This window comes from Ornithinimicrobium cavernae, assembly GCF_003121625.1.
GTDB classification, from domain to species: domain Bacteria; phylum Actinomycetota; class Actinomycetes; order Actinomycetales; family Dermatophilaceae; genus Ornithinicoccus; species Ornithinicoccus cavernae.
Genome location: NZ_QDDJ01000012.1, coordinates 1 through 57,671, shown reverse-complemented (window position 1 = coordinate 57,671; position 57,671 = coordinate 1). Strand labels below are relative to the sequence as shown.

The 57,671-nt window shown below is 71.6% G+C and carries 52 protein-coding genes, 1 tRNA gene, 1 pseudogene and 1 riboswitch (1 of these 55 running past the window's edge); of the genes and pseudogenes, 29 read left to right on the top strand and 25 right to left on the bottom strand.

The features are described 5' to 3' along the window. From DA085_RS14350 to DA085_RS14330, 5 genes are all read left to right on the top strand, one after another. Positions 1-212: the 3' end of an isocitrate lyase/PEP mutase family protein gene (locus tag DA085_RS14350; RefSeq protein ID WP_109473668.1), read on the top strand. Its footprint begins 607 nt before the window's first position; only the last 212 of its 819 coding nucleotides appear in the window; its start codon lies beyond the left edge, outside the window; the stop codon is at positions 210-212. 61 nt (positions 213-273) lie between these two features. Beyond that, entirely contained in the window at positions 274-1,140 is an 867-nt protein-coding gene (locus tag DA085_RS14345; protein WP_109473667.1) for an NAD(P)H-binding protein, read from the top strand. Positions 1,141-1,276: 136 nt separating this feature from the next. Continuing rightward, positions 1,277-1,528 (top strand): hypothetical protein, encoded by a 252-nt coding sequence (locus DA085_RS14340; protein WP_109473666.1) that lies wholly within the window; start codon positions 1,277-1,279, stop codon positions 1,526-1,528. An 85-nt stretch (positions 1,529-1,613) separates the two neighbouring features. Then, a complete protein-coding gene (locus DA085_RS14335; RefSeq protein ID WP_109473665.1) occupies positions 1,614-5,486 on the top strand; it encodes a Pls/PosA family non-ribosomal peptide synthetase in 3,873 nt (1,290 codons plus the stop codon). Beyond that, positions 5,483-6,781 (top strand): M1 family metallopeptidase, encoded by a 1,299-nt coding sequence (locus DA085_RS14330; protein ID WP_109473664.1) that lies wholly within the window; start codon positions 5,483-5,485, stop codon positions 6,779-6,781. The genes DA085_RS14335 and DA085_RS14330 overlap by 4 nt, the downstream gene beginning before the upstream one ends. Before the next feature lie 45 nt (positions 6,782-6,826). On the opposite strand, the gene DA085_RS21005 is transcribed toward DA085_RS14330, so the two are convergent. Then, positions 6,827-7,021: a hypothetical protein gene (locus DA085_RS21005; protein WP_154402209.1), complete on the bottom strand. Its 195-nt coding sequence runs from the start codon at positions 7,019-7,021 to the stop codon at positions 6,827-6,829. A gap of 183 nt (positions 7,022-7,204) precedes the next feature. Between DA085_RS21005 and DA085_RS14320 the strand changes: the two genes are divergently transcribed. Continuing rightward, positions 7,205-7,561: a hypothetical protein gene (locus DA085_RS14320; protein ID WP_109473663.1), complete on the top strand. Its 357-nt coding sequence runs from the start codon at positions 7,205-7,207 to the stop codon at positions 7,559-7,561. Between the two features lie 16 nt (positions 7,562-7,577). Here the strand turns inward: DA085_RS14320 and DA085_RS14315 are convergent, their stop codons facing one another. Together DA085_RS14315 and DA085_RS14310 are read right to left on the bottom strand one after the other, a co-directional pair. Further along, the gene (locus DA085_RS14315; protein WP_109473662.1) at positions 7,578-9,197 is read right to left on the bottom strand and encodes an LLM class flavin-dependent oxidoreductase; all 1,620 of its coding nucleotides are present in this window, start codon (positions 9,195-9,197) and stop codon (positions 7,578-7,580) included. A gap of 44 nt (positions 9,198-9,241) precedes the next feature. Continuing rightward, positions 9,242-9,751 carry a VOC family protein gene (locus DA085_RS14310; RefSeq protein ID WP_202619252.1) on the bottom strand — a complete coding sequence of 170 codons (510 nt, stop codon included), beginning with the start codon at positions 9,749-9,751 and terminating at the stop codon, positions 9,242-9,244. Between the two features lie 28 nt (positions 9,752-9,779). On the opposite strand from DA085_RS14310, the gene DA085_RS14305 reads away from it, so the two are divergent. Continuing rightward, positions 9,780-10,658, top strand: coding sequence for an AraC family transcriptional regulator (locus DA085_RS14305; RefSeq protein WP_161958510.1), 879 nt, complete (start codon positions 9,780-9,782; stop codon positions 10,656-10,658). Here DA085_RS14305 and DA085_RS14300 read toward each other — a convergent pair. Beyond that, complete coding sequence (locus tag DA085_RS14300) at positions 10,655-11,947, bottom strand: MFS transporter (RefSeq protein ID WP_237565530.1); 1,293 nt, start codon at positions 11,945-11,947, stop codon at positions 10,655-10,657. The two genes, DA085_RS14305 and DA085_RS14300, sit on opposite strands and share 4 nt — an antisense overlap. 130 nt (positions 11,948-12,077) lie before the next feature. Beyond that, positions 12,078-12,226, top strand: a riboswitch (cyclic di-AMP (ydaO/yuaA leader). 1 nt (position 12,227) lies between these two features. Here DA085_RS14300 and DA085_RS14295 point away from each other — a divergent pair. Then, a complete protein-coding gene (locus DA085_RS14295; protein ID WP_109473659.1) occupies positions 12,228-13,094 on the top strand; it encodes a C40 family peptidase in 867 nt (288 codons plus the stop codon). A 12-nt stretch (positions 13,095-13,106) separates the two neighbouring features. Here the strand turns inward: DA085_RS14295 and DA085_RS14290 are convergent, their stop codons facing one another. Continuing rightward, a complete protein-coding gene (locus DA085_RS14290; protein ID WP_109473658.1) occupies positions 13,107-13,796 on the bottom strand; it encodes a winged helix-turn-helix transcriptional regulator in 690 nt (229 codons plus the stop codon). A gap of 152 nt (positions 13,797-13,948) precedes the next feature. Here DA085_RS14290 and DA085_RS14285 point away from each other — a divergent pair, with 152 nt between their 5' ends. The 6 genes from DA085_RS14285 to DA085_RS14260 all read left to right on the top strand — a co-directional run bounded on the left by DA085_RS14285 (position 13,949) and on the right by DA085_RS14260 (position 19,368). Next, positions 13,949-15,034: a class I SAM-dependent methyltransferase gene (locus DA085_RS14285; RefSeq protein WP_161958509.1), complete on the top strand. Its 1,086-nt coding sequence runs from the start codon at positions 13,949-13,951 to the stop codon at positions 15,032-15,034. A 23-nt stretch (positions 15,035-15,057) separates the two neighbouring features. Next, positions 15,058-15,897, top strand: coding sequence for an aminoglycoside phosphotransferase (locus DA085_RS14280; protein ID WP_109473656.1), 840 nt, complete (start codon positions 15,058-15,060; stop codon positions 15,895-15,897). Positions 15,898-16,011: 114 nt separating this feature from the next. After that, positions 16,012-16,950 carry an ABC transporter ATP-binding protein gene (locus DA085_RS14275; protein WP_237565529.1) on the top strand — a complete coding sequence of 313 codons (939 nt, stop codon included), beginning with the start codon at positions 16,012-16,014 and terminating at the stop codon, positions 16,948-16,950. Continuing rightward, entirely contained in the window at positions 16,943-17,806 is an 864-nt protein-coding gene (locus DA085_RS14270) for an ABC transporter permease (protein ID WP_237565528.1), read from the top strand. Before DA085_RS14275 ends, DA085_RS14270 begins: the two co-directional genes overlap by 8 nt. Next, positions 17,806-18,660, top strand: a complete 855-nt coding sequence (locus DA085_RS14265) for an ABC transporter permease (RefSeq protein WP_109473655.1) — start codon at positions 17,806-17,808, stop codon at positions 18,658-18,660. The genes DA085_RS14270 and DA085_RS14265 overlap by 1 nt, the downstream gene beginning before the upstream one ends. Before the next feature lie 66 nt (positions 18,661-18,726). Continuing rightward, positions 18,727-19,368 carry a 4a-hydroxytetrahydrobiopterin dehydratase gene (locus tag DA085_RS14260; protein WP_109473654.1) on the top strand — a complete coding sequence of 214 codons (642 nt, stop codon included), beginning with the start codon at positions 18,727-18,729 and terminating at the stop codon, positions 19,366-19,368. Here DA085_RS14260 and DA085_RS14255 read toward each other — a convergent pair. From DA085_RS14255 to DA085_RS14235, 5 genes are all read right to left on the bottom strand, one after another. Beyond that, a complete protein-coding gene (locus DA085_RS14255; protein WP_109473653.1) occupies positions 19,365-19,931 on the bottom strand; it encodes an rRNA adenine N-6-methyltransferase family protein in 567 nt (188 codons plus the stop codon). The genes DA085_RS14260 and DA085_RS14255 overlap by 4 nt on opposite strands. A 94-nt stretch (positions 19,932-20,025) precedes the next feature. Continuing rightward, positions 20,026-20,793 (bottom strand): amino acid ABC transporter ATP-binding protein, encoded by a 768-nt coding sequence (locus tag DA085_RS14250; protein ID WP_109473652.1) that lies wholly within the window; start codon positions 20,791-20,793, stop codon positions 20,026-20,028. Next, a complete protein-coding gene (locus tag DA085_RS14245) occupies positions 20,793-21,560 on the bottom strand; it encodes an amino acid ABC transporter permease (protein ID WP_237565527.1) in 768 nt (255 codons plus the stop codon). Before DA085_RS14245 ends, DA085_RS14250 begins: the two co-directional genes overlap by 1 nt. Positions 21,561-21,615: 55 nt before the next feature. Further along, entirely contained in the window at positions 21,616-22,506 is an 891-nt protein-coding gene (locus DA085_RS14240) for a transporter substrate-binding domain-containing protein (protein WP_109473650.1), read from the bottom strand. A gap of 70 nt (positions 22,507-22,576) precedes the next feature. Next, a complete protein-coding gene (locus DA085_RS14235) occupies positions 22,577-23,653 on the bottom strand; it encodes a DNA polymerase IV (protein ID WP_109473649.1) in 1,077 nt (358 codons plus the stop codon). A 140-nt stretch (positions 23,654-23,793) separates the two neighbouring features. Between DA085_RS14235 and DA085_RS14230 the strand changes: the two genes are divergently transcribed. The 9 genes from DA085_RS14230 (at position 23,794) to DA085_RS14190 (ending at position 36,477) form a co-directional block, all read left to right on the top strand. Beyond that, complete coding sequence (locus DA085_RS14230; protein ID WP_109473648.1) at positions 23,794-24,996, top strand: glycosyltransferase family protein; 1,203 nt, start codon at positions 23,794-23,796, stop codon at positions 24,994-24,996. After that, positions 24,986-26,272: a glycosyltransferase gene (locus DA085_RS14225; protein WP_109473758.1), complete on the top strand. Its 1,287-nt coding sequence runs from the start codon at positions 24,986-24,988 to the stop codon at positions 26,270-26,272. Before DA085_RS14230 ends, DA085_RS14225 begins: the two co-directional genes overlap by 11 nt. 15 nt (positions 26,273-26,287) lie before the next feature. Beyond that, the gene (locus DA085_RS14220; protein WP_109473757.1) at positions 26,288-27,493 is read left to right on the top strand and encodes a glycosyltransferase family 4 protein; all 1,206 of its coding nucleotides are present in this window, start codon (positions 26,288-26,290) and stop codon (positions 27,491-27,493) included. Continuing rightward, complete coding sequence (locus DA085_RS14215; protein WP_109473647.1) at positions 27,490-29,349, top strand: ABC transporter ATP-binding protein; 1,860 nt, start codon at positions 27,490-27,492, stop codon at positions 29,347-29,349. The genes DA085_RS14220 and DA085_RS14215 overlap by 4 nt, the downstream gene beginning before the upstream one ends. A gap of 8 nt (positions 29,350-29,357) precedes the next feature. Then, complete coding sequence (locus DA085_RS14210) at positions 29,358-30,692, top strand: phosphotransferase (RefSeq protein WP_161958508.1); 1,335 nt, start codon at positions 29,358-29,360, stop codon at positions 30,690-30,692. Beyond that, on the top strand, positions 30,689-31,831 hold the full coding sequence (locus DA085_RS14205; protein ID WP_154402207.1) for a hypothetical protein: 1,143 nt from the start codon (positions 30,689-30,691) through the stop codon (positions 31,829-31,831). The genes DA085_RS14210 and DA085_RS14205 overlap by 4 nt, the downstream gene beginning before the upstream one ends. Positions 31,832-31,898: 67 nt before the next feature. Continuing rightward, complete coding sequence (locus DA085_RS14200) at positions 31,899-32,567, top strand: TetR/AcrR family transcriptional regulator (RefSeq protein ID WP_161958507.1); 669 nt, start codon at positions 31,899-31,901, stop codon at positions 32,565-32,567. A 114-nt stretch (positions 32,568-32,681) separates the two neighbouring features. Continuing rightward, the gene (locus tag DA085_RS14195; protein ID WP_109473643.1) at positions 32,682-35,294 is read left to right on the top strand and encodes an MMPL family transporter; all 2,613 of its coding nucleotides are present in this window, start codon (positions 32,682-32,684) and stop codon (positions 35,292-35,294) included. A gap of 85 nt (positions 35,295-35,379) precedes the next feature. Then, complete coding sequence (locus tag DA085_RS14190; RefSeq protein WP_237565525.1) at positions 35,380-36,477, top strand: tellurite resistance/C4-dicarboxylate transporter family protein; 1,098 nt, start codon at positions 35,380-35,382, stop codon at positions 36,475-36,477. 234 nt (positions 36,478-36,711) lie between these two features. On the opposite strand, the gene DA085_RS14185 is transcribed toward DA085_RS14190, so the two are convergent. The 4 genes from DA085_RS14185 to pta form a co-directional block, all read right to left on the bottom strand. Beyond that, positions 36,712-37,602, bottom strand: a complete 891-nt coding sequence (locus DA085_RS14185) for a hypothetical protein (RefSeq protein WP_202619251.1) — start codon at positions 37,600-37,602, stop codon at positions 36,712-36,714. A 6-nt stretch (positions 37,603-37,608) separates the two neighbouring features. Next, complete coding sequence (locus tag DA085_RS21365) at positions 37,609-38,442, bottom strand: hypothetical protein (RefSeq protein WP_202619250.1); 834 nt, start codon at positions 38,440-38,442, stop codon at positions 37,609-37,611. Between the two features lie 68 nt (positions 38,443-38,510). Beyond that, a complete protein-coding gene (locus DA085_RS14180; protein WP_109473642.1) occupies positions 38,511-39,758 on the bottom strand; it encodes an acetate/propionate family kinase in 1,248 nt (415 codons plus the stop codon). After that, positions 39,755-41,821: a phosphate acetyltransferase gene (gene pta / locus DA085_RS14175; RefSeq protein ID WP_109473641.1), complete on the bottom strand. Its 2,067-nt coding sequence runs from the start codon at positions 41,819-41,821 to the stop codon at positions 39,755-39,757. The genes DA085_RS14180 and pta overlap by 4 nt, the downstream gene beginning before the upstream one ends. A gap of 140 nt (positions 41,822-41,961) precedes the next feature. Here pta and DA085_RS14170 point away from each other — a divergent pair, with 140 nt between their 5' ends. From DA085_RS14170 to DA085_RS14150, 5 genes and pseudogenes are all read left to right on the top strand, one after another. After that, positions 41,962-42,864 carry a trypsin-like serine peptidase gene (locus tag DA085_RS14170; RefSeq protein ID WP_237565524.1) on the top strand — a complete coding sequence of 301 codons (903 nt, stop codon included), beginning with the start codon at positions 41,962-41,964 and terminating at the stop codon, positions 42,862-42,864. 139 nt (positions 42,865-43,003) lie between these two features. Beyond that, complete coding sequence (locus tag DA085_RS14165) at positions 43,004-43,906, top strand: aminotransferase class IV (protein WP_202619249.1); 903 nt, start codon at positions 43,004-43,006, stop codon at positions 43,904-43,906. A gap of 105 nt (positions 43,907-44,011) precedes the next feature. Beyond that, positions 44,012-44,085 (top strand) — tRNA-Val (locus DA085_RS14160). A gap of 82 nt (positions 44,086-44,167) precedes the next feature. Beyond that, positions 44,168-44,386 (top strand): hypothetical protein, encoded by a 219-nt coding sequence (locus DA085_RS14155; RefSeq protein ID WP_109473640.1) that lies wholly within the window; start codon positions 44,168-44,170, stop codon positions 44,384-44,386. Beyond that, positions 44,341-44,943 (top strand): annotated as a pseudogene (locus DA085_RS14150) (alpha/beta fold hydrolase); the annotation flags it as partial. The gene DA085_RS14155 and the pseudogene DA085_RS14150, both read left to right, overlap by 46 nt. A 66-nt stretch (positions 44,944-45,009) precedes the next feature. On the opposite strand, the gene DA085_RS14145 reads toward DA085_RS14150, so the two are convergent. The 9 genes from DA085_RS14145 to DA085_RS14110 form a co-directional block, all read right to left on the bottom strand. After that, positions 45,010-46,158 (bottom strand): PucR family transcriptional regulator, encoded by a 1,149-nt coding sequence (locus DA085_RS14145; protein WP_109473638.1) that lies wholly within the window; start codon positions 46,156-46,158, stop codon positions 45,010-45,012. A gap of 13 nt (positions 46,159-46,171) precedes the next feature. Continuing rightward, positions 46,172-46,573 (bottom strand): aconitase X swivel domain-containing protein, encoded by a 402-nt coding sequence (locus DA085_RS14140; protein ID WP_109473637.1) that lies wholly within the window; start codon positions 46,571-46,573, stop codon positions 46,172-46,174. Then, complete coding sequence (locus tag DA085_RS14135; protein ID WP_109473636.1) at positions 46,570-47,829, bottom strand: aconitase X catalytic domain-containing protein; 1,260 nt, start codon at positions 47,827-47,829, stop codon at positions 46,570-46,572. The genes DA085_RS14140 and DA085_RS14135 overlap by 4 nt, the downstream gene beginning before the upstream one ends. Then, positions 47,826-49,163 carry an MFS transporter gene (locus DA085_RS14130; RefSeq protein ID WP_202619248.1) on the bottom strand — a complete coding sequence of 446 codons (1,338 nt, stop codon included), beginning with the start codon at positions 49,161-49,163 and terminating at the stop codon, positions 47,826-47,828. The genes DA085_RS14135 and DA085_RS14130 overlap by 4 nt, the downstream gene beginning before the upstream one ends. Positions 49,164-49,484: 321 nt before the next feature. After that, positions 49,485-50,207: a hypothetical protein gene (locus DA085_RS14125; RefSeq protein ID WP_109473634.1), complete on the bottom strand. Its 723-nt coding sequence runs from the start codon at positions 50,205-50,207 to the stop codon at positions 49,485-49,487. After that, positions 50,204-50,335 carry a hypothetical protein gene (locus DA085_RS21880; RefSeq protein WP_272914494.1) on the bottom strand — a complete coding sequence of 44 codons (132 nt, stop codon included), beginning with the start codon at positions 50,333-50,335 and terminating at the stop codon, positions 50,204-50,206. The genes DA085_RS14125 and DA085_RS21880 overlap by 4 nt, the downstream gene beginning before the upstream one ends. A 90-nt stretch (positions 50,336-50,425) precedes the next feature. Then, positions 50,426-52,588, bottom strand: a complete 2,163-nt coding sequence (gene helR / locus DA085_RS14120) for an RNA polymerase recycling motor ATPase HelR (RefSeq protein WP_109473633.1) — start codon at positions 52,586-52,588, stop codon at positions 50,426-50,428. A gap of 211 nt (positions 52,589-52,799) precedes the next feature. Beyond that, complete coding sequence (locus DA085_RS14115; protein ID WP_109473632.1) at positions 52,800-53,381, bottom strand: thymidine kinase; 582 nt, start codon at positions 53,379-53,381, stop codon at positions 52,800-52,802. Between the two features lie 29 nt (positions 53,382-53,410). Next, entirely contained in the window at positions 53,411-54,226 is an 816-nt protein-coding gene (locus tag DA085_RS14110; protein ID WP_109473631.1) for a siderophore-interacting protein, read from the bottom strand. 73 nt (positions 54,227-54,299) lie between these two features. Here DA085_RS14110 and thrS point away from each other — a divergent pair, with 73 nt between their 5' ends. After that, positions 54,300-56,285: a threonine--tRNA ligase gene (gene thrS / locus DA085_RS14105; protein ID WP_109473630.1), complete on the top strand. Its 1,986-nt coding sequence runs from the start codon at positions 54,300-54,302 to the stop codon at positions 56,283-56,285. Between the two features lie 98 nt (positions 56,286-56,383). On the opposite strand, the gene DA085_RS14100 is transcribed toward thrS, so the two are convergent. Continuing rightward, positions 56,384-56,986: a hypothetical protein gene (locus tag DA085_RS14100; protein ID WP_109473629.1), complete on the bottom strand. Its 603-nt coding sequence runs from the start codon at positions 56,984-56,986 to the stop codon at positions 56,384-56,386. 62 nt (positions 56,987-57,048) lie between these two features. Then, a complete protein-coding gene (locus tag DA085_RS14095; protein ID WP_109473628.1) occupies positions 57,049-57,501 on the bottom strand; it encodes a nitroreductase family deazaflavin-dependent oxidoreductase in 453 nt (150 codons plus the stop codon). Between the last annotated feature and the right edge of the window lie 170 nt (positions 57,502-57,671).

Genomic DNA, 57,671 nt, shown 5'->3' with positions numbered 1-57,671 from the left:
TGCCCGTCAACGTGCTCACCCGCGCCGGCGGGCCCACCGTCCCCGAGCTGGCCGACGCGGGCGTGGCGCGGATCTCCGTGGGCGGTGCCTTCGCGTTCGTGGGGCTGGCCGCTGTGGCCGAGGCGGCGCGGGAGCTCCTCGGCACGGGCACCGTCGGCTTCACCGAGCGCGCCCGCGCCGGCACGACCCTGGCCCAGCAGGCCTTCGGCTAGGGAATGCGGGCCACTGCTGCTTGGTTGACTGGTCAACTATCCCTGATCGGAAGGACCTGGCATGGCAATCGTGGTCACTGGAGCAACCGGACACCTGGGCGGACTCGTGGTCGAGTCCCTGCTGGAGCGGGGCGTCGCAGCCGGCGACATCCTCGCGACCGGCCGGTCGGTGGAGAAGCTGGCGCAGCTCGCCGAGCGCGGTGTCGCCACGGCGACGCTGGACTACGACGCGCCGGCCGACGGAGTGCTCTCCGCCGGGGACGTCGTGCTGCTCGTCTCGGGCAGCGAGCCCGGGCCGGGCCGGGTGCAGCAGCACCAGAACCTCATCGACGCGGCCACCCGCGCCGGCGTGGCCCGGGTCGTCTACACCAGCCTGCTCGATGCCCCGACCAGCGAGGTGATCCTGGCTCCCGACCACAAGGCCACCGAGGAGGCGCTGCTGGCCAGCGGTCTCCCGATCACGCTGCTGCGCAACGGGTGGTACACCGAGAACTTCCGGCCCGCCCTCGACCAGGCGCGCGCCACCGGCACCGTGCTCGGCAGCACCCGCGGCGGTCGCATCTCTGCGGCGGCGCGCGCGGACTTCGCCGAGGCTGCGGCGGTGGTGCTGTCCCAGGAGGGTCACGAGGGCGCGGTCTACGAGCTCACCGGGGACACGGCCTTCGGCCTCGACGAGCTCGCGGCCGCCTTCGGCGACGTGCTCGATGCCGAGGTGGTGCACCAGGACGTCGACGCCCAGACCCACGGCCGGCTCCTCGCCGAGGCCGGACTGCCCGAGGGCCTGGTCGGCTTCCTCGTGGCGCTGGACCAGAACATCGCCGACGGCGCCCTGGCGCGCACGTCCGGTGACCTGTCCCGGCTGATCGGCCGGCCCACCGCTCCTCTGTCCACGACGGTCCGGGAGTGGGTCGTGCCCGCCGCCGCCTGACGTCAGGGTGCCCGGTGCCCGACCGCCTGCCGGTGGTCGGGCACTGTGCTGTGCGGGCCGGGGCAGGGACTGGTGGCCCGGAGTCCCGTGAGCAACCAGAGTTGACACAGGGCCTCGAGCAACCTAGGTTGCTCTGGTGAAGAAGCCAGCCGCAGTCGTCGCACGAGCCTCCGACACCGAGGACCCGCGCAAGGGACTGCAGGCGGTCGCCACGCTGCGCGACCTCGTCAGCACCCTGGAGCTGCGCCAGGTCGAGGCGGCCCTCGGAACGGGCATGTCCTGGAAGGACATTGCCCAGTGCCTGGGGGTCACGCGACAGGCCGTGCACAAGAAGTACGCCAGGCGGATCGACCCGGACATCGTGGTCCGACGACGGAAACAGGACTGAGCCCACCCACGGGCCGGACCATCCCCCTGCCCCCACGTGACGCTTCGTCCACAGCGCACCACACACCCTCGTTGGAGACCCGATCGTGACTCAACCCGGCCATGCCGTCCCCCCGGTGCTGCTCGCGGGCGGGCGGGCGCCCGCACCACGGACCCTCGTCGACATCCTGGAGCGGACGGTCGAGCAGGCACCGGACGCCATGGCCCTGGACAGCGGCGCCCAGACGATGACCTACGCCGAGTTCCACGAGGCCGGTCTGCACCTGGCGGCACGGCTGACCGAGGCCGGGATCGGGCGCGGCGCGCGGGTCGGCGTGCGCATCAAGTCCGGCACGACCGACCTGTACGTGGCCATCGTCGGCGTGCTTCTGGCCGGGGCGGCGTACGTGCCGGTCGATGCCGACGACCCGGAGGAGCGGGCCCGGGTCGTCTTCGGCGAGGCGGACGTCGCAGCGGTGCTCGGCAACGACCTGAGCCTCACGCTGCGTGAGGGCGGTCCCACGGGCGTCCCGGGGGAGGCGGCGACTCTGGAGGACGACGCCTGGATCATCTTCACGTCCGGCTCGACCGGCACTCCCAAGGGCGTCGCAGTGACCCACCGCAACGCCGCCGCGTTCGTCGATGCCGAGTCCCGGATGTTCCTGCAGGACGACCCGATCGGTCCGGCGGACCGGGTGATGGCCGGCCTGTCGGTCGCCTTCGACGCCAGCTGCGAGGAGATGTGGCTGGCGTGGGCCCACGGCGCCTGCCTCGTGCCGGCCCCGCGCTCCCTGGTGCGCTCCGGCGTCGACGTGGGTCCCTGGCTGGTCGCCAACGACATCACGGTGGTGTCGACCGTCCCCACCCTGGTGGCCCTCTGGCCGGCGTCCTCCCTGGACGCGGTGCGCCTGCTCATCATGGGCGGCGAGGCCTGCCCCGCCGAGCTCGCCGCCCGGCTCCAGGCCCCCGGCCGGGAGGTCTGGAACACCTACGGCCCGACCGAGGCGACCGTTGTCGCGTGCGGCGCGATCCTGGACGGCACCGAGCCGGTGCGGATCGGGCTGCCGCTGGACGGCTGGGACCTCGCGGTGGTCGACGGCGAGGGACGGCCGGTCGCCGAGGGGGAGCCGGGCGAGCTCATCATCGGTGGCGTCGGACTGGCCCGCTACCTCGACCCCGCCAAGGACGCCGAGAAGTACGCCCCGATGCCGACGCTGGGCTGGGAGCGCGCCTACCGTTCCGGCGACGTGGTGGTCAACGACCCGGACGGACTGCTCTTCGCCGGGCGCGCGGACGACCAGGTCAAGCTGGGCGGACGGCGCATCGAGCTGGGGGAGATCGACGGCCAGCTCCTGGGCCTGCCCGGTGTGGCCGGGGCGGCCGCGGCCGTGCGCAAGACAGCGTCCGGCAACCAGCTCCTGGTGGGCTACCTCGCGGTCGATGACAGCTACGACTCCGAGACAGCGCTGGCCCTGCTGCGGGAGCGTATGCCCGCCGCCCTCGTCCCCCGGCTGGCCGTCGTGGACGACCTGCCGACCAAGACCTCCGGCAAGGTCGACCGGGACGCCCTGCCGTGGCCCCTGGCCAGGTCCGGTCCCGGGCCGCGGGGTCTCAGCGAGCTGCAGCTGTGGATCGCGGGCATCTGGGCCGATGTCCTCGGCGCCGAGGTGGTCTCGCCCAAGGACGACTTCTTCGACTTCGGCGGTGGCTCCCTCACCGCTGCCCAGGTGGTGGGGCGCCTCCGTGAGCAGTACCCCGAGGTCGCAGTCGGTGACCTGTACCGCAACCCGCGGCTCGGTGCCCTGGCCGCAGCCCTGGAGCGGCTCGGACCCGCCGCGGCCCGGTCCGACCGGACCGTGCCACCGATCCGCCTCAAGACCCAGGTGGGCCAGCTCGTGGCCCTGCTCCCGCTACGGACCCTGGCTGCCGGCCGGTGGGTCGCCTGGGTGCTGCTGGCCAGCACCCTGGCCCACGGCATACCCGGACTGTCCTGGCTGCCCGCCTTCCCGGTCTGGATGATCGTCCTGACGGCGCTCGTGTTCCTGGTGCCGCCGGTGCGGATGGCGCTGGCCGCGCTCCTCGTCCGGGGCGTGCTGCGCGGGGTCCGTCCCGGCTCCTGGCCCCGCGGGGGCAAGGTGCACCTGCGGGTCTGGCTCGCGGCCCGGATCCAGGACGAGCTGGCGGCCGTGTCGACGGCCGGCGCCCCCTGGCTGCCGTGGTACGCCCGGTTGCTCGGCGCCCGGATCGGCGACGGCGTCGACCTGCACGCCCTCCCGCCCGTCACCGGCATGCTGGAGATCGGCAAGGGTGCCTCGGTGGAGCCCGAGGTGGACCTCACCGGCTACTGGATCGACGGGGACCTCCTGCACATCGAGCCCATCCGGATCGGCGGACGGGCCCGGATCGGTGCCCGCAGCACGCTCGGTCCCGGCGCCGACGTGGGTGCCCGCGCCGTGATCGCGCCCGGCTCGCTGGTGCTCGGGGAGGTGCCCAGGGGCGAGTTCTGGTCGGGCTCGCCCGCTGAGCGGGTCTCCGCCAGCGCGCGCGGCCCGTGGGAGACCGGGCGGCCGCCCCGCGGCCGGGTGTGGTGGCTCGGGTTCGCCCTGGCAGGCCTCCTCGTGGCCGGCCTGCCCGTGCTGGCCTCGGTTGCCGGTGCCGCGGTCCTGTGGCCCGTCGTGCAGGACGCCGACTCGTGGGGCGAGGCCGTGCGGACCGGTCTCCCGTGGCTGCCGCTCGCGGCCCTGACGGGGTATGCGGTGCTGGGACTTCTCGTGCTCGCGCTGGTCCGCGGGTGCTCCCTCGGGCTGCGGGCGGGGCACCACCCGACCCGCTCCGCCTCCGGGCTGCGGATCTGGCTGACCTTCCGGGTGCTGGACGAGGCGCGCACCTGGCTGTTCCCGCTGTACTCGGGGGCGCTGACCCCGTTCTGGCTGCGCCTGCTGGGAGCCAGGGTGGGCAAGGGGGTCGAGGCCTCGACCGTGCTGCTGATCCCGAAGTTCGCGCACATCAACGACCACGCCTTCCTCGCCGACGACACACTGATCGGCTGCTACGAGCTCGGCGGCGGGTGGATCAGGGTCGAGCAGGTGAAGATCGGCAAGCGCGCCTTCGTCGGAAACTCCGGCATGGTCTCCGCCGGTCGCCGGGTCCCCCGGGAGTCGCTCGTGGCGGTGCTCTCGGCGGCCCCCCAGCGCAAGGCGATCAGCCGCGGCTCCTCGTGGCTGGGCAGCCCGCCCACCCGGCTCCGGCGGGCGGCGGAGGACGTCGACTCCAGCCGCACCTACGACCCGCCGAGACGGCTGAGGGTCTACCGCGGGACCGTCGAGACGTGCCGGCTGGTGGTCCTGGTGCTCCACGTGCTGCTGCACGTCGCGGTGGCGGCAGCCCTGCTGGTCCTGCTCACCTGGCACCCGCTGGCGGCGTTCGCCCTCGGCGGGGTGGTCATGCTCGCGGTGGGTGCCGTGGCGGCCCTGCTCACGGTCGCCGCGAAGTGGTCGCTGGTGGGGCGGCACACGACCGAGGACCACCCGCTCTGGTCCGGTTTCGTCTGGCGCAACGAGCTGGCCGACACCTTCACCGAGGTCCTTGCGGCGCCCTGGTTCGCCTCGGTCACCCAGGGGACGGTGGCGCTCAACGTCTGGCTGCGGATGCTGGGGGCCCAGATCGGCCGCGGGGTCTGGTGCGACACCTACTGGCTGCCCGAGACGGACCTGGTCCACCTGGGTGACGGCTCGACCGTCAACCACGGCTGCGTCGTGCAGACCCACCTGTTCCACGACCGCGTCCTGAGCATGGACCGGGTGACCCTGCGCAAGGGCGCCACCCTCGGACCCAACAGTGTGATCCTGCCGGCGGCGACCATCGGCCGACACAGCACGATCGGCCCGGCCTCCCTGGTCATGCGCGGAGAGTCGGTACCCTCCCAGACGCGGTGGATCGGCAACCCGATCGGCCCCTGGGACGAGGAGGTTGAGCAGTGAGAGGTGCCGATCCCTACATCTCGGGGCACGGGGACCTGAGGTATGCCGTCGCGCACTATGACCTGTCCCTCACCTATGCGCTGCCCAGCAACAAGCTGGACGGGACGGCGGTGCTCACCTGCCGCGCGCTGGAGCCTCTCTCGCAGGTGGCCCTTGATCTGCGGCTCAAGCCGCTGAAGGTGACGGTGGCCGGGCGACGGGTCACCCGGCACACCGCCCTGGACGGCAGGCTGACGGTCACCCTGGCGGAGCCGGTGCCGCAGGGGGAGGAGTTCACCGTCACCGTGAAGTACTCCGGCAACCCCAGGCCGATCCGGAAGCGCGGTCAGGACCCGGCCGGGTGGGAGGAGCTGGAGGACGGGGTGATCGTGGCCTCGCAGCCGCACGGGGCCCCCTCGTGGTTCCCGTGCAACGACCGTGTCTCGAGCAAGGCGACCTATGCGCTGACGCTGGTCACGGCCGCCGACTACCACGTGGAGTTCAGCGGCGACCCCGTGTCGGTGCAGCGGCGCGGGGCCAGGCGCACCTGGACCTTCCGGCAGACCGAGCCCATCGCGCCCTACCTGGCCACGGTGCAGATCGGCCGCTACACCGTGACCGAGCAGGAGGCCGACGTGCCGCTGCGGGTGGTGGGACCGGCCAACATCAAGCGCAACGGCTTCGCTGCCTCGTTCGGGAGGCAGCCGCAGATGATGGCCCTCTTCGTGGACCGCTTCGGCCCCTACCCGTTCAGCCGCTACACCGCCGTCATCACCGACGACCCCCTGGAGATCCCGCTGGAGTCGGCGTCCCTGTCGACGTTTGGGCGCAACTTCGCCTCCGCGGACTGGGAGTCGGTGCGCCTGGTCGCCCACGAGTTGGCGCACCAGTGGTTCGGCAACGCGGTGACCGCGGGGGAGTGGCGCGACATCTGGCTGCACGAGGGCTTCGCCTGCTACGCCGAGTGGCTGTGGTCCGAGGAGAGCGGTCACCGGTCGGCGGACGAGTGGGCGCGCCACCACCACGGCATCCTCGCCGGAGAGGCGCAGAAGGCTCCCCTGAGTGACCCGACGCCGGCGCTGATGTTCGAGGACTGGGTCTACAAGCGGGGTGCCCTCACCCTGCACGCGCTGCGGTCCGAGGTCGGCGACGAGGCGTTCTTCGGCATCCTGCGCTCCTGGGTGGCGGACCACCGGGGTGGCTCGGTCACGACGCGGCAGTTCGTCGCGCACTGCTCGCAGGCCGTGGGCCGGGACCTGTCCGCGTGGTTCCGTCCCTGGCTGGACGAGAAGGTGCTTCCCCGCCTGCCCGGCTGAGGCCGCGTGTCACCGGGTCGGACTAGCGGTGGCGCCCGCCGCGGATCAGCAGCCAGAGGCCGCTCCCATCGCGCGGGTGAACGTCTGGGTGCCGGGGGAGGCATGCCGCACCAGCAGCAGGACGAACGCACCGCCGCCGAAGAACAGTCCGCCCACCAGCGCGATGGGCCGCGCGGAGGGGTCGACGAACCACAGGATCACGCCGACGACGACGAAGCCGACGGCGCCGAGGACAGCCATGGGCGGGGAGACCTCCTGGTCGGGCTGTGGTGAGGGCCCCGGTCGTGCGACCGGGGCCCTCGATCCTCGCAGAGCAGCCGTCCTCACCCGCAGCGCACCCAGCCCGAGCCTGGGTGACCATCCTCCATCGGGCAGGCCGACAAACCTGTTGCCCGGGCAGCCAGCCTCAGCCATCCTCGGGCCATGACGAGCACGCCGTATGCCGACAGCTGGGTCCCCGTGCACCGCGAGGACGGTGAGCTCATCGGGTTCGTGTGCGAGGACGCCACAGGGTGGCGCCCGCTGACGGTGTTCGGGCACCCGATCGCCGACGTGGGCGACCGGGAGGCGGCCGAGGACCGCCTGCACGCGGTCGGCATGAGCTACCTGGCCGAGAGCTGGGAGCTGCGCGAAGGCGAGGACTGGGTGAGGGTCGAGGTGGTCGAGGCGTCACCCTCGAGGGTGATGGTGCAGCTCGTCGACTTCTTCGGGCACCCCGATCGCTACGGCGAGCGGCACACGCTCACCGTCCCGGTGGGTGACCGCCTGCGTCTGGCCTGACGGCGGGCGCCGCGGCTCAGGCCTGACCGGGGTAGAAACCGACCCGGGCCAGCGGCTCGACGAGCTGCTCCTCCTCGTAGGACAGGTGCGACAGCAGGGTGTCGCTGAGGGTGTTGACGGCCTCGTCGAGCGCACTGAAGTCGTCCGGCCGGCTGACGAAGCCGACGAGGGCCCGGTCCACCTGCTCGATGACGTCGTGGATGACGACGTGCTCCTGCTCGAGCCGGTCGAGCACGGGCGCCAGCGACCGCTCGGCCGTGCGCAGGTGCGGGAAGACTGAGGCGTCCTCCAGGCTGTGGTGCTGGGTGACCGTGGCACAGTAGCGGGCGCAGTAGGCGCCGAGGGTCCAGTTGTTCTGCTTCATGGTCATCTCGTTGAGGGTCGACCGGGCGGTCCCCACGTCCATCGTCAGGTTCTTCACCTGCTCGACGATCGAGCGCACCTGGCGCAGCTCGTCGCGCAGCATGTCGTGCACGTCGATCAGGTGCTTGCCCATCTGCGCCCCGCGGGCGGTGTAGGTGACGTCGGGTCCGGACTCGGCCCGCCGGGGTCGGGTCGCCTCGTCCCACGGCATCGCGGTCCCCAGGCGGGTGCCGTCGTCGCGGGTGGGGTGCACACCGAGCCGGTCGTACTGGCTGTCCCCGGCGACGGCACCGGCCGCCCCCGTCGTGGTGACCACCCTGCCTGCGGCGTCACTGTCTGGTGCGGCGCCCGGGGTGAGGGTCGGCGCGAGGTGGGTGTCGGCATACTCCCGGCGGGTGGCCACCAGCTCACGGACGGCCGGAGCGACCTCCCGGCCGAAGACCTCGATCGTGTCCGGGTCGTCGGCCGCGAGGATGAACGTGTCGATGCCGTGCTCCAGGGCCAGCTCGCCCAGCCGGTCCACCCAGGCGTCCGTCCCGCCCCGGGGTGGGCTGATGTTGAGCAGCCGGCGGACGTCGCGCGGGTCCCGGCCCGCGGCATCGGCGGCCTCGTCGATGATCTCGTGGCCCCTGCGGAGGTCGTCGTCGGACTTCAGGTAGCCCTCGGAGGGGAGCCAGCCGTCGGCGAGACGACCGGTGACCCGCAGCATCCGCGGCTTGTAGGCGCCCAGCCAGATACCGACCTGGTGCGCGGGGGCGGGACCCCGCTTGGCGCCCACGGCACGGTGGAACTCACCCTCGACGCGAAGCACCGAGGTGTCGCCGGCGGCCCAGATGCCGCGGATGACGGCGATCGCCTCCTCCAGCGCCTGCACCGACTGCCCGGGGGTGAGCCGCTCGGCGCCCATCGCGACCATCGCGTCCCAGAAGGCGCCGGTGCCCAGGCCGAGCTCGACCCGGCCGTTGCTTAGCAGGTCCAGGCTGGCCACCGCGCGGGCCAGGACGGCGGGTTGGCGCAGCGGGAGGTTGGCGACGTTGGGCGCCAGGCGCACGCGTTCGGTGCGCGCCGCGACGTAGCTCAGGAGCGTCCAGGTGTCCAGGAAGCCGGGCTGGTAGGGGTGGTCCTGGAAGGTGACCAGGTCCAGTCCGGCGGCCTCGCTGAGCTGCGCCAGGGTCACCGCCTGCTGCGGCTGCTGGTTGGTCGGGGTGTGGAAGGTGCCGAACAGCAGCTCGTGGCCGTAGTCGCTGCTACTGGGTGTCGTCTGAGGGGTCACGCCGGTGGCAACACCGCTGCCTCAGTGCTTTAGTCCCGGTGCGCTCACCCCATCGTCGCGGCCCAGGCGTCCAGGGCCTGCTGGACCTGCTCGTCCGTCCGGTGCTCGGTCCGGCACATGACGGTCCACCGCACGCCGAACGGGTCCTGGATCGAGCCGAACCGGTCGCCGGTCACCTCGAAGTCCACCGGCGCCTCGCGCACCCTGGCTCCCCGCTCGTGGGCCAGTGCCACCGTGGCGTCGACGTCGGGGACGTAGATCGCGATGCTGAAGCGGGACTCGTCCGAGGTGGGGTCGTTGGCCACGCTGTGGTACTGGTCGTTGGGGTCCATGAGCTGGAGGCGGCCGTCGCCGACCTGCAGCTCCGCGTGGAGGACCGTGCCGTCGGGGCTGTCGATGCGTGACGTCGTGCGCGCGCCGAAGACGTCCTGGTAGAAGGTGATGGCGTCCGCGGCGGGGGAGACCACCACGAACGGGGTGAGGGTCGTGTAGCCCTCGGGCTGGTAGTCGGTGTGTGTCCGAGAACGGGTGTGTGGGCTGGTTCCTGTGCTCATGTCAGCCATCGTGCCTAGGCTTCGGAGGGTGGCGCTTGTAGATCTGCGACAGCTCACCCCGGGACGTTCCAGGGGAGTGCTCTGGCCGGCCGAGGGCCAGGATGTCTATGAGGTGGGGCGCGAGGAGACGATCCCCGAGCCGGTGTCACAGGTCGTGGGGCACCTGTGGAGTGTCACCTGGCGCCGTCCGGCCGAGCGCGGCTTCCGGTCCAGTGTGCTGACCAACCCGATCCCGCACCTCACCTTCGAGGACGCCGAGGGTGGCCGGCTGCACGACCGTCCGGTGCCCGCCGCCCTGCTGCACGGCCTGGTCAGCCAGGTGTTCACGGTCGACCTGCCGGTGGCCGGGCGGGTGACCGGTGTGGCCTTCCACCCGGGCGGGCTCACGGCACTCAGGGGCACCGGTATGCGGGGGCTCACCGACCGGGTGCTCCCGGCCAGTGAGATCTTCGGCGGGCCGGTCGACGACGTCGCCAGGGAGGTGCTCTCGGAACGGGACGAGACCGTCCGCCGGGGTCTCGTGCTGGACTACCTGGGTGAGCTCCTCGGGCCGCAGCTCGACCGGGTGGCCAGCGACGCGGCATACCAGCTGGTCCGCCGGGCGGAGGGGCTCATGCGGGCCAGGGAGCTGGTCAGCCTGACGCCGGTGGCCGAGCAGGTCAACGTGTCGCCGCGGACCCTGCAGCGGATGTTTGCCCGGTATGTCGGGGCGTCACCGTTGTGGGTGCTGCGGCGCTACCGGCTGCAGGACGCCGCGACGGCCATCGACGCCGGGGAGGGGGAGGACCTGGCCGGGCTCGCCGCGTCCCTGGGGTTCGCGGACCAGGCCCACTTCACCCGCGCCTTCACCGCGGTGATCGGCGTGCCGCCGTCGCGCTACCGCGATGGGCAGCGACCTGCGACCTAGGAGGTGGCGCGGCGCCCGGCAGTGAGGGTGTAGGCGCCGAGGGCGAGCGCGACGACGGCTCCGGCCGCCCCCAGCCAGTCGTAGCCCAGGTGCTGGACGACGACACCGGCGAGCGCGCCGGCGGCAGCAGCCGACAGCCCCATCGCCAGGTCGGAGGCACCCTGGACCGAGGCACGGTCCTGGACGGAGGACCCGGCCGCGATCAGGCCGGACCCGGCCACCATCGTGCAGGACCAGCCCAGACCCAGCAGGAACAGCCCCGCGAGCAGTCCGGGGGACCAGCCGGCGTGGGAGGTGGCGGCCAGGCCGCAGGCCGCGACCTGGATCACCACGCCGGTGAGGACCACGGGGCGGGCGCCCCAGCGGTCCGTGAGGTAGCCGGCGACCGGGGACAGGCCGTACATGCCGAGGATGTGCATGGAGATGACGAAGCCGATGACCTCGACCTCGGCGTGCCCGTGGGCCATGTGGATCGGTGTCATCACCATCACCGCGACCATCACGACGTGACCACCGGTCACCGCGAGCGTCCCCAGGGTGATGGTGGGGGAGGCCAGGATCGCCCGCATGCCGTGCACGACGGAGCCGCGCTGACCCACGCGTGGTCCGGTCGGGGTGCCGTGGTCGGCGACCGCCCGGGCGGTGAGGAGCGGGTCGGGGCGCAGCACGAGGTTGACCACGAGGGCAGCGAGCAGGAAGCCTGCCGCACTGAACAGCCAGGCCCCGGCGAGCGGCGGGATGCCGACCGCGGTCGCGAGCTGTTTGCCGGGGCCCAGGATGTTGGGCCCCAGGACCGACCCGATCGTGGTCGCCCAGACGACGATGCTGAGGTGGCGACCGCGCCTGGTCGGCGGTGCGAGGTCGACCGCGGCGTAGCGGGCCTGGCTGTTGGCGGTCGTGGAGGCCCCGAACAGGGCCGTGCCCACCAGGAGCAGCGGAAAGCTGCCCACGACCGCCGCAGTGATGGCCAGGATCGCCCCGACGGTGCCGATGAGGTAGGCCGTGACCAATCCGACACGCCGACCACGAGCGGCCATCAGGGCCGCGATCGGGATGGTGATCAGGGCACCACCGAGGACCTGCGCGGTGTTGGCCAGTCCGGACAGGTCGTCGCGCCCGCTGAGGTCTGCCGCCATCAGCGCAGCGACCGCGATTCCGCTGGCCACGCCGATGCCACCGAGCATCTGGCTGGTCATGAGGGTGCCGACGGTCCGGGTCTGCAGCGCCCTGATCTGGTCGGGATCCGGGACGCCGGAGCGGTCGGCGAGCTCTTCCGCGGTGTGGGTCACCGCACCAGTCTGCCAGCAAGCGTGTCGTTACCGTTTCGTGACATTTGCTCCTTCAGGGTCTACCCTCGTGGGAACCCGTTCCCCGACGGGCCGCGAGGTGCGGACGCCGAGTCTTGTCACCGCACCCGCCCCTGATGTGCCGCTGACAAGAGCGGGGGACCCACCTCCGCGGGAGGCAACTCCCTCCGGGGCGAAGGCCGTGACCTGGCAGCAGGTCCGACCCGGGCAACTCCGGCCCGAGCCCGACAGCTAACTCCGCAGGCGTTGGAGAGGTAACACCGTGACCCGACGCACCCCCGCCGGGCGCCACCGCGCGTCCGCCACCCTGTCCCCTGGTCGCCGCACGGCGACGTCCACCCTGTCCGTGGTTGCCACCGGAGGGCTCCTCGCCTCGTCCTTCCTCGTCGCAGCGGCACAGCCGCAGACGGATGCCGATGACCGGCGCTCCTACGAGGCCGTGCCCGCCGCGTCGTCCACCCTCGCCCAGGGCTCCACCGCACTGGGGCTCCTGGACTCGGCCTCGAGCGACACCGCCCGGGCCGCAGCCGCCCCGGCCGACGCCGAGAACGCCGAGGTCGGTCAGCTCGGTTTCGTCGGTGTGGCTCCGGCGCCTGCCGAGGAGGCCGAGGAGGAGACGATCTCCGGCTCGGCCACGGCGTCCGACGCGCGCTCCGAGGAGTCGGCCAGCCGTTCGGAGCTCCGCGAGGAGGCGCCCGCCCCGGAGCCCGAGCCCGCTCCCGAGCCTGCCCCGGAGCCGGAGCCCGCTCCGCCGCCCGCGTCCGGCGGCAGCGAGTCCGCGATCGGCTGGGCCTACAACCACCTGGGTATGCCGTACAGCTGGGGCTCCGACAGCGGTGGCGGCTTCGACTGCTCGGGCTTCGTCAAGGCGGCCTACGCCGCGGCAGGGATGAGCCTGCCGCACGGCAGCTCGGCGCAGTACTCGGCCACGAGCCGGGTCTCCCTGGACAGCATCCAGCGCGGTGACCTGTTGTTCTACAGCCAGGGCAGCGGGATCTACCACGTGGCGATCTACCTGGGCGACGGTCAGGTGATCCACTCCCTGCGCGACTGGAGTGGCGGCTTCAGCGGGTCGAAGATCAACCACATGAACTACTCGCCGGGCCTGTTCGCCGCCGGTCGCCCCTGACCCGTCCGGGCGCTACACCGCCGCAAGAGGTGGGCGCTCGACCCCGGCGAACGTCGACAGGCGGAGCCAGCTGGGCAGGGCACGGCGCGCCGAGGTGCTGCCCTCGAGCCGCAGCCCGTGGTCGCGCTGGGCCCTCGCCCAGCTGATGTCCCCTCGCCAGACCCGGACCATGGTCCGCAGCGGGCTGATGACGTGGACCGTGGTGTCGTAGCCGGGGTCGAAGTCGCACAGGTCGACCTCGCCGCCGTGGGCGACGACCCACCAGCGGGCGTGCCGCCGGTCGGTCACGTCCGGGAACTCGAACTGCAGGACCGTCCGGCCGTCAGGGAGCGCCTCGGTCGCCACGTTCCGGTGGACGTCCCACATCAGCAGGTGCGGGTCGAGGTCCTCGTCGCCCAGCTGACTCATCCACCGCGCACCCCACTCACCCAGCGCCATGATGACCGGGGCCAGCTCGCGACCGCCGGGGGTGAGCTCGTAGCGGACCCGGCCACCCTCCTCCTGGCGCAGGACGATCCCGACCCGGCTCAGGTCCCGGAGCCTCTTGGACAGCAGGGCAGGCGACATCCGCGGCACCCCCCGGCGCAGCTCGTTGAAATGGTGACTGCCGCACAGCAGCTCCCGGATGATGAGCACGGTCCAGCGCTCGTCCAGGACCTCCATCGTCTTCGCGATCGGGCAGAACTGTCCGTAGCCGTTCATCTCGTGCCTCCGTGTCTCGCAGGCTACGCCCATCCCGGCCACCTCGACCAGTACAGATGATGAACCGGTGCAGTACAGGTGTGGAACTGGTCGCGGCTCGCCGTCCGGGTGCACCGTGGAGGGACAGTCCAACCACGTCCCCAGGAGGAACCGTGACTACTCTCTCCACCCAGCCCAGCAGCCCTGCTGCGACACCGACCACCGGCGCACCGCAGACGTCAGAGGGGCCGACCGTGCCGGAGCAGGTCGGCCTGCTGCTCGGTCACGCGGCCGGCTACATGGCCACCCGGATCATCGAGATGGGGCAGCGCGCCGGCTTCATCCGCACCCTCGCCGACCGACCCGGCGCCACCGCCCAAGAGCTCGCCGATGCCACCGAGGCGGACGAGTTCTACACCTCGGTCTGGTGCCGCGGGGCGTTCGGTGCCGGAGTCCTCGAGCGGGACGGCGCCGGGTTCCGGCTCGCGCCGCACCTGGACACGCTGCTGCTCGACGACACCTCACCCGCCTACGCGGGCGGGCTGTTCCCCCTGATCCAGCGCCCGGAGATGTTCGGACGGTTCGCCGACGAGCTGACGACCGGCTCGCGGATGTGGTGGAACGACACCAGCCCGGAGTGGATCGACGCGGTCGCCGGCACCGGTGGACCGTTCTACACCCGGCTGGTCCCTGGTGGCCTGGCGCAGGTTCCGGGTCTGGGCGAGCGACTGGCGGACGGCGGCACGATCGTCGACTCCGCCTGCGGCGCGGGCAAGGGACTGCTCCGCCTGGCCCAGCACTTCCCGGACTCCCGCATCATCGGGGTCGACGGTGACGCGCACTCCGTGGAGCAGGCGCGGGAGCGGATCGCTGAGGCTGGTCTGTCGGACAGGGTCGAGGTGCACTGCCAGCCACTGGAGGAGATGAGGCTGCCGGAGCAGGCGGCCCTGGTGATCAACAACATCTCGATGCACGAGTGCCGCGACGCCGACCAGGTGACCCAGCGCGTGCACGAGACCCTGGAACCGGGCGGTTGGTTCGTCATCTCCGACTTCCCGTTCCCCGACACCGACGACGGCCTGCGGAGCCTCCCGGGCCGGATCATGTCGGGCATCCAGTTCTTCGAGGCGCAGATCGACGACCAGCTGCTCCCCAGGAGCGCCTACGACGCGCTGCTCGGCCGCCACGGGTTCGCCGACCTCGGCAACGTGACCCTGACGCCGGTGCACGCTCTCACCTGGGGGCGCCGCCCGCAGTAGGGCAGGTGTGGGAGCGTGGCGCTGTGCAGCCCTCGCCCGCCGTCTTCGACCTGTTCGCCGTGCCTGCACACGGTGTCCCGGTCGGCGGCGGGCAGGGTCACAGCGTCCACGCCGGTGACCTGGTGCTCTCACCCGGGCGGGACAGCGCCACGGCGGGCTGGCTGAACCCCCTCCTCGCCCGACTCGCGGCCGAGCTCGACCACGAGCGGCCCCGGTCGGTGCGGATCGCGATGCCCATCCCCGCCCGCGACCTGCGGTGGGTGGTGCAGGGGTGGGGCGCCAGCCGGTTCGAACCTGGCACCCGGCCGTGCCGTGACCTGGACGTCCTGCTGGCCACCGGGCGCCTGCTGCACGCCCGCCTGGCTGCGGCGCTGCCCGGGCGGCCGCCGGCCCTCGGGCAGCGTCAGGACCGCTGGGCCCGGGCCGAACGCCTGGCTTTCGAGACCGACCCGTCGGCCGGCCGCGCCGTGCCGGACGCCGGCGGCCAGGCGCCCGGCACACCGCTCCCGGCGGGCACGCCGCCCGCGGTGCGTGCCCTCGTCACCGAGCTCGCCGCGGAGTGCGACGGGACGGACCTCGGGCCCGACCAGCTGGTGCACGGGGACCTCGCCGGCAACGTCCTGCTCGACGCCACCGGCCTTCCGCTCGTGATCGACGTGGCGCCCTACTGGCGCCCCGTCCTGTGGGCGGAGGCGGTCTGCGTCCTCGACGCCGTCCGCTGGTGGGGCGCGGACCGCCGGGCCGTGCACGCCTGGGCGACGGGTGCGCCGCGCCAGGCCATGGTGCGTGCGGCCATCTTCCGGGTCCTCAGCGACCCGGGGTGCGACGTCGCCGCCTACCGGCGGCTGCTGCAGCCCTCGTGATGGATCCACCTCGTCCGGCCCCGCGACGGCGAGCCGGTCCCTGAGCCGGCTGACGGCATACTCCGGATATCCGTTTGGTCAGTGTCGGTGGTGGGGTCCAAGATGCATCCTGTGATGTCACCAGGTGCAGGGGATCCCATCGTCGTCGCGGAGGACCTGACCAAGGTCTATGGCGAGAACCGCGCGGTCGACGGCATCTCCTTCAGCATCAGCTCCGGTGAGTCCTTCGGACTGCTCGGGCCCAACGGCGCGGGCAAGTCGACGACGATGCGGATGATCGGCGGGACTCTGACGCGCACCAGCGGGTCGATGCGGGTGGCCGGGCTCGACCCCGCCGAGCGCGGCCCCGAGGTGCGCGCCCACCTGGGCGTGGTGCCGCAGCAGGACAACCTCGACGAGGAGCTGACGGTCCGGGACAACCTGATCGTCTACGGCCGCTACTTCGGGCTGCCCCACTCCTACCTGCGCACCAAGGCGGACGAGCTGATCGAGTTCGCCCAGCTCACCGACAATGCGAGGGCCAAGACCACTGCGCTCTCCGGCGGTATGAAGCGCCGCCTCACGATCGCGCGGGCACTGGTCAACGAGCCCAGGCTGCTGCTCCTGGACGAGCCGACGACCGGGTTGGACCCGCAGGCGCGACACGTCCTGTGGGACCGGCTGTTCCGGCTGAAGGAGGTCGGCGTGACCCTGGTCGTCACCACCCACTTCATGGACGAGGCCGAGCAGCTCTGCGACCGCCTGATCGTGATCGACAAGGGCCAGATCATGGCCGAGGGCAGCCCTCGCTCGCTGATCCGCGACTACTCCACGCGTGAGGTGCTGGAGGTCCGCTTCGGTGCGCAGCGCAACGCCGCGGTCGTGGACCAGCTCGCCGACGTGGCCACCCGGCTGGAGGTCCTGCCCGACCGCATCCTGGTCTACACCGACGACGGTGAGGCGGCCCTGGAGGAGATCTCCGCCCGCGGGCTCACCCCGATCACCTCGCTGGTGCGCCGCTCCTCGCTGGAGGACGTCTTCCTCCGGCTGACCGGACGGACGCTCGTTGACTGACACGACCCACGACCTGCAGAGACTGGCCGCCTCGGGCCGGGTGCCACCTCCCGCGGTGATGGCGGCGCGCGCCCGCCGCTGGGGCTGGTGGTACTACGTCGAGTACTGGTTGCGCACCGCCCGGGCGTGGTTCCAGTCGATCCTCATCTACATGGTGGGCGAGCCGCTCCTCTACCTGATCGCCCTCGGTGTCGGGCTGGGCACCCTGGTCGACAACGGCGTCGGGACCGTCGACGGGGTTCCCTACCTGGTCTTCGTCGCGCCCGCGCTGCTGATCTCCACCGTCGTCATGTCGACCGGTGGGGAGCTCACCTACCCCGTCATGGCCGGCTTCAAGTGGGACCGGCTCTACTACGGGCCGCACGCCACACCGGTGTCGCCGGCGCAGATCGCGACGGGCCACTTCACCGGGGTGATGCTGCGCTTCACGGTGCAGGCGACGATCTTCTGGGGCATCATGCGCGCCTTCGGTGCCGCGCCCCGCGGGGTGCTGATCTCGGCCCTGGTCATCCCGATCGGTGTGCTGTCGGCGGCCGCGTTCGGGTCGGTGCTGCAGGCCTACGCCTCCACCCTGCAGGACGAGGGCTACCAGTTCGCGTTCGTCCAGCGGTTCGTCATCATGCCGATGTTCCTGTTCGCGGGCACCTTCTTCCCGTTGTCGTCGATGCCGGTCTACCTGCACTGGATCGGGTGGATCTCCCCGGTGTGGCACGGCACGCAGCTGGCCCGGCAGGTCACCTACGGCGCGGTCGAACCCTTGTGGCTCACGGTCCTCCACGTGCTCGTCCTGGGAGGCCTGACGGCCGCCGGCCTGCTCTGGGCGCGGCACAACTACACGCGACGGATGGCGAGCTGATGAGCGCACCGAGCCAGGACCGCCTGCCGGCCGCACACCGGCCCCTCCCCGTGGTGGACTCCGCCAAGCGGCCGCTGGCGGCGCTCTACGGCCGCAACGCCCGGTCGGTCATCGAGCGCGGCCTCAAGGTCATCGCCCGACAGAACTGGGCCGTGCTGGTCTCCGGGTTCTTCGAGCCGGTGCTCTACCTGCTGGCCATGGGCCTGGGGCTGGGCACCCTGGTCGGTGAGGTCACCGGCCCCGGGGGCTCGTCCGTCCCCTACACCGCCTACATCGCCCCCGCCCTGCTGGCCACCTCGGCGATGAACGGCGCGATCTACGACTCGACGTGGAACGTCTTCTTCAAGCTGCGGTTCGCCAGGGTCTACCAGGCGATGCTGCAGACCTCCCTCGGGCCGATGGACGTGGCGCTCGGGGAGATCTTCCTCGCCCTGTTCCGAGGCTTCCTCTATGCCTGTGGCTTCATGGTCGTGATGCTCGTGATGGGGCTGGTGACCTCGCCGTGGGCGGTCCTCATGGTGCCGGTGGCCCTGCTCATCGCGGTCGGCTTCGCGAGCGTCGGCATGGCAGTGACGTCCTACCTCACCTCGTTCCAACAGATGGATGTCATCAACTTCGTGATGCTGCCGATGTTCCTGTTCTCGGCGACGCTGTACCCCATCGAGGTGTTCCCGGAGGCCATCCAGTGGTTCATCAAGGCGATGCCGCTCTGGCACGGGGTGGAGCTGATGCGGCACCTGGCCGTCGGTTTCGTCTCCGGCGCGACCCTCGGGCACGCCCTCTACTTCGTGGTGATGACCGTCTTCGGTGTCTGGTTCACCACCATCCGGCTGCGGGCCCTCTTCCTGCGTTAGTCCCTCGTATGCCGCTGGGCCGGCTTGGGGAGGTGCGCTCCACCGGGTGGTGGGAGGCTGGAGCGCATGGACACTCCCACCCACGAGGACATCGTCGCCGCCGGCCTCACGGACTGGCGCGATCTGGCGCAGGGCCTGCACGCCCGGTTCGGGACCGGCGACTTCGTCACGGGCCTGAGGTTCGTCACGGCCGTCGGTGAGGCCGCCGAGGAGGCCGGCCACCACCCCGACGTGACCCTCACCTATCCCCACGTCGACATCGCCCTGATCAGCCACGACGTCGGTGCGATCACCCAGCGCGACATCGACCTGGCACGGGAGATCAGCTCGATCGCCGCGGACCAGGGGGTCGTCAGCCACCCGGGCGCCCTCGTCCAGGTGGAGCTGGCCCTCGACAGCGCCGACATCCCGGGCGTCGGGCCGTTCTGGGCCGCCCTGCTGCGCGGCACCACGGAGGCGCTGCAGGGCGGCGACGTGGTCGGTGATGCGCGGGTGCCGCTGCTGTGGTTCCAGGACACCGACGCCCACGAGACGCCGCGCCAGCGCTTCCACCTCGACGTGTGGGTCCCGGCCGAGCTGGCGCAGGACCGCATCGCCGCCGCGCTCGCCGCCGGAGGGACCCTCGTGGACGACGAGGCAGCCCCCGCGTTCACCGTCCTGGCCGACGCCGAGGGCAACCGCGCCTGTGTGTGCACGACGGAGCGCTAGCGCGCTCGCCCCGCCAGGACCCTGTGCCGGGACGGGCCCCGACGACCGGCGACGGAGCGTCGGAGGATGAGCACGGCGCTGTCGCTGCGTGGCGCAGGCTCGAACGCTGCCGCAGGCACGTGCTGCCCCACCTCGGCGCTGAAACCCCGGGGTGGGCTCGCCGCGTAGCGGCGCGCCATCCACCGCGGCACCACCAGGTCCGCCCTCGTCAGGTGGCTCCGGTGATCGGTGAGCCGGCGCACCAGGGCCGCCCCCACGGCATACGGCGGGTTGGCCACCACCCGGAACGGACGCCCTGGCAGCGGCACCTCGAGGAGGTCCGCCTCCACGACGGTGACCGGGAGCGCGGCATACCGCTGCCGCAGGGTCGCGGCGCGACCCGGGTGCAGCTCGACAGCGACCGTCCGGGCGCCGCGGCGGACCAGGGGAGTGGTGAGGGCGCCGGTGCCGGCACCGAGGTCCAGCACGAGCTGCCCAGGGCGGACACCCGCTCCCCGGACGACGCGCTCAGCCCAGCCGCTCCTCAGCAGGTGACGCCCCCAGCGCCGACCTGCCGCGGACACGACGCACCATCATCAGGAACTGGCTCATGGCGCTCACCGTAGGGACCCGGGGCGTCGGGCTCAACAGGTTTCCCGCTCGCTCAGGAGGGCGGAATCAGAGCACCTTGGAGAGGAACGCCTGGGTGCGCCTGTGCTGCGGGTTGGTGAGCACCTCGGTCGGGTCGCCCTCCTCGACGATCACGCCGCCGTCCATGAAGACCAGCTTGTCGCCGACCTCGCGGGCAAAGCCCATCTCGTGCGTGACGACCATCATCGTCATGCCCTCGTGGGCGAGCTTGCGCATCACGTCGAGGACGTCGCCCACGAGCTCGGGGTCGAGGGCCGAGGTGGGCTCGTCGAACAGCATCATGTCGGGGTTCATCGACAGGGCCCGGGCGATCGCCACCCGCTGCTGCTGACCACCCGACAGGTGGGCCGGGTAGGCGGCCTCCTTGTCGGCCAGACCCACCTTGGCGAGGTTCTCCCGGGCGATCTTCTCCGCCTCGGCGCGCCCGCGCTTCTTCGCCCGCTGTTGGGCGATGGTGAGGTTGCGCAGGGCGGTCATGTGCGGGAAGAGGTTGAACTGCTGGAAGACCATGCCGATCCGGGAGCGCACCGCATCGAGCTCGGTGTCGGGGTCGGTGATGTCGATGCCCTCGACGAGGATCTTGCCGGAGGTCGGCTCCTCCAGGCGGTTGACGCAGCGCAGCAGGGTGGACTTGCCCGAGCCGGAGGGGCCGATGACACAGACCACCTCGCCGCGGTTGACGTGGAAGTCGATGCCGGTGAGGACCTCGTTGTCACCGAAGCTCTTGTGCAGGTCACGGACCTCGATGGCGGGCGCCGCGCGGTCGAGCTCCTGGTGGGGGTTGAGCTGCTCCATCACCGGCTCCTCTTCTGCTTGCTCTCCATCCACGCCACCAGCCGCGTCAGCGGCAGGGTGATGGCGAGATAGAGCAACGCGGCGAACATCAGGCTCGTCGCAGTGCCGGCGGATGGCCCACTGCTCATGAAGTCCCGAGCCAGCGTGGTCAACTCCTTCTCGTTGGCGGCGAGCCCGATGACGAAGAGCAGGGACGTGTCCTTGAGCAGGATCACCAGCTCGTTGGTCAGCGGCGGGATGACGATGCGCAGCGCCTGCGGCATGACGATCGAGGCCATCGTCCACCGCGCGTTCATGCCGAGGGACCGGGCGGCCTCGTTCTGGCCCTTCGGCACGGCCTCGATGCCAGCACGGAGGGTCTCGGCCATGTAGGCGCCGGCGACCATCATCAGCGCGATGAGCCCCGCCCCGACCGTGCCGCCGGGGGGCCGCCAGCCGAAGGCGATCGGGACCCCGAGGCCCATGAAGATGATGACGACCAGCGCCGGCAGGCCGCGGAAGAGCTCGATGTAGGCGATGGCCAGCCACCGGAACGGCGCGATGGGAGCCAGCTTCATCAGCACCAGGATGACGGCGAGGACGAAGCCCCCGACGAAGGCGACGATCGTGTAGAGGATCGTGTTCTTCACCCCGACGAAGACCATGTCCCGCCAGTTGCCGGTGAAACCCTCGGTCAGGAAGAAGTTGTGCTTGATCGCTCCCCAGTCGGCGACGAGGGCGAAGGCGATGACGATCGCCAGGAACACGGCATACAGCGACAGTGTCATGGCGCGCGTCCGCGCGCTGCGGGTCATCATCGTCTCGCCCTCGCCGCCCGCGCCGTCAGCGGCTGGTGGTGGACTCGGCGTCGTCCGCGGGGGCGTCCGCGGAGAAGTACGTGTTGTAGAACTCGTCGTACTGGCCGCTGTCCCTCAGCTCGGTGAGCTGTCCGTTGACCGCCTCGACCAGGGCGTCGTTGCCCTTCTTCATGGCCAGGCCGTAGGTCTCGTCGGTGTCGTACTCCTCGACGATGGTGAAGTCGCCCTTCTTGGCGTTGTCCACGTTGACCGGCAGGTCCTGCAGGGCGGCGTCGACCTGACCGGCGAGCAGCGCCTGGAAGATCTCGGCGTTGCTCGGGAAGGCGATGAGCTCGGCACCGGTGGCGTTCTCCTTGGCGTAGGCCTCACCGGTGGTGCCCTGCTGCACAGCGACCCGCGTGCCGTCGAGGTCGTCGATCGAGGCGATGTCGGAGTCCGTGGGGACCAGCAGCGACTGGAGGGAGTCGTAGTAGCCGTCGCTGAAGGCGAGGTTCGCGGCACGCTCCTCGGTGATCGTCATCGCCGAGGCGACCAGGTCGCACTCGCCGGCGTTGAGGGACAGGCCCGACTGCAGCCCGTCGAACGCGGAGTCCTTGACCGCCAGCTCGAGGCCGAGCCCGTCGGCGATGGCCTGCACGATGTCGATGTCGAAGCCGCTGAAGCCGGACGGGGCCGACTCGTCGAAGTCCTCGAAGGGCGGGTAGGGCACGTCGGAGCAGACCGTCAGGGTGCCCTCGCTCACCAGGCCGAGAGCCGAGGTGTCGACGTCACCCCCGGTGTCGCCCTCGGTGCTCGTGTCGCCGTCGCCACCACCACCACCGGGGCTGGTGTCGTCGCCGTCCTCGCTGCCGCAGGCGCTCAGGGACAGGACCAGCGCGGCAGCAGCCGTTGCCGCAAACAGGGGTCGAATGTTCATTTCTGCACTGTAACGGTGGCAGGGCCCTGAATGACAGAACCGTGACCGTTCCGTAAGGTGCGCCGCCGGCTCACGGCCCGCCTCGCCGCCCGTGCGTCCTGGGTGGGTCGTAGCCACCCTCGGGTGGCACCATCTCGCCCCGGACCCCGAGAAGCCGGATCGGGCGCTCGTCCTGCAGCGCGTCGAGCAGGGCCAGCGCCGTGCCGGCGATGACCTCCACGTCGAGGGTCGGCTCGGCCAGCTTGCGGACCCGGGTCACGGTGAAGAACGGTGCGAAGCGCACCTTGAGGTGCACGCGCGCACAAGCCCGTGCCTCGGCGCGGAGGTCCTCGACCACCTGGCCGGCCAGCTCCCTGAGGGCGGCCTCGATCTCTGCCCGTTCGGTGAGGTTCTCCTGGTAGGTGGTCTCGTGCCCGTGGGCGCGGGCCACCCACGGTGTGTCGTCCACGTGACTGCTCCCGGCTCCGGCCCCGAGTCGGCGCAGGTGCGGGCCGGTGGCTGGTCCGAACTCGGCGGCCAGGTCCTCCTCGGCGGCGTCCGCCAGGTCCTGCACCGTCCGTATGCCGAGGCTCGCCAGCCGCTCCGCGCTGCGGGGACCGATGCCCCACAGGGCCCGGGTCGGCCGGTCACCCATCACCGCGGACCAGTTCGCGCGGGTGAGCCGGAAGACCCCCTGCGGCTTGCCGAACTCCGTGGCGTTCTTGGCGCGGACCTTGGTGTCGCCGATCCCGATCGAGCAGTGCAGGCCGGTCGCCTGCAGGACCGCCGCCTGGATCGCCCGCGCCGTGGCCTCGGGGTCCTCGGACTCGATCCCCACGAAGGCCTCGTCCCAGCCCAGCAGCTCGACGACGGCACCGGGGAACGTGCGCAGCGTCTCCATCACCTGGGCCGAGGCCGCCTCGTAGACGGGGAAGTCCACCGGCAGGAACACCGCGTCCGGGCACCGGCGCACCGCGGTCTTCAGGGGCATGCCGGAGCGGACCCCGAACTCCCGTGCCTCGTAGGACGCCGTCGAGACCACGGCTCGCTCGGTGGGGTCCCCGCGTCCGCCGACGACGACCGGGCGACCCACCAGCTCGGGCCGTCTCAGGAGCTCGACGGCGGCGAGGAACTGGTCCATGTCGACATGAAGCACCCACCTGGCCATGGCCCCCATCTTGCTGCGCGCCGTCCGCGGCAGCCAGATGAGAGAGCTCTCACGAACATTTCACGACCCACTCATGACGATCGGGTGAACTATGTGTCACGCACCGAGACACGGCGCGGCACGACCAGGAGGTAGACCGGATGTTCCGCACCGAGGACCACGACCCGTTCCGGGTCCTGCTGTACTCGCACGACTCCGTGGGCCTGGGCCACATCCGCCGCAACCTCGCGCTGGCGCACACCCTGGCCGCCGACATCCCGGCGCTGACCGGCCGTGCGGTCACGGGCATGCTCCTCACCGGTGTCGACCACGGCACCGACCTGGACGTCCCGGCCGGCTTCGACGTCGCCCTGCTGCCCGGCATCCGCAAGGGCGGCTCGGGCTACCAGCCCCGCCACATGCAGGTCCCGATGGGCGAGCTGATCGCCCTGCGGGGGCGGATCGTCAAGGGGATCACAACCGGCCTCGCCCCGGACCTGGTCATCGTGGACCGCCACCCCTACGGTGTCGACGGCGAGCTGCGCAAGGCACTGACCAAGACTCGCCGGAAGCGTCCCGGCACGACGATCGTCCTCGGCCTGCGCGAGGTGCTCGACGAGCCCGAGTCCGTGGCGCGGGAGTGGGAGCGGATCGGTGACCTGGACCGCTTCCGCGAGATCTTCGACGAGATCTGGGTCTACGGCGACCCGACGGTGCACGACGTGCGTGAGACCGGCGAGGTGCCCGAAGAGCTGCACGACCTGGTCCGTTACACGGGCTACCTCGCCAGTGGCCGCAGGTGGGTCCCGGAGACCGACCCCACCGAGCTGCCCTTCGTGCTGAGCATGGTCGGTGGAGGCAGCGACGGCAAGGACGTCCTCAGCATCGCGGCGCGGGCGACCGTGCCCGCCGGGCACCGCCATCTCGTGGTCGCCGGTCCCCAGATGCCGGTCGAGGACCTGGCCGAGATCCAGCGGGTCGCTGCCCCGGGCACGCGGGTCGTTGCCTCGGTGCCGGACGGACTGGCCACGATCCGCCGGGCCAGCGCCGTCGTCTCCATGGCCGGCTACAACACCGTGTGCGAGGTGATGAGCACGGACACCCCGGTGCTCCTCGTGCCCCGCGAGGCGCCCCGACAGGAACAGCTCATCCGGGCCCGCGCCCTGAGCGCCTCCGGCTCGGTCGACCTGGAGCGCCTGGCCGATCTCACCCCCGAGCGCCTCGGCGCCTGGTTCGCCGGCGCCGTCTCCCGCAGCCAGCGCCGCGACAGCATCGACCTGGCCGGGCTGGCCGGGGTCGCCCACCGCGTCGCTGCGCTCCAGCACGACGTCGACGTCAAGGAGTTCCGCCGTGTTGCCGTCTGACCGCACCGCCCGCGTGGGTTACGTGCTCAAGGTCTACCCGCGCTTCTCCGAGACCTTTGTGGTCACCGAGATCCTGAGCCGTGAGGCGGCCGGCGAGGACCTGGCCATCTTCGCTCTGCGACCCACGACCGACGCCCGGTTCCACCCGGAGATCGCTCGGGTGCAGGCACCCGTCACGCACCTCCCCAAGCCGGTCAAGCTGACCGACGCCTGGGTGGTCCTGCGCGAGGCCCGCGCCGCCATCCCCGAGCTGGACACCCGCCTGCCCGGCATCCTGCCGCTGCTGGTGCGGCTAGACCCCCCGGAGGCCGTGCAGGGCATCCACCTCGCCCTCAGCGCGACCGAGCAGGGCATCACCCACCTGCACGCCCACTTCGGGTCGATGGCGGCGCGGGTCGCCCGGGTCGCGAGCGCGATCGCCGGCATCCCCTTCTCGGTCACCACCCACGCCAAGGACCTGTTCCACGAGGACGTCGACCACGAGCTGCTCCACGACGTGCTCTCGCACGCCGATCACGTCGTGGCCATCAGCGAGTTCAACCGGCAGTTCCTCCAGCACCGTTATCCCGACCTCGCCGAGCGGGTCGTGCTGATCCGCAACGGGCTGGACCTCACCCGGTTCGCCTACGACGAGCCGGGTCCGCTGAGCGGCCCGCTGCGGGTGGCCGCGGTCGGTCGGCTCGTGGAGAAGAAGGGTTTCACGCACCTGGTCGAGGCCGTGCGCCAGCTGGTGGACCGTGCGGACAACGACCGGGGCAGCGGCCACGGCAGGGGCACCCGGCCGGCGGTGCAGGTGCGGCTCGCCGGTGACGGCGAGCTGCGGGAGACGCTGACCGAGCAGGTCCTCGCGTCCGGGCTCGGCGACACGATCGAGCTCCTCGGTCCCCGCCAGCAGGAGGAGATCCGCGATCTCCTGCGCTGGGCCGACGTGATGGTGGCGCCGTGCGTCGTCGGCGCCGACGGCAACGCCGACGGCCTGCCGACGGTGCTGCTGGAGGCCATGGCGATGGGGGTCCCGGTGATCGCCAGCGACGTCACCGGCATCCCTGAGGCCGTGCAGGACGGACGCACCGGGCAGCTGCTCTCCGCCAACCGGCTCGGGGAGGGCGACGTGAGCGAGCTGGTCGACGCCCTGGACCGTGTGGCCGACCCTGCCTACCCCCGCGCCGCCACCGCGCGCGCTGCCAGAGACCTGATCGAGGCCGAGTTCGACACCGCGCTCCAGGCGCGGCGACTGGCCCGCCACCAGCAGGACGACGTCCTGCTGGTGGGCTGAGAGGAGATGCCGACCATGACGCGCGTTGCCTACCTGTCCGCCGACCCCGGCGTGCCCGCCTTCGGGACCAAGGGCGCCTCGGTCCACGTCCAGGAGATCATCCGCGCCTTCCGTGACAGGGGCGCCGAGGTGGGGCTGTACACCGCCCGCACCGACGACCACGTCCCGGCGGACCTGGCGGACGTGCCCGTCGTGCACGTGCCGGTCGACGGGTCCGCTGAGCAGCGGCGCGCCGACAGGAGCCTCCCGCGGGAGGAGCGCACCGCCCGTCGTGAGCACCGTCAGGTGGCGGCCGCGCACGAGCTGGCCGCCCGCGCGATCGCCGACGGCGCAGACCTCGCCTACGAGCGCTACTCGCTCTTCTCCACCGCGCTCGCGGAGGTCTGCAGCACCCTGGGTGTGCCCGGGGTCCTGGAGGTCAACGCCCCGCTGATCGACGAGCAGGCCACGCACCGTGACCTGGTCGACACCGAGGGCGCGCTGCGGGCGCTGCGCACGCAGGTGGCCGCCGCGTCCGTCGTGGCGTGCGTCTCCGAGCCCGTCGCCGCCTGGGTCCGCGGCCACTGCCCCGACGCCGCCGACCGGATCCGGGTCACGCCCAACGGCGTGAACACCACCCGGATCGCCCCCTCGGCCGCTGCCCCGGTGGGGGACCCGGTCGTGCTGTTCGTCGGGACCCTCAAGCCCTGGCACGGTGTCGAGGTGCTCCTCGAGGCCGCGGCGGTCGCCCGTGAGCGCTGGCAGGTGCGGATCGTCGGTGACGGGCCGCAGGGGCAGGCGCTGGCTGAGCAGGCCGAGCGTCTGGGCGTGCCCGTCGACTTCCGTGGCGCGGTCGCGCCGGGGGACATCCCGGCCGCCCTGGCCGGAGCGAGCATCGCGGTGGCGCCCTACCCCGTGCTGGACGGTGGCGCCGACCAGTACTTCTCACCGCTGAAGATCTACGAGTACGCCGCGGCGGGGCTGCCGGTCGTCGCCTCCCGGGTCGGTCAGGTGCCGACCATCGTGCGCGACGGCGAGAACGGTCTGCTCGTCGAGCCGTCCGACGCCACCTCCCTGGCGGCCGCGATCGACACCCTGGTCGCCGACCCCGAGCGGGCCCGTGCCCTGGGCCGCGCCGGTCGGGCCATGGTCGAGACCGGTCACTCCTGGGAACGGGTCCTGGAGCAGATCCTGGACGGCCTCTCCCTGTCCGACGGCTCCGTGACGGAAGGTGTCGCATGAGCTCGTCCACCCGCGACGTCAGGGCGACCGCCCTCCGGCGGACCCTGGGGCTGGTGCGCCCGCACGTCAGACAGCACACCCCGATCCTGGCCGGCGGCGCAGTCGCCCTCCTGCTCGAGGTCGTCTTCCGCGTGCTGGAGCCGTGGCCCGTCAAGTTCGTCGTGGACGCCGTGACCCGCTCCCTGGGGGCTGACCTGGCCGACCCCGGTCCGCAGGCGTCCCTCCGGCTGCTGCTGGCGTGTGCCCTGGCGACCGTGGCGCTCGTCGGCTTCCGCGCCATCTTCAACTACCTGGCGACGATCGCCTTCGCGCTGGGCGGCTCCCGGATCGCGACGGAGCTGCGGCAGCGGGTGTTCCGCCACGTCAACAGCCTCTCCCAGCAGTACCACTCGACCTCGCGGTCCGGTGACCTCGTCCAGCGACTCGTCGGTGACGTCGGCCGGTTGCAGGAGGTCGCGGTCACCGCCGGTATGCCGTTGCTCGTCAACATCTTCACCCTGGTGGCGATGTCGGGGGTCATGTTCTGGCTCGACCCCATGCTGGCCGTCATCGTGGTGGTCGCCGGAGTCGTGTTCCTGCTGATGTCACGGACCAGCTCACCGAAGATCACCCACGCCTCCCGGAAGACCCGCAAGGCCGAGGGCGACCTGGCCAACATCGCCCAGGAGACCGTCGGAGGCATGCGGGTCGTCCAGGCCTACAACCTCGAGAGCGCGCTGGAGGAGAAGTTCAGCGGCCGCAACAGCAAGTCGCTCAGGGACGGTGTGCAGGCCCGACGGCTCGCCGCGGCGCTCGAGCGGGGCACCGATGTCCTGGTCGGCGTCGCGACCGGTGCGGTCCTGCTGCTGGGCGGCTACCGCGTGATGCAGGGCGCTATGACGCCCGGTGACCTGGTCATCTTCCTCACCTACCTGAAGACCGCAATGAAACCCCTGCGTGACCTGGCCAAGTACACCGGTCGCATCGCACGCGCCGCGGCCTCCGGTGAGCGGGTCGCCGAGGTGCTCGACCAGGAGCCCGACATCACCAGCCCCGCCGACCCGGTGCGGATCGGACGGATCCACGGGGACGTGCGGCTGGAGAACGTCACCGTCGGCTACGGCGACGACCCGCCGGTCCTGCACCGCCTCGACCTCCACATCCCGGCGGGCCAGCGGATCGCCGTGGTCGGTCCCTCCGGCGCCGGCAAGTCCACGCTCACCGGACTCGTGACGCGGATGCTGGACGTCCGGGGAGGCTCGGTCCGGGTGGACGGGGTCGACGTGCGCCGCCTGGACCTGCACGAGCTGCGTTCCCAGGTCGCTGTGGTGCTGCAGGAGTCGGTGCTGTTCACCGGCACCATTGCCGACAACATCCGGTACGGCGACCTGGGCGCGAGCGACGAGCAGGTGCGGTGGGCCGCCCAGGTCGCCCGGGCGGACGAGTTCATCAGCCGGATGCCGGAGGGCTACCAGACCCAGGTCGGCGAGCGTGGTGCCACCCTGTCCGGCGGTCAGCGGCAGCGGATCGCGGTCGCGCGGGCCCTGCTGCGGGACGCGTCCGTGGTCGTCCTCGACGAGGCAACCTCCGGGCTGGACGCCGAGAACGCCGGTGCGGTGCGCGAGGCCATCGACCGGCTCACCCGTGGGCGCACCACGATCGTGGTGACCCACGACGAGCAGACGGCCCGCGAGTGCGACCGCATCGTGTGGATCGAGGGCGGGAGCGTCCGGTGGGACGGTCCCGCCGACGGCACGCTGCCCGAGGGGACCGCCTTCACCGGCTCGTCACCGGCGGCGACGCCGACGACGGACGCCACGGAGGTCACGTCAGAGCCGGCAGAGCCGGTGCCCACCGGAGCGGGGGCGGGAAGGTGACGGCGCCCGTGCGCGCGGTGGCAGCGACGTCGCCGGGGGAGCGCCGCCCCTCGGCGGGTGCCCGCGCCGCCGCGGACCTGCTGATCGACGGGGAGCGGCTGTCGGCGCTGCTCGGCCGACCGGTCCGGGCCACCCGGCTGCGCTTCAAGCCCGGCCTGTCCACCACCGCCGTCCTCGTGGACCCGGCGGGCACGGTGCCGCCAGGGTGGATCCAGGTGAGCCACCCCGGACACCAGGACAAGGTGCGCAACGCCCTGCGCCGTGCCCACGACCGCGACCTGCACGTGCACGTGCTGCGCACCGGGGACCTGACGGTGGCGCACGGTGACCTCGACAGCGACCCCCGACTGCAGCGCGGCCTGGACGGGCTGCGCAGCGTCCACCCGTCAGTGCGCCAGGCGGTCGCGGCAGGCCGCCTGGAGGTGCTGCGCTACAACCCGCAGCGGCGGGTGGTGCTGCGCCGCGCGCTGGCGCACGGGGAGGCCCTGGTCCTGCGGGTCACCGCCGACCAGCAGCACGATGTGCGGGCCCGCCTGGCCGCCTACGCCGCGGCGGGTGTCCCGGTGGTGGAGCCCGTCAGCGCCCGGGGCCTGCACCGCACCCGCAGGGTCACCGTCTGGCCCTGGTTCGGCCGTGGTGACCTGGCCCACCTGTCGGCGGTCCGCACCGACGGCTCTGCCGGTGCACCGACGGCCGGGGGGCCGACCCGTGTCGACGCAGCCGAGGTCACCGCCGCCGCGGCGGCTGCCGGGGAGGCGCTGGCGCGCCTGCACCGTGCGGACCTGCGCCACCCGCGGGTGCCGGACCCGGTGCCCGCGCTGCAGTCCCTGGTCGAGGAGCTGGCCGCGCTCGACACGTCCGGGGCGCACCGGGTGGGCCTGCTCGCCCGCCGGTGCGGGGACCGGATCGCGGCGACCGACTGGGCGACCGGACCCGTCCACGGTGACTTCTCCGCCGACCAGGTCCTGGTCGGGCGCGCGGGTGAGGACACCGTCCGGCTGACGGACTTCGACCGGGCCGGGCACGGGCCGCTCCTGGCGGACCTGGGCAGCTTCGCCGCCGCTGAGCTGCTCGCCGTCACGGACGGCGCGGCCGGGCCCACGGCCTGGGACGTCGCCGCGCTGCCGCTGACCAACCACCTGCTGGCCGGCTATGCGCACACCGGAGAAGGCGGCGCCGGCGGAGGCCGTGCCGGCGCGCTTGCTGCGGACGACCCGGCGCTACGCACCTGGGTGGCCCGGGCACTGCTGGCCCGCGTCAGTGAGCCGTTCCGCGCCGGGGACCCCGACTGGGTCGAGGGCATCCACCGTCGTCTGGACCAGGTCGAGCTGGTGCTCCGGTGAGCGCCGGGTCCACGGCCGAGTCGGCGCGAGCGAGCCGGCCCCCGCAAGCTGCCGTGACCGGTGGGCCCGGCAACGGTCCGGTGCCGGAGACGGTGGCTCAGGGGGAGGACGTGGTCACCGTCGAGCGGGCCTGGCCACGGGGCGACAAGGACGGCGCGCAGATCCTGCTGGTCGAGGGACGCGACCAGGGGGGCCGGCTGCGTGCCGGCCGGCTGCACCTCCACCCGGCTCCGGGAGCGGGGTGGCGCGTCACGAGGACGGAGCTCACGCCGCCCGCCGAGGACCCCAGGCTCCCGGACCTCGCTGACGCGGCGCGCGGGGCCACGCTCGTGGTGCACCGGTTCGGGCGGCGTGCCGTCGTCCGCAGGGCCGACGACTACATCAAGGTGGTGCGTCCCGGGGAGGGGCCGACCATCGCCGCTGCGGCGCGTCATGGGCGCGAGGTGGCCCGGCTCGCTGGCTTCGGCGCCCCCACAGTGGGTGAGGTCGGCCAGGGGCAGGTGAGCTTCGGCATACTGCCGGGCCGGAGCCTGCACGAGCTGGGCGGCACACTCACCCGCACCGACTGGGCCAGCTGGTGGGACCTGTGGGCGCGGCGCTGGATCCTCCTCGCCCACCACGAGGCGACCGGGCCCTCGCGTCACCGGCCCGCCGTGCACACTGCGCAGGACGAGGTCACGGTGCTGCAGCGCTGGGTCGACCGGGCGCTGCGCCTCGGTGCCCTGCCCGCCGACCTGCACGGCCACGTCGGGCGGCGCGTGGAGGCCGCGTGCCGGGCCCTGGTCAGCGGCGCCGCGCAGAACCTGGTGCTGAGCCACCGCGACCTGCACGACAAGCAGATCCTGGCCCACGGGGACGCCCTGGGGCTGCTGGACTTCGACACCGTGGCGCTGGCCGAGCCGGCTCTCGACCTGGCCAACCTGTGGGTCCACGCAGGTCTGCGCGCCGACCAGGGGCTGTGGTCGCGCGGTCACAGCGAGCTCGCGGGGGACCGGATCCGTGAGGTCGCGGCGTTCCTCGAGGTGGACGAGAGCCGGTTCGAGGCATATGCGGAGGCGACGCGGCTGCGGCTGGCCTGCCTCTACGCGTTCCGCCCACGGCACCGGGCGCTGGCGCTGGCCTGGGCGGCCGACGCCTGAGAGCTCCCGGAGTCTGCACTCGGTGCAGATTTGCACCCAGTGCAAACAGGGGCGTACGGTTTCCCTTGTGTCCAGCGCCCCCACCACCCGTGACCCGCGAGGTCACGCCGCGCCCGCGCCACCGGCCGGCCGCCGGGAGCGGAACAAGGCGCGGACCCGGGAGCGGCTGCTCGAGGCGCTGCGCAGCCAGCTGACCGAGGACGGGCTGGAGCTGATGACCGTCGAGGCGGTCGCCGAGGCCGCCGGCGTGTCCAGGCGGACGTTCTTCAACTACTTCCCGAGCCTGGAGGCCGCGGTTGCCGAGGGGATGTCGGTGCCGATCGCCGGCATGACGCAGGCGTTCGTGGCCCGCCCACCGGACGAGGCGCCGCTGGTGGCGATGGAGCGTGCTCTCGAGGCCGCCCCCGTGCCGCGCGAGCTGCTCCACTGGATCGCCGCGGTCAGGTGCTCGGGTCTGGAGCGTCACGCGGTCGCGGTCAACATCTGGGCCTACCACCAGGAGTGGCTCGAGAGGTTGCTGCGGGAGCGGCTGAAGCACGCCGACGAGCTGGCCGTGACCAGTCTCGCCGGGGCCGTGATGGCGATCTTCGAGGCCGCCGAGCGTCGCTGGCTCCAGACCACGGGCGAAACCGTCGACGACGAGGCGGCCGCGGAGTTCAACCGGCTCCTGCGCCGGGGGCTGCAACTGGCCGCCCGGGGCTGGACCACCGAGGTTCCAGGGACGACGACCGGCTGACCCGGTCCACCGCGACCCACCGACCACCTCGCCGACGTCACCACCGACCCGGCCCATCCGCAGACGACAGCACCGACCCCCGGACCGCGGTCCGGGACACCGAGAGGAAAACCCGTGGCCTCCTTCCTGCACCGACTGGGGCGCTGGTGCGCCGAGCACGCCTGGCGGACGATCGTCGCCTGGATCCTGGTCATGGCCACCGCCGGGACCGCGGCCGCAACCATGATGAAGCCGCTGAGCAACGAGTTCAGCATCCCCGGCTCGCGCTTCGAGCAGGTCCTGCAGGACCTGGAGGCTGCGCTGCCCGCGGCCGCGGGCGCCAGTGGGACGGTCGTCTTCTCCTCCGAGGGTGGGTTCACCGACGCCGAGCGGCAGGAGGTGGCCGACCTGCTCGCCGAGTGGGAGCAGGTCGAGGGGGTCGGCGCGGTCACCGACCCGTTCACGACCCAGGCGCAGCTGGACGGGTCCTCGGCCCAGCTCGACGACGCCCGCGAGCAGCTGCACCAGGGACGGGCCGACCTGGAGGCGGGCCGGGCGGAGCTCGTCTCCGGACAGGAGGAGATCGACAACGGCTGGACCCAGTATGAGGCCGGGCTGGCCGCGCTGGAGGAGAACCGCGACGCGTTGCCGCCGGAGATGGTGGCCGACGCCGAGGCCCAGCTGGCCGCCGCCAGGGAGCAGCTGGAGGCGGGCCAGGCCGAGCTGGACACCGGCGCCCGGGAGCTGGAGCAGGGTGAGGCAGAGCTGGCCGCGGGCGAGGAGGAGCTGGCGCTGGGGGAGCGGCTCGCGCAGCTCAGCGACGGGTTGCGGTTCGTCTCCGAGGACGGCACCGTCGCCCTCGCGCAGCTGCAGTTCGAGATGGACGGCGCCTCGCTGGACCCGGCCATCGGTCAGGAGCTGCAGGAGCTGGGCACCCAGCTGGCCGGGACGGGCGTCACGGTCGACTACTCGCAGGCGATCGTGCAGGACATCTCGAGCGTGGTCGGCGCGACCGAGGCCATCGGCATCGCGGTCGCCGCCGTGGTCCTGCTCGTGATGCTCGGCGGGCTGCTCGCTGCCGGCCTGCCGCTGCTGATGGCGCTGGTCGGGGTCGGCGTCGGGGTGGGCGGGGCCATGGCCCTGACCCGGTTCGTGGACATGAACAGCGCGACGCCGGCGCTGGCGCTGATGCTCGGCCTGGCCGTCGGCATCGACTACTCGCTCTTCCTCATCAACCGGCACCGCACCCAGCTGCGCCAGGGGATGGAGCTCAGGAGCTCCATCGCCCTGGCCACGGGCACCTCGGGCAACGCCGTCGTGTTCGCCGGGATGACGGTGTTCATCGCCCTCGCGGCGCTCGTGGTCACCGGCATCCCGTTCCTGGGCGTCATGGGCCTGGTCGCCGCCGGCACCGTGCTGGTCGCGGTGTTGCTGGCGATCACCCTGACCCCGGCGCTGCTGTCCCTCATGGGCACCCGGGCCCTGGGCCGGCGCGCCCGGGTGGCCAGGCACGCCCCTGCCGCCCCGCAGGGGCGGGGCGGCTGGGCCGCCTGGGTGCAGCGTCGCCCGTGGCTGGCAGTGGCCGGCGTCCTCGTGGTCGTGGGCCTGCTGGCCACCCCCGCGCTCGACATCCGGCTGGGGCTGCCGGACGGTGCCTCCGAGCCCGAGGACTCGACCGCCTACGCGGCCTACGACCTGACCAGGGAGCACTTCGGTGCCGGGTCCAACGGGCCGATCCTCGCGGTCGCCACCATGGAGCAGCCGATCGGCGACACCGAGCGTGCGCTCATGCAGGCCCAGGCGGGGATCGGTGAGGACCTGGCGGGCGTGCCGGGCGCGCGGTCCGTCGTGCCGATCGGCGTGAGCCAGGACCGCACGACGCTGGCCTTCCAGATCGTCCCGGAAGCCGGCCCGGCCGAGCAGGCCACCGTGGACCTCGTCGGCAATCTCGACGAGAGTGCTGCCGGGATCGGCGAGGCACACGGAGCGGAGCTCGGCTTCACCGGTCAGACCGTGGCCAACATCGACATCTCCCGTCAGCTGGCCGACGTGCTGCCGCTGTACCTGGTGGTCGTCGTCGGGCTCTCCCTGGTGCTCCTGCTGCTGGTCTTCCGCTCCCTGCTGGTGCCGCTGCTGGCCACGGGAGGTTTCCTGCTCTCCATCGCGGCGTCCTTCGGGGCCGTGGTCGCGGTCTACCAGTGGGGTGTGGGCAGCGCCTTCTTCGGGGTGCACGAGCCGGGCCCGATCCTGAGCTTCCTGCCGATCCTGCTCATCGGCGTCCTGTTCGGCCTGGCGATGGACTACCAGGTGTTCCTCGTCTCGGCGATGCGCGAGGCCCACGTGCACGGGGAGAGCGCCGCACGGGCGGTGGTCAGCGGCTTCAACCACAGTGCCCGGGTCGTCACCGCGGCAGCGATCATCATGATCTCGGTGTTCGGCGGCTTCGTGTTCGCGCACCTGGCGATGGTCCGGCCGATCGGTCTGGGCCTGGCGGTCGGCGTGCTGATCGACGCCTTCCTGGTCCGGATGACCCTCACCCCGGCCGTGCTCTCCCTGGTGGGGGAGCGGGCCTGGCACCTGCCGCGGTGGCTGGACCGGGTGCTGCCCGAGATGGATGTCGAGGGTGCCCGGTTGGAGCGCTCCCTGGGGGTCGACACCTACGAGGACGGGGAGGCCGACGTCGTTTCCGGGGCGGGCGAACCGGACTCTGCCGAGACGAGCCGGGAGTCGGTGCCCACGTCGGGCTGACCGGTCCGGGCCTCTGTCTGACCGGCACCGGTCCTCTGTCTGACCGGCACTGGTCCTCGGGCCGGGCCGCGACTACGGTCCTGGTGTGGCTTCCCCTCTCGCGCACCGTGTCGACGTCGCCCTCGAGGGGCTCACCCCCGGCTACTTCGCGCTGGTGATGGCCACCGGCATCGTGTCGGTCGGCCTGCAGCTGGAGGGCTTCGAGCTGCTCTCCCGGGTCCTGCTCGCCGTGTGCCTGACCGGCTTCGTCGTGCTGGGCCTACTGACCGTCATCCGGTTCGTGCGCTTCCGCCGTGCCATGGCCGGGGACTTTCTGGACCCGAAGCGGGCCTTCGGCTACTTCACCTACGTCGCGGGCACGAACGTCCTGGGCGTCCGCCTGTTCATGGAGGGCTACCACACGGTCACCGCGGTCTTTCTCGCGCTGACCGCGACGGCCTGGGCGGTGATGGGCTACGTGATCCCGTGGACCGCTGTGCTGGGGAAGGTGGCCCGCCCGGTGGTGGCCAGTGCCAACGGGACCTGGTTCATCTGGGTGGTGGCCAGCCAGTCGGTCGCGGTGGCAGCCGCGACGCTGGAGCCGGTGAGCGCGACGGCCACCCACGGGTTGTCCGTGCTCGCGGTCGTCGCCTGGTCGGTGGGTGTCTTCCTGTATGCGGCGGCTGGGGTCATCGTGACGCTGCGGATGCTGCTCTATGACCTTCGCCCGGAGGACCTGGACCCGCCCTACTGGGTCGCGATGGGGGCGTGCGCGATCACTGTCCTCGCCGGCGCGCGCATCGTGGAGATGGCGGCGGCCCCCATGGTCGACGCGACCCGGGGGCTGGTCGCCGGACTGTCCGTCGTGTTCTGGTCGTTCGCCACCTGGCTCATCCCGGTGCTCTTCGCAGCCGGCCTCTGGCGGCACTGGCTCAACAGGGTGCCGCTGCGCTACGAGGCGACGCTGTGGAGCATGGTCTTCCCCCTGGGCATGTATGCCGTGGCGGGGATCTACCTCGGCCGGGCCGACCGGCTGCCGCTCGTCGGCTGGATCGGGCGCGTGGAGCTCTGGCTCGCCTTCGCGGTCCTCCTGGTGGTGCTGACCGCGATGCTCCGGCACGTGGTGGTCACCGTGCTCCGGCCGGCGGCGACCGCGGAGACTGACACCGCAAAAGCCCTTGTCCGCCGCGATCCCACGACGTAGATTCGGCAGTACACGAGAAGGGAGGTGGTCCGACCTGTGAATACCTATCGGACGCGTGAGGTGGCTGAGCGCTGAGCCCGGCCTTCGCCTGGCCTCCCTGCCCCGGCAGTGGCCAGAACCCGGACGGGTGACGCGAAAACCACTCAGTCACCGGAGCCCGTGAGTACGGCGCGTATCGTCCACCGCGCCCCCGTGCACCCGCACGGAGCTCACGGGCTCTTCCGTGTCTTCGCGTCAGGGTGCCTGGTCGACGAACCGGAACTGGACGCGCACGCTGCCGTCGAGCGGGACGACCAGCGTCGAGTTGCTGGGGGACCACCGGTCCGGCACGAGGAAGAGCTGGCCCTCGCCCTGGATCAGCAGACGCAGCCCGCGATAGCGAAACCGCAGGTCCTCGGGGCCCTCTGCGGGCAGCGCTGTCTCCTCGACGATCCCGTCGGTGAGGAACAGCCGCTGCGACGTGTCCAGGATGACCGCCGGCAGCTCGTCGAGGTGACGTGCGGTCTGCCTGGCGTTGCCCCGGCCGCTCCACTCGGCGAGGGTGGCGGTGGCCCAGAACATCGTCGTCGCGACCACGACCAGGGCGAGCGCGGTCACTGCAGGCCGGGCCCACCGGGCCCGCCGGTCCGCCGACCGACGCAGCCACGGCGGCGCCGTCGGCATCCAGAGCACGTAGGCGAGCGCGCCGGTCCCGGCACCGATCAGCGTCGGGGCGACCAGGGGATACAGGATCCACCGTCCGACCCACGGGAAGGCGAACAGGAGGACCAGACCGGCAGTGAGCACCAGGAGCGCCAGCACCAGGGCACGCGCCACTGCTCGGGCCGACGGCCCGTGGCGCCGCAGGTGGACGTGGGCCAGCAGCAGGCCGATCGCCCCGAGGGCGATGGCGAGGAGCGGCACGAGCAGCACCTGGGGGCTGCGCATGACGAAGTCGTTGGTGGACAGGCCGATGGTGTCGACATCGAGACCGAAGTAGCGGAACTGGGCCCTGGAGGAGACGTAGCCGAAGTAGAACAGGAGCGCGGTGAGCAGGGTGACGGGTGCGATGACGCTTCCGCCGACGCCCAGCCACCTGCTGACCTGGTCCAGCACCGAGGGCGGCCTCGGCTCGGGGTCGGTCACGATGGCCTAGCCGGTGGTCTCGGACACGTCGGAGGTGGTCTCCGTGGGCGTCGCGTCCGTCGTGGGCGCGTCCGTCGTGGTGGGCGGGTCGGTCGTCGGGGGGACGTCGGTCGTCGTGGGCGGGTCGGTGGTCTCGGTCGGCCAGTCCGTGAGCGCGTCCGACCAGTCCACGGTGTCCACGTCGGCACCGGTGAGTACCGCCTGGAACGAGCTGCACACGCTCTCTGCATCGGCGGCACACGTGACCCGACCGGTCTGGAAGGCGATCTCACCGAAGCCGTCCGGGCTGGCGGCGATCTGCCGGATCGATACCTCGCACTGACCGGCGTCGTCGAGCACATCGGGTGTGTCGAGGCAGGGAGGGTGGGCGCCGGAGCACCCGCCGTCGGTCCACTCATAGACCCCCGCCGGGGCGACGGCCAGTGAGGTGACCTCGAGGGTGAGGTCTGTGGGGAGGTCCGGGGGGCCGCTCCAGTTGATGACCGCGCAGCGCAGGGTGGCGTCCGTCGGATCGACCTCGGTGAACCCTCCGATGGGCAGCCCGGCCAGCTCCAGGGCGACGTCGTCGGGCGCGCTGGCGCCCTCCTCGGTGGTGCTCGTGTCCTCGGTGGCGGGCGTCGTGAACTCCTCGGTGCTCGGCAAGCCCGTGGACGTCGTGGGGGCAGACGTCCCGGTCTCATCTGCTCCGGTCCCCGACTCCGAGCTCGTCGGGCTGGGTTCCTCGGGTGTCACGGTGCCACCGCAGCCCACCAGCAGGAGCAGGACACTGCAGGTGAGCGCGACCAGGAGGAACGGCCGGCGTGATGACGCCGGTCGACGGGGGAGTGCGGTCCCGGCCACGGTGGCCTCCTCGGTGTGGCCCACAACCGATGTCGATCAGTCCACTGTCCTCCGCCTCCCTGACGGCGTCAATGCAGGGACTGGCCAGCCAGGAGCTGCGCCGCCTCGCGAGCGATCTCCCACTCCTCGTTGGTGGGCACCACGAACGCGGCGACGCGGCTGTCGGCGGTGCTGATGCGCGTCTCCCCGGCGACGGTGTCGTTCGCGTCGTGGTCCAGCTCGATGCCCAGCAGTCCCGCCCGCTCCAGCACCGCGGCCCGGAGCACGGCGCTGTTCTCGCCGATCCCGGCCGTGAAGGTCACGGCATCCAGGCGCCCCAGGACGAGCGCCAGCGCCCCCAGGTGACGGACCAGCCGGTGCACCACGACGTCGAAGGCGAGTGCTGCCGCGGCGTCCCCGGCCGCCCGGAGCTCGGTGACCGTGCGGAAGTCGCTGTCTCCGGCCAGCGCCTTCAGCCCGGACTCCTTGTTGAGGGCGTGGTCGAACTCCGGCAGGGTCATGCCGGCGACGCGGGACAGGTGGGCGGGGAGGCCCGGGTCCAGGTCGCCGGGCCGGGTGCCCATCACCAGGCCCTCGAGGGGCGTCAGGCCCATGGAGGTGTCGACGCTGCGCCCGCCGGCCACCGCGCACGCGCTGGCCCCGTTGCCCAGGTGGAGGACCACGACGTTCGTGTCCTCGACCGGACGGCCCAGGAGCTCGGCGGTGCGGCGCGACACGTAGGCGTGTGACGTGCCGTGGAAGCCGTAGCGCCGCACGTGGAACGTCTGTCTCCAGGAGAGCGGGACGGCATACGTGTGGGCGGCCTCGGGCAGCGTCTGGTGGAAGGCGGTGTCGAACACCGCCACCTGAGGCAGGTCCGGGAAGGCCTGCAGCGCCACCTCGATGCCCGCGATGTTGCCGGGGTTGTGCAGGGGAGCCAGCGGCACGAGGTCGCGCAGCGTCCCGAGCACCTCCTCGTCGATGAGCACTGTGGTGGCGAACCGGGCACCACCGTGCACGACCCGGTGGCCCACCGCGACCGGGGCGGACGCCCCGGCCAGGTCGGGTCCGTGCTCGGCGAACTGGGCCGTGAGGACCTCGAAGGCCGCCGTGTGGTCCGGGATCTCCCGCTCCAGCTCGTGCTCCGTCCCGGTGACCGTGTGCTGTGCGTGCCCGCCCTCGAGGCCGATCCGTTCGACCAGGCCGCTGGCCAGCGCCTCGCCGGACCCGGCGAGGACCAGCTGGTACTTCAGCGAGGAGGAGCCGGCATTGATGACCAGGACCGGGCCCCCGCCGCCGGTGACCGGTCCGTCGTCCTGGGCGTCCGGCATACTCATCGCGCCTCCCTGGCCTGCACCGCGGTGATCGCGACGGTGTTGACGATGTCCCGGACCGTCGCCCCGCGGGACAGGTCGTTGACCGGTCTGCGCAGCCCCTGCAGCACCGGGCCGACGGCGACCGCCTGCGCGCTGCGCTGCACCGCCTTGTAGGTGTTGTTGCCGGTGTTGAGATCCGGGAAGATCAGCACCGTCGCACGGCCGGCCACCGGAGAGTCCTTGAGCTTGGTGGCGGCCACGGCGGCGTCGACGGCCGCGTCGTACTGGATCGGTCCCTCGACGGAGAGCCCGGGCGCCAGCTCGCGCACGAGCTCGGTGGCGCGGCGCACCTTGTCGACGTCCGCGCCGGTGCCCGAACCACCGGTGGAGTAGGACAGCATCGCGACGCGGGGGTCCACGCCGAACTGGGCGGCGGTGCGCGCCGAGGACACGGCGATGTCGGCCAGCTGCTCGGCGGTGGGGTCCGGGTTGATGGCGCAGTCGCCGTAGACGAGAACCTGGTCGGCCAGGCACATGAAGAACACCGAGGACACGACCGACACGCCCTCGACGGTCCGGACCACCTCCAGCGCCGGGCGGATGGTGTGCGCCGTGGTGTTGACCGACCCCGAGACCATCCCGTCGGCGTCGCCGGCAAGCACCATGAGGGTCCCGAAGTAGGACGGGTCGGTCAGGGTGTCCAGCGCCTGGTCCAGGGTGACGCCCTTGTGGGCGCGGAGCTCGGCATACCGCCGGGCATAGGTCTGCCGGCGGGAGTCGGTCTGCGGGTCCACGACCGTGGCGCTGTCGATGCGCAGCCCCAGCTCCGCGGCGCGGGACCGGACCTCGTCCTCGCGGCCGAGCAGGATCAGCCGTGCCACGCCGCGGGTGAGGAGCTGGTCGGCGGCCCGCAGGATGCGCTCCTCGAGCCCCTCCGGCAGGACCACGGTCGCGTCCACCTCGCGGGCCCACTCGGTCAGCCGGTGCTCGAACATCAGGGGCGTGACGATGCCGGAGGCACGGGTCGCGGCGTGCGGGAGGAGGGCGGCCAGGTCGAGGTGCTGCTCGACGACCCCGATGGCCTCCTCGATCTTGCGGTGCGACCCGGGCTGGATCCGGGGCCGCGCGCCGTGGCTCAGCGTGGCCGTGGTGAACGTGCCGTGCCTGGTCGTGACGACGGGCAGCTGCACGTCGAGGCCGTCGACCAGCCGACGCACCTGGGGGCTGAGCGGGAACCCGCCGTTGAGGATGATGCCGGACAGCCCAGGGAAGGTGCTGGCCCGGTGGGCCTGGAGAGACGCCAGCAGGACCTCCTCGCGGTCGGCGGGGCAGATCACCACCGCGCCCTCCCGGAGCCGGTCCAGCACGTTGGGCATCCGCATGCCGGCCACGATCAGGCTCATGGCCTCCTGGTCCAGCAGGGCCTCATCACCCAGGAGCATCTCGCCCTCGATGGCGAGCATGAGGTCCCGCACGGTCGGCGCCGCCAGGACCGGGTTGGCGGGCAGGACGTATGCCGCGTGGTCCGGCAGGGTGTCGGCCAGGGCCTGGTGCATGGTCGCCACGTGCTCCTCGGCGACCCGGTTGACGATGACAGCCAGCACGTCGGCGTGCCGGGTCCGGGCCTCGTGCACGGTCAGCGCGGCCGCCGTGACGGCGTCCTCGGGCTCACGGTTGAGGGCCGGGACGACGAGCAGCATCGGTGCGCCGATGTTGGCCGCGATCGTGGCGTTGACAGAGAACTCGGTCGGTCCCGGGATGTCGGTGAAGTCCGAGCCGATGACCAGCACCGTGTCGTGCGACGCGGCATATGCGTGGAACCGGTCGACGACCTCGCCCACCGCAGTCTCGGCGTCCACGTGCACCCGGTCGTAGGTCACGCCCACCGCCTCGTCTGCGCCCAGGGGTGAGGAGGCGCGGGGGAGGAGAAGGTGCAGCAGCGGGTCGGCGACGTCGGCCTGCACGATGGGCCGGAACACGCCGACGCGGCCGCCGAGGCGGGTGAGCTGTTCGAGGATGCCGAGGGCCACGGCGGACTTGCCGGAGCGGGACTCCGCGGAGGCCAGGTACAGGCTCGTGGTCACCCTCCGAACCTACCGGCTCGGTCCGTACCAAGTCTTTACCCGCCGTGGGCCCCCACCCGCCGCCGCTGTGGTCTAGGTTCTTGCCACTGCTCACGCAGTCCGGCCCGGTCCGGGCCGTCCCTCTCACGATGGAGTGATTGATGAGGAAGTTCTCCACCCTGCTCAAGGCCGGCGCGGCCGCCGGTGCGCTGGCCCTGACGATGGCGGTCGCCCCCGGCGCCGGTGCCGCACCGTCGGACCGGGCCGTCGAGATGCACCAGGCCACGACCAGCGAGTCCCAGCGGCAGCAGATCCGCAACTACTGGACACCGGCTCGCATGGAGGCCGCGATCCCGCGCGGCCAGGGCCAGAACGGCCATGAGGTGGCCAAGGGCAAGCCCGGAGGCGGGGGTGGTGCGGCTGCGGCGGTCAAGGTGGCCGAGACACCGGAGTTCGGCAAGGTGTTCTTCACCCTCGGCGGGACCAACTACGTCTGCTCGGGCACGGCGACCCAGAGCTCCAACGCCGACGTCGTGACCACGGCCGGCCACTGCCTCAATGAGGGCCCGGGTGCCTACGCCACGAACTTCATCTTCGTGCCGGCGTATGCGAATGGTTCAGCGCCCTACGGCGAGTGGGTGGCCGAGAACCTGGTGACCACGACCCAGTGGCGCACCGCGGGCGACTTCAACCACGACGTCGGGTTTGCTGTGATGGCCGAGCAGGGTGGACAGAGCCTGACCCAGGTCACGGGCTCCTACCCGATCGCCTTCAACCTCGGCTACAACCTCGCGTTCGAGGCCTACGGCTACCCGGCTGCCCGGCCGTACGACGGGCAGGGCCTGTGGAAGTGCTCCGGCACCGCCGGGGTCGACACGCGCGGCACCACCGACCACCGGCTGCCCTGCAGCATGACCGGCGGTTCCTCCGGGGGTGGCTGGATCACCGGCGGCGCGCTCAACTCGGTGAACTCCTTCGGTTACCGCGGTGAGAAGGACGTCATGTACGGCCCCTACTTCGGCTCGGTCGAGCAGGGTGTCTACGGCACCGCGGCGACGTCCTGAGCAGAAGGTGAGGCGACCGGGTCGGTGACCGGTCGCACCGACGGGCCCGGGCCCCCGGCAACATGCAGGGGGACCGGGCCTGTCGGCATACCGACCCTCTTGCCGTGATGGTGCCGGTCCTCGTGACATCCTGTCGGGCATGAGTGCAGACCGGATCAGGGTGTGGGTCGATGGAGCGCGCGTGGACGAGGGACCGGCCATCGCCGCCCTGGATCATGGCGTGACGGTCGGTGACGGCGTCTTCGAGACGGCCAAGATCGTCGACGGGCAGGTGTTCGCGCGGACGCGGCACCACGACCGGATGGACCGGTCGCTGGCCGGCCTCGGGCTGTCGCCACTGGACCGGGCCCGCGTCGACGAGGGCATCGAGGCGGTCCTGGCGGACGGGCCGATCGGCTTCGGACGGCTGCGCTACACGATCACCGGTGGTCGGGGGCCGCTCGGCTCGGACCGGCTGGACGGGCCGATGACCTACATCGTCACCGCGGGTGAGGCGCAGCGACCTGCCCCCGTGACCACCGTGGCCGTGGTGCCCTGGATCAGGAACGAGCGTGCCGCCACCGTCGGGCTGAAGACGACCTCCTACGCCGAGAACGTGGTGGCGCTCTCTGCCGCCAAGGCGCTCGGCGCCACCGAGGCGATCTTCGCCAACGGCGCCGGTGAGCTGTGCGAGGGCACCGGCTCCAACATCTTCGTCGTCCGCGACGGCGTGGTCCTCACCCCGCCGCTGGAGGCGGGACCGCTGGCCGGGATCACGCGGGCGCTGACCATCGAGTGGTGCCGCGAGGAGGGTCTGGAGGTCCGCGAGGAGGTGCTTCCGCTGTCGGTCCTCACGGAGGCCGACGAGGCGTTCCTGACCTCCAGCACCCGGGACGTGCAGGCGATCGGCGCCATCCGTGTCGTGCCGGCACAGCAGACCCTCGCCGGAGAGCTGCCGGCCGCCGACCTAGCGGACCGCGGGTTGGGTGCCGACCCCGGGCCGGTGACGGCCAGGGCCGCCGAGATCTTCGCCCGACTCGGCCGCGAGCGGATGGACCCCTGAGGCCCCGTCACCACGCCCCGGCGGGAGCCGGCCCCGTGGCAGATCGCACCCGCCCCGTGGATTATGCTGGGTCGGCTGCCGCGGGTTAAGGTATCCGCCGCATCAGGACGTGTAGCTCAGCTGGTTAGAGCGCTCGCTTCACACGCGAGAGGTCAGGGGTTCGAGTCCCTTCACGTCCACCCCTGGTCAACCTGTTGACCTGCCTCACGACACTTCACCTCGGTGGCGGCACCCGAACGACAAGGCTGGCAGGCTGCTGACATGCAGCAGTCCCAGCTCGTCGCGCGTCAGCACGAAGCTCACACCTACCTCGTCAGGCGTGTGGGACTGCCCACGGGCCCGCAGGTGGTGCTGGTGCACGGGATCGGGGTCGCCTCGACCTACTTCGCGCGTCTGGCCCACGCGCTCAGCCGTCCGCCGGCGTTCACGTCCTCGAGCTGCCCGGCTTCGGGCGTGCCCCCAAGCCACCGGTCCCGTTGACGGTGCAGCAGCTCGCGGCCGTGGTGAACGGCTATGTGCGCTCGGCCGGCCTGGACCGGGCGGTCCTGGTCGGGCACTCCATGGGGTCGCAGGTCGTGGTGGAGGCGGCGCTCCGGGAGCCGGAGCTCGCCTCCACGGTGGTGGTCATGGGCTGCGTCGTCGACCCGGCGGCGCGGTCGGCGCCACGGCAGGGCCTGCGCCTGCTGCACGACTTCCTGCTCGAGACGCCCGGGGCCAACTGGGCGGTTCTGCAGGACTACCTGCGCACCGGCCCGCGCTGGTACCTGCGGACCGTGCCCCACATGCTGGCCTACCGGACGGAGGAAGCCGTCGTCCGGCTCGGGCTGCCGCTGCTCGTGGTGCGTGGCGCACGGGACCCAATCGCCGGTCATGACTGGGCGGAGCAGCTGCGCCGCCTCGCGCCGGTGGCGCGGCTCGTCGAGATCCCTGGTGCGGCGCACGTGGTGATGCACACCCGCCCCGCGGAGGTGGCCACTGCGGTCCTGGCGCACTGTGCGGACGTGGAGCGGCAGCACCGGCCGACCCGCGAGGGCTAGGCGCACTCGGCCGCCAGGTTGGTGACAGTCTCCGGTCGGTCGGCGACGTGGGCGCCATCTCGGCGTTCAGCCCGGGCTGGTGTCGCCTGCACACTCAAGCGCCCACGCCAGCTCGACGAGCGCACCTGCAGCCCGGAGGTCCACCGAGGCGTGAGTCTCGTACCTCCTGAGGCGATACCTCATCGTGTTGGGGTGGACGTGGAGCCGTCTTGCCGCCACGGCCACATCCCCGTTGGCCGCGACGTACGCGGCCAAGGAGTCCCGGAGCGAGTACTGCAGCGCTCCCATGGTGTCTGCGGCACCGAGGTACTTGTGAACGAGAAAGGCACTGATCTCCGGCTCGCGCACAGTACAGAGCTGCCAGGAGACGTCGGCGAGGCTCTGCAGTCCAGTCGTCTCCCTGGCTTCCATCCGGGCGAGCAGGCGGGTCGCGATCTCGAACGACTGCCCGATGCGCCTGAGGTCCACCAGGGGACCGACCCCGATGCTCGTGCCCGCCGGGGCCATCGGGACGCCGCTGGCGATCCCGATGCAGTGGTGCCCAGCCAGCCCCACCATGCCGCTGACGCCGCGCTGCCCCATGCCGGCCTCAAGCTTCCGGCGGAGCGACTCAAGACTCGTCGTGCGTGCGGGCCGTGCGCGAAAGCACAGATACGGACGGTCGGGATGGACGTCGAACGTCTCACTCAGGGTCGCCAGGTCCTGGCCCGTGACGGCTCCGGACATCAGCCTGAACAAGATGGCGGACCGGAGGTGGGACTCGAGGAGCCGCTGCTCATCGCTCACCTCACTCTCGCGCGCCGTGTGCGAGTCGACGACGCGATCCGTCAGGGCGTGGATACGGCGAGCACCTTCCAGGGCCGCCTCCACGCCGATCTCGTCCTCCGCCGCGCGGCGTGCGAACGCGTCTCCGATGACGCCCATGCACAGTCGGTACGCGCCCAGAGCCTCTCGAGCGGTCACTCCCTGAGACATCCTGTGCCAGATGGCGTCGACGATGTCCTCGACGTCCTCGGGGCGCACACCACCGTCTGACGTGAGGACGAAGAGGGCGGCGCCCACGTTCCTCTCCATGGCGGCCACGAGGGCCTCTTCAGGCACGGCCGCATACGCTCGGGGATACGCCGATCGGACCACCTCAACGCCCTGCCGGCCGATGTCCTCTGAGCCTGCCTCGAGGTGACCGGCAACGCGGTGCAGCTGCTCGACGACCATCTCGGAGTCCGGGCTAGGTGTCACTCAGGATGCCGTCCTCGGCAACGGTCACGTCACGGCCGAGATACTCCGGTCCGGGCTGTTCGGGCAGCACCACGATGGGGCACGACTTCCCGTAGAGTTCTCGCGCGACCACGGAGGCGACGGCCAACGACGTGTCTGCGGAGCTCGGCAGGATCGCGGCGGGGGCGGTCCCGAGTCGAAGAGCCTCAGTGAGGCTCCCGCCGGCCGTGGCTCCCTTGATCTCCAGCCAGAGCACCCGGCCTGCGATCGACTGTCCTGCTTGCGGGTGGTCCGGTGCGGTGATGCGACCCGTCGTCGCGTCGAAGCCGTTCCACAGGTTGAGTGGCTCCTCGAGGACGAGCAAGCGGCCACGGGCCGACCCAGAGACCAGGACTGTTCCCTGCACGTTCATGCCCACTCCCTCGTTGCGCGAACGACGCGGCCCTGTGCCGCGGACGCGACGCAGTCCTCGATGCTTCCGACGGCGACGACCGAACCGAGGCAGTTCGGGCCGTAGTCGGCCCACTTCGCGGAGTCTGTCATGACAGCCGTGCGCCGATCCTCCAGGACCGCCCCGAAGTAGGAACACTTGTCGTGGACCAACCGGACGCCGGCGGCGGCCAGCTTCTCGTCCCAGCCCCGTGCCTGGATGACGTCATCCGTGTGCCGACTCACCGACAGGAAGATCGGGACGCGTGGCTGCGGGCTCCGGTCCAGGGCCTCGACGGTTTGCTCCACCTCCGCCACCGAGAGGTGGGGGGCCCCGATGGCGACGCAGCTGATGGGCTCGTCCTGGCGCAGCTGCTGGAGGTGCTCATCGACGCCGCGGATCTCAGTGTGTGTCACATCGATACTGCGCAGTGGCTGCGAGCCCTGGAAGGCACCCTCGATCGAATCGGCCTCCGGCGTGATCCCGACGAGGTGGTACATGGGGACAGCACCGCTCGTGGTGGCGGCTGCCCCGAACGCCTTGATGTGGTCCTGGTGCATCGTGTCGGGGAGTCCGTCGACGACCACGATGCTCGAGCCCGCCACGGTGCCGGCGAAGTATCCGAGCAGGTGGTAAAAGAGACCGTCGGACAGGGCTTCCGCCGAGAAGCCGCTCACACGCAGCAGCACCTGCCCGACTCGTCCCTCATCCAGGTGCAGACCAGCGAGGGGAGCGCGGCCTGTGATGGCCGAGGCGATGCTCGAGAAATGTGCATGCCGGAGGGTGCGTGCGCCGAGCACTGAGTTGACATATGAGACTGCGTTGGACTCGCCCCAGGCCACGTGTTCGCCGAACGAGGGCAGGGAGACCTCCTGAAAAGGCGAGCACGTGAAGGTCGGTCTGGCGCCGAGGGACTCGTACATCTTGTAGAGCGCCGTGTGCTTGGCGACGTAGTCCGCGCTCTCCCCGTTGATCTCTGGGGTGCAGGCATCGATGTTCCCAGTGTTCAAGGTGGTTGGGACCGAAACCCGGGCTGCGTGGGTGCGCAGGTGGTCTGCGAAGTCGAAGGACGCCTGCCCGAGGCCGAACTGCAGCGTGTCGACGACGTGCGCGCTCGTGACCTCCACCAGCTGGGTCGCTCCGAGGGCCTGTGCCTCCGCCATGACGATCCTCATGGCCATGCGGACGGCGACGTTGTCCGAGTTCAGCAGCTCGTGCTCGGCGTCTGTCAGCTTCATGATGAGGACCTTTCTGCGACACGGGAGTCGGACCTGTCGTCCAGTGATCGGGTCCGGGTCTCGGGAGCGAGGTAGATGCACACGGTGGAGATCAGGCCCAGGGCCAGGAAGTAGAGGCTCACCAGCCATGTCCCGCCGTCCGCCCAGGCCAGCAGGACGGAGGCGATCAGCGGGGCGAAACCTCCGGAGAGGACGGCCGCAAGGTGGTAGGCGACGGAGGCGCCCGTGTAGCGCACACCGGTGTTGAAGAGCTCGGCGTAGTAGCTCGCCTGCGGCCCGTAGATGGAGTCGTGGACGATGTTCAGCCCGATCACCATCCCCACGATGATGAGCGGCACGTTGCCGGTGTCCATCATGGTGAAGAAGATGAAGGGGAAGATGCACGACGCCACCGCACCGAAGAGCATGGGGGCTCTGCGACCGACGACATCGGAGAGGTACGCCCAGGCCGGGATAGAGACAATGCCCAGCAGCGACGCCAGGATGACGCTTTCAAGTCCGATCTCGTCGTCCATGCCGACGGTGTCAGAGAGGTAGGTGAAGGCGAAGACCGTGAAGAGGAAGAAGATCGCGTTCTGACTGAGCTTCATGCCGATGGCGAGGATCAGCATGCGTCGCTGAGACTTCTCAGCCATGGCGGCCAGGAACGGCGCCTTGGCAGGCTCCTGACCGGCCTGCTCGTTGCGGAACTTCACGAAGGTCGGCGACTCCTCGGTCCTGACACGGATGTAGATGCCGACTGCCAGCATCACGGCGGCGAGCAGGAACGGCACGCGCCAACCCCAGGCCAGAAACTGCTCGCCCGGCATCAGGCCGAGGACGCCGAGGTAGACGCCATTTGCGAGGACGAGGCCGAGAGGCACTCCCACCTGGACAAGGCTTCCGTAGAGACCCCTCTGGTGGCTGGGCGCGTGTTCGACAGCCATCAACGCGGCACCGCCCCACTCACCGCCTGTGGCGAAACTCTGGCAGAGCCTGAGGAAGAGAAGCAGGATGGGTGCCCACACGCCGATCTGGTTCGCCGTGGGCAGGAGTCCGATCAGGACCGTTGCCGCGCCCATGATGCCGACGGTGACGATGAGCATGGGCTTGCGGCCGATCCGATCGCCGTAGTGCCCGAAGAAGACGGCGCCGAGCGGTCTGGCCAGGAAGCCGATCGCGAACACCGCGAACGAGGCAATGGTCCCCATGGCGGCGGTCAGGCCCGGGAAGAACAACTCGTTGAACACGAGGGCAGACGCCGTGCCGTAGAGGATGAAGTCGTACCACTCGAGCGTGGTCCCGATCATGGCGGCGGCAGCGACCTTGCGCGCTCCCGCCGTGTCTGACGTCACTCGCGTTTCGGGGGTGGATCGCATTACGCTGCCTTCCGGTAGGTCAGGGTCCGTCATGCGTCGGCGCTGGGGCGCGGTCATGATGGGTTGTGTGGGGGCGAGCCGTGACTCCGGGTTCCGAGACCAGGGTCGGAGAGTTTCACACGTGCCCCGCTCGGTCGGCGGGGCGTTGAGAACTTCGAGGTGTTTTGTATCTTCGTTCAACCCTCGGGGGCCGTCAATGCACGCGACGCCAGAATATCGGCGCATGCGTTGTGCGATCGCACAACGTACAGCGCTCCCCAGCGGCGCACGTGGTGAGGCACACCCGACCTGCGAGAGCTAGGAACCACCGTCTGCTGGGACCTGTTGGGACGCGGCGTAGGAGGGGTCGCGCAGGCGCGCCCACAGCGGGTGGGTCCAGGCGCCTGCGGGCGGGTGCCCGACCGGGTCGTGGCGCCGGCTGCAGTCGCGTCCGGACCAGGTGACCTCCAACCGACCGCGTTCGTGCCACGGTTGCCCTGGCGCGGCGATGAACAGCCGGTATGCCGTGGGCGGGGCAGCGCCGGCGCCCCGCGGTGGGAGCGGGTCGAGTCGGAGGAGCAGGTTGCCCCGCATCGTTCGCAGGGGGAGCAGGGTCGTGAGCGGCCCGTGCCGGCGCGGCCGGCGGATGGTTAGCAGGTGCCGGGTGATGGGGCCTGTGCCCGTCGAGGCGAGGAGCACATCACCGGCCCCCGGACCCGAGACCCGCACGGCGAGGCCCTCCACGTCCGGGCCCCGCCGCAGCCCCGTCGCCCGGGACCAGCGCACGTGACAGGGGTGCGGCGTCGCGGGCTCCAGGAGCACCACGCCGCCGCTGGGTCCGGGGGTGGTGCTCAGCAGCCCCTCGCCACAGAAGCCCACCGGGTGGAGCGCTCGGGTGCCCCGCGCACGGGCGACCGTGCCGAACAGGAAGGCCAGGAGTGAGCCACCGGTCCGGCCCAGGACAGTGGCGACGCGGCCGCGCCCGGCGGAGAGGGACGCCCGCAGGGTCCGCACCGTGCCGGGCGGGGGTGCGGCCCTCACCCCGGCTCCATCCGCAGTGTCACCGGGCTGTGAGCCGGTGTCGCACCACCGATGCCACCGGTGGGGTCGTGGTCGTCGGGCCTGCCCCGGGAGGCCGGTCTCCGCCGCGGCGACTCCTGCTCAGCCATTCGTCCATGGTGGCAGCACGTGCTGCTCCACACCTCCCGGCAGGGTGGGCCGCGCCAGGGTCCGGCGAACGGCTCGACGACCGTCGTGCGTCAGCCGCTGGTGAGCATGACGAGCTGCTGGGTCGCCCTCGTCATGGCCACGTATCGGTCCACGGCTCCCTCGATGCCTGACCCGAGATCCTGTGGGTCGACCAGGACCACCAGGTCGAACTCCAGGCCCTTGGCCAGCACGGGAGTCAGGGCCCGGACGCGCGGGCGAGGCTCGAGCTCCGGGTGCCCGATCACGCACGCAGTGCCCTCGGCGTGCGTGCCCAGCCACTCGTCCAGGATCGCCTCCAGGTCCCCGAGGGAGCCGTGACGGACGGGTATGCCGCCCTCCCGCACCGACGTGGGCACGTTGGCGTCGGGGATGGCCGCCCTGATGACCGGCTCCGCCTCGGTCATCACCTCCTGCGGCGTGCGGTAGTTGATGCTGAGGGACGCGATCTCGATCCGGTCCAGCCCGATCCGCTCCAACCGCTCCTGCCACGACTCGGTGAAGCCGTGCCGGGCCTGGGCCCGGTCGCCGACGATCGTCATGCTCCGGGAGGGGCAACGGCTCAGCAGCATCTGCCACTGGGCGTCGGTGAGCTCCTGCGCCTCGTCGACGACCACGTGGGCAAAGGGTCCGGCGAGACGGTCCGGTGAGGTGGTGGGCAGGGCGTCCTGGTCCACGAGCTTGTCGCGCAGGTCCTGGTGGCGCAGCTGCTGGGACAGTCCTCCGATGTTGTCCGCCTCCAGCATCCGGTCGATGACCTCGTCCATGCGCGCTCGCTCCCGTGCGGCCGCGGCCTCCTGGCGCTGCCGCCGGCGGGCGGCACCCGAGTCGCCGAGACGTCGGCGAGCGGCGTCCAGCAGGGGGAGGTCGGCCTCGGTCCACGCCCGGGCGTCTGTGCGCTGCAGCAACCGCACCTCGTCGGGTGTCAGCCACGGGGCGGCCAGCCGGAGGAACGCCGGCACGGACCAGAGGTCGGCCACCAGGTCCTCGGGCTCCAGCAACGGCCAGGCCCCGTTGAAGGTGGAGGTCAGCTCCTCGTGCTCAGACAGCGCACGGCGCAGGTCGGCCTCAGCGAACTCCTCGTCCTCCTCCTCGACCTGGACGGTGTCCAGCAGGATCTGCACGAGCGCCTCCCAGACCTGTTCGCGGGCGTCGTTGTGGGCCACGCCCGGCTCGGCCGAGGAGAACGCCTCGGCCCAGTCACGGGCGCTGACCTGCAGCTCCACGCCGTCCACCTCGAGCCGCATGCCCTCGCTCGGCGGCTCCTCATAGAACCGGACGGCCGGCTCGATCGCCTCGACCAGCTGCCGCAAGGCCTTGAGCCGGGCCACCCGCGGGTCGGTCTCCGGACCCGCCTCGCGGCCCTCGGGCAGCAGGTCGCCCAGCGTCACCGTCTGCACGCCCTCCTCGCCCAGGCTGGGCAGGACGTCGCTGACATAGCTGAGGTAGGGCTCGTGCGGGCCGACGAAGAGCACCCCGCCGCGCTGATGACCCAGGCGAGGGTCGGCATACAGCAGGTAGGCGGTGCGGTGCAGGGCCACGACGGTCTTGCCGGTGCCCGGGCCGCCGTCGACGACCAGGGCGCCCCGGGAGCCGGCACGGATGATCGCGTCCTGGTCGGACTGGATGGTGCTCAGCACGTCCCGCATCCGCGGCGAGCGGCTGCTGCCCAGGGTGGCGATGAAGGCCGACTGGTCGTCGAGGGCGGCATGACCCTGCAGTCCCTCGGGTGTGAACACCTCGTCCCAGTAGTCACTCACCCGCCCGTCCCCGGTCCAGCGGTAGCGGCGCCGGCTGACCAGGCCCATCGGGTCGGCGTGGGTCGCGGCGAAGAAGGGCTCCGCAGCCGGGGCGCGCCAGTCGATGAGCAGGCGGTCGCCCTCCGGACCGGTCAGCCCGGTGCGACCGATGTACACGGGGTCGGGGTCCCCGGCGCGGACGACCCGACCGAGGCACAGGTCCAGACCGAAGCGGTGCAGCAGCCGCAGCTGGGCGGTGAGCCGGTGGATCTCCAGGTCGCGGTCCAGCGCGGCCTGGCCCGAGCCGCCGGGGGCACGGCGTGCCGCATCCAGCCGTGCGGTCAGCTCGGTGATCTGGTCCTGCTGAGCGGCGGCGATGGCCGCGAAGTGCCGCTCGTCCGCGGCGATGAGGGCTGGGTCGGACTTGGCGGCGAGCGTGTCGGGGAGGGCGAAGGCGGAGGTCGTCAGGTCGGTCATCGAGGCATCTGCTCCCTGGGCTGGGCGACGGTCGTGGGCGGTCCTCACGAGGCAGGTCAGATGTCGGCAAACCCCCTGATGACCTGCTGTTTTGCGGTCGTGAGGCCTCCAGTGTGAACGGCCGGAGCCGCTTGCGGCAAGGCCCCCTTTGCGCTATACACTGGAAAGGGCAGGGGGAGTCGAGTAGGTATGCCGAGGGGCACCTCTGTGCTCAGCGCGCGGCGTCGCGGTGGTGCCGGCAGCGCGCCTGGTAGGTCTCGGTGCCGCCCACGTGCTCTGCCCCCGCCGAGAGTGCGTCGCTGACGGTGGCCGGGTCCACCCGCTGGTGGAAGGCCGCGTCCGCACCACACACGGCGCACACCGCTGTGAGTCTGGTGACCACCTCGGCCGTGGCCATCAGCGTCGGCAGCGGCTCGAACGGGCGGCCGTCGAAGGTGACGCACAGCCCCGCGACCATCACCACGATGCCCCGGCGCGCCAGCCCGTCGACGACCTCGACGAGGTCGGGTCCGAAGAACTGTGCCTCGTCGATCGCCACCAGGTCGGGGGAGCGGCCCTGGAGCAGGTCGAGGAGCCCGGTCGCGTCGGCAGCCACGAGGGAGTCCACGCCGAGGCCCGAGTGGGAGACGACCCGCCCCGTGCCGTGCCGGGTGTCCAGCGCGTGGTTGACCACCTCGACCTCGAGCCCGGCCAGTCGCGCGCGCCGCACCCTGCGCAGCAGCTCCTCGGACTTGCCCGCGAACATCGGGCCGCAGACCACCTCCACGTGACCACGCACAGGCTCGGTCCTCATGCCGCCAGCCTAGGGCGGGGCAGGGACAGTCAGACCAGGATCTGGCCGATGGGCTCGCGCTTCTCGGCCTGGAACCGGTCCTCGGTGCGACCGTAGGCCCAGTACCCCGACAGGGACAGGTCCTCCCTCGGGACCGCGCGCTCCTTCAGGAGGGCGCGCACCGCCTTCATCGACTCGCGCTCCCCGTGGGCGAAGACCTGCACGCGCCCATCGGGCCACGGGCCGGCCGCCACCGCATCGGCGAGCAGCGCGGTCTGGTGGGCACCGCCGGTCAGCCACTGCAGCCGTATGCCGTCGGGTGCCTCGAGCCCGATCCGCCCCGAGTCGTCGGTGACCTGGAGGTAGGCGAGTCCGCGGGCCTCGCCGGGCAGGGCCTCCAGGGCCGCGGCGATGGCCGGGAGGGCGGACTCGTCGCCGATGAACAGGTGCCAGTCGGCCGTGGGGTCGGGGGCGTAGCCACCACCACCGCCGGAGACGACGAACTGGTCACCGGGCCGGGCGCTGCGAGCCCAGGGTGCCGCGACGCCCTCGTCACCGTGCACCACGAAGTCGATCGCGACCTGCTGCCGCTCCCGGTCCACCCACCGCAGGGTGTAGGTCCGCCGAACCGGCTGGTCCTCGGGGGCGAGGTGCTCGCGGAGGTGCGCCTCGTCATACGGCGGGGTCAGACCCAGCTCGGGCCGCACGAAGAGCAGCTTGACGTAGGCGTCGGTGAAGTCGTTGAGGCTGAGTGCCGCGAAGCCCTCGCCGCCCGCGACGATCCGGACGGTGGTGGGGGACACCCACTCCGAGGACTCGACGGTCAGGACGGCCTGGGGCCTCGGTGGTCTAGTCGGCTTGCTCACACCGTTAGGCTTTCATAGCCGCACCCTGCGGAGAAATGCCAACGTGACCACGCGACATACCCGAGGAGCACCTGTGCCTGCCCAGATCACCGTCACCATCGCCGGAAGCGAGCGATCGGTCGATCAGGGCACTACCGCCGCCGACCTGTTCGCGGACGAGCGGCAGGTCGTCGTCGCGCGGGTCGGTGGGGAGCTGCGCGACCTGGCCCACGAGCTGGCCGACGGGGACGTCGTCGAGCCGGTGCTGATCAGCGAGCCGGACGGGCTCGACGTGCTGCGGCACTCCTGCGCCCACGTCCTCGCCCAGGCCGTCCAGGAGGTCAACCCGGAGGCGCGGCTGGGGATCGGCCCGCCGATCCGGGACGGTTTCTACTACGACTTCGACGTGGCGGAGCCGTTCCACCCGGACGACCTCAAGAAGCTCGAGAAGGTGATGCAGCGCATCATCAACACCGGGCAGACGTTCCACCGGCGGGACGTCTCCGACGAGGAGGCCCGCGAGGAGCTCGCCGGTGAGCCGTACAAGCTGGAGCTGATCGGCCTGAAGGGCGGTTCCGCCGAGGACGCGGCCGAGGGGGCGTCGGTCGAGGTCGGCGGGAGCCAGCTGACGATCTACGACAACCGGGACCGGACCGGCAAGACCGTCTGGGGCGACCTGTGCCGGGGGCCGCACCTGCCCAGCACCAAGATCATCGGCAACGCCTTCAAGATCACGCGCAGCGCCGCCGCCTACTGGCGCGGGTCGGAGAAGAACCCTCAGCTGCAGCGGATCTACGGCACCGCCTGGCCGTCCAAGGACGAGCTGAAGGGCTACCTCGAGCGGATCGCCGAGGCCGAGCGGCGTGACCACCGCAAGCTCGGTGCCGAGATGGACCTCTACTCCTTCCCGGAGGAGATCGGCCCCGGCCTGCCCGTCTTCCACCCCCGCGGCGGGGTGCTCAAGCGGGTGATGGAGGACTACGTCCGCCAGGCGCACATCGACGCGGGCTTCCAGTACGTCGGGACCCCGCACATCGCCAAGGAGGGGCTGTTCCACACCTCCGGGCACCTGCCCTACTACGCCGACGGCATGTTCCCGCCGATCGACGACGACGGGCAGCCCTACCGCATCAAGGCGATGAACTGCCCGATGCACAACCTCATCTTCCGCAGCCGGGGCCGCTCCTACCGGGAGCTGCCGCTGCGCCTGTTCGAGTTCGGCACGGTCTACCGCAACGAGAAGTCCGGCGTACTGCAGGGGCTGACCCGCGTGCGGATGATCACCCAGGACGACAGCCACTCCTACGTCACGCGCGAGCAGGCGCCCGGTGAGATCAGGCACCTGCTCGACTTCGTGACCAACCTGCTGAGCGACTTCGGGCTGGACGACTACTACCTGGAGCTGTCCACCCGGGACGAGACCGGTGACAAGCAGGACAAGTTCATCGGCTCGGACGAGCAGTGGGCCGAGGCGACCGCGATCCTGGAGCAGGTGGCCACGGAGACCGGTCTGGAGCTGGTGCCCGACCCCGGTGGCGCGGCCTACTACGGACCCAAGATCTCCGTCCAGGCCCGTGACGCGATCGGTCGCACCTGGCAGATGTCGACCATCCAGTACGACTTCAACCAGCCGGAGCGCTTCGAGCTGGAGTTCTCGGCGGCCGACGGCACCCGTCAGCAGCCGGTGATGATCCACTCCGCGAAGTTCGGCTCGATCGAGCGGTTCATCGGGGTGCTCGTGGAGCACTACGCCGGGATGTTCCCGCCGTGGCTCGCGCCCGTGCAGGTGCTGGGCGTGCCGGTGGCCGAGGAGTTCGACGACTACCTGCGCGAGGTCGAGACGCAGCTGCTGGCGGCCGGGGTGCGCGTGGAGCTGGACCTGTCCGACGACCGGTTCCCCAAGAAGATCCGCAACGCGAGCAAGTCGAAGGTGCCGTTCATCCTCATCGTCGGTGGCGAGGACCGGGACTCCGGTGCGGTGTCCTTCCGCTACCGCGACGGGTCCCAGAAGAACGGCGTCCCGATCGCGGAGGCGATCGAGGAGATCGTCACCGCGGTGCGCGACCGCGCCCAGGTGTAACCCCATTCTTGGGGAGGATCGGACCGCTCTGAACACAACTTTGGGGAGGATCGGACCGCTCTGAACACAACTTTGGGGAGGATCGGACCGCTCCCTCACTAGTTGCGACCAATTCGCCCCGGCTCATGCGTCCGCAAGGACTCCAGCACAGCCATCCCGCGCGGCGAGAGTCGGTAGCCGGTCGGCAGGCTCTCAGTGAGACCCAGCTCCTTGAGCCGGCGCACCGTGGCCTTGAAGGGTGTCCGTTCCCAGCCGATCGAGGCGCCGATCGTCTCGGCCAGCTCAGCCGGGCGGGCCTCGATGAGCTCGAGGAACTGGCGGGTCCATGGTCCCCGTGTGCTGCGGCGGTCCATTGCGGCGAGCTGCTCGGCGAGGTCGTCCAGCTCGTCCCGGGTCAGCCGGTCGCGCTGACGGAGCGTGACGCGCTCGTCCTCCCCGAGGAACTGCAGGCCGATCCGGTAGACCGTGCCCTCCTTGCGCGCGAGGAACCGCTCGAGCTCGTCCAGGGTCCGGCCTGCGCGGGCGGCGTCCTGCTCGGTGATCCCTGACGCGGGGACCGGCTCCACTGAGGTGAAACCGATGACACCGGCCCGGGTGCGCTGCCGGCCGCCCACCGTGTGCATCGGCCGGCGCCACACACGGAAGGCGAGGTCGACCTCACCGGCGACGATCCGCTGCAGGTCGGCGTTGGAGAACATCACCGTCCGATCCGACCACAGGCCCCGCCCGCCCCGCTACGGGTAGGGGAGCCTCGGCATACGGCTCAGCGGGGTTCGAGCAGGAAGATCGGGATGATCCGGTCGGTCTTCTTCTGGTAGTCGGCATAGGGCGGGAAGGCCTCGACGCCCCGATCCCACCAGAGCTCGCGCTCCTCGCCGGAGAGCTCCCGGCTGGTCATCGGCGTCTCGGTGGTGCCATCGAGCACGCTGACCTGGTCCGGGTGCGTGCGGATGTTGGCCACCCACTGGGGGTGCCTGGGCGCGCCGCCCTTGCTGGCCACCGCCAGATAGCAGCCGTCGTGCTCCACCCGCATGAGCGGGACGCGCCTGGGGCGACCTGACTGGGCACCGATCATGGTGACGACCACGACCGGGCGGCCCTGGATCTGCGCGACCGACGTGTCACCCCCGGCCTCGTCGATGGCGTCCAGCTGCTTGCGCACCCAACCTTCCGCGGGCGGGATGTAGTCCTGACGGTCGATGTCGGTATCGGTCATGCAGGGGGCAACAGAGCCGGGCGACGCTCTGTTCCGCAGGGAAGGATGTGGACAGCCCTGGCCCGCGTCGTACAGATGTCCGTCTCCTCACCTTTGTGTGGGTAGCGGGAGGCTGATTCCGCCGAGGCAGAGGTGGATCATGGCGATGAGGGAGTCGGGGTTGGCGTGGC

Coding starts and splice junctions, on each gene's coding strand:
- DA085_RS14345 (WP_109473667.1), top strand. CDS start 274: ATGGCAATCGTGGTCACTGGAGCAACCGGACACCTGGGCGGACTCGTG.
- DA085_RS21005 (WP_154402209.1), bottom strand. CDS start 7,021: ATGGCTGTCCTCGGCGCCGTCGGCTTCGTCGTCGTCGGCGTGATCCTG.
- DA085_RS14320 (WP_109473663.1), top strand. CDS start 7,205: ATGACGAGCACGCCGTATGCCGACAGCTGGGTCCCCGTGCACCGCGAG.
- DA085_RS14310 (WP_202619252.1), bottom strand. CDS start 9,751: ATGAGCACAGGAACCAGCCCACACACCCGTTCTCGGACACACACCGAC.
- DA085_RS14290 (WP_109473658.1), bottom strand. CDS start 13,796: ATGAACGGCTACGGACAGTTCTGCCCGATCGCGAAGACGATGGAGGTC.
- DA085_RS14275 (WP_237565529.1), top strand. CDS start 16,012: ATGTCACCAGGTGCAGGGGATCCCATCGTCGTCGCGGAGGACCTGACC.
- DA085_RS14265 (WP_109473655.1), top strand. CDS start 17,806: ATGAGCGCACCGAGCCAGGACCGCCTGCCGGCCGCACACCGGCCCCTC.
- DA085_RS14260 (WP_109473654.1), top strand. CDS start 18,727: ATGGACACTCCCACCCACGAGGACATCGTCGCCGCCGGCCTCACGGAC.
- DA085_RS14250 (WP_109473652.1), bottom strand. CDS start 20,793: ATGGAGCAGCTCAACCCCCACCAGGAGCTCGACCGCGCGGCGCCCGCC.
- DA085_RS14245 (WP_237565527.1), bottom strand. CDS start 21,560: ATGACACTGTCGCTGTATGCCGTGTTCCTGGCGATCGTCATCGCCTTC.
- DA085_RS14240 (WP_109473650.1), bottom strand. CDS start 22,506: ATGAACATTCGACCCCTGTTTGCGGCAACGGCTGCTGCCGCGCTGGTC.
- DA085_RS14235 (WP_109473649.1), bottom strand. CDS start 23,653: ATGGCCAGGTGGGTGCTTCATGTCGACATGGACCAGTTCCTCGCCGCC.
- DA085_RS14230 (WP_109473648.1), top strand. CDS start 23,794: ATGTTCCGCACCGAGGACCACGACCCGTTCCGGGTCCTGCTGTACTCG.
- DA085_RS14220 (WP_109473757.1), top strand. CDS start 26,288: ATGACGCGCGTTGCCTACCTGTCCGCCGACCCCGGCGTGCCCGCCTTC.
- DA085_RS14215 (WP_109473647.1), top strand. CDS start 27,490: ATGAGCTCGTCCACCCGCGACGTCAGGGCGACCGCCCTCCGGCGGACC.
- DA085_RS14180 (WP_109473642.1), bottom strand. CDS start 39,758: ATGAGTATGCCGGACGCCCAGGACGACGGACCGGTCACCGGCGGCGGG.
- DA085_RS14170 (WP_237565524.1), top strand. CDS start 41,962: ATGAGGAAGTTCTCCACCCTGCTCAAGGCCGGCGCGGCCGCCGGTGCG.
- DA085_RS14165 (WP_202619249.1), top strand. CDS start 43,004: ATGAGTGCAGACCGGATCAGGGTGTGGGTCGATGGAGCGCGCGTGGAC.
- DA085_RS14155 (WP_109473640.1), top strand. CDS start 44,168: ATGCAGCAGTCCCAGCTCGTCGCGCGTCAGCACGAAGCTCACACCTAC.
- DA085_RS14145 (WP_109473638.1), bottom strand. CDS start 46,158: ATGGTCGTCGAGCAGCTGCACCGCGTTGCCGGTCACCTCGAGGCAGGC.
- DA085_RS14140 (WP_109473637.1), bottom strand. CDS start 46,573: ATGAACGTGCAGGGAACAGTCCTGGTCTCTGGGTCGGCCCGTGGCCGC.
- DA085_RS14135 (WP_109473636.1), bottom strand. CDS start 47,829: ATGAAGCTGACAGACGCCGAGCACGAGCTGCTGAACTCGGACAACGTC.
- DA085_RS21880 (WP_272914494.1), bottom strand. CDS start 50,335: ATGGCTGAGCAGGAGTCGCCGCGGCGGAGACCGGCCTCCCGGGGCAGG.
- helR (WP_109473633.1), bottom strand. CDS start 52,588: ATGACCGACCTGACGACCTCCGCCTTCGCCCTCCCCGACACGCTCGCC.
- DA085_RS14115 (WP_109473632.1), bottom strand. CDS start 53,381: ATGAGGACCGAGCCTGTGCGTGGTCACGTGGAGGTGGTCTGCGGCCCG.
- DA085_RS14095 (WP_109473628.1), bottom strand. CDS start 57,501: ATGACCGATACCGACATCGACCGTCAGGACTACATCCCGCCCGCGGAA.